Source organism: Asticcacaulis sp. (assembly GCF_027484505.1).
In the GTDB taxonomy this organism is placed as follows: Bacteria; Pseudomonadota; Alphaproteobacteria; order Caulobacterales; family Caulobacteraceae; genus Asticcacaulis.
In genome coordinates this window covers 57,672-112,960 of record NZ_JAIXSV010000057.1, presented here as the reverse complement: position 1 = coordinate 112,960, position 55,289 = coordinate 57,672, and the positions used below count along the sequence as shown (strand labels likewise).

Genomic DNA, 55,289 nt, shown 5'->3' with positions numbered 1-55,289 from the left:
GCAGAGTCATGCGAGGGGGCATTAAACGTCTGCCCATTCACCCCGGACGAGCTGGTCCCAGCAAAAATAGAACGGTCAGTGAGCGAAAATCCTTCGCGCTCATCAGTTCTTACCTCCAGATCGTCAAGGATGAATGGCTCGATGTGCCGCTCAGCCAATTTCTGGTTCAGTTTGAAATATTAAGATGGCTTAGAAGGCGAGCTACTGAGATCAATTTCCTGAAAAGTGAGTCGAACCCGACAGAAAAAAATCGACAGGAGAATTTTCATGAGTGAGGCAACAAAATTCGATGCCAGGGCAGTTGCTATTGAGCTGACTTTTTTTGAAATCTCCTCAGGTGTTGGAGAAGTTCTTCGAGAGCACAAATCTTACATCATGCACATGCTTCCTACGGTTCTAGATGAATTCTACGATCATGTGAAAAAATTTGCGGAAATCAGATCCTTCTTCAATTCTGATGACCATATAGCTCACGCAAAACAAAAACAGATTGAACACTGGGAAATCATAACTGATGGAAAATTCGACGATACCTATTTTAGTTCCGTGAATAAAATTGGAGACGTTCACAATAAAATAGGACTACAGCCGAAATGGTACATTGGCGGTTACAATTTTCTTTTGACCAACCTTATCACCGGTATCAATGAGACAAACCCACTACCCTGGAAGCGGGATAAGTTAAATGCAGTGCAGAGGCAGGCTCTATCCAGTGCAATCACCAGGGCGGTGATGATGGATATGAATTTCGCAATAGGTGTATACATCGCCGCTGGTGAAAGTGACCGCCGCGATATGCTCGCCAAGATTGCTCTGGACTTCGAACAATCCGTGGCCGCTATGAGTAATCGTGTTATGGAGTCTGCCGATAAAATTAGCAAGTCATCTGATGCGATTGAAGAGCACGCCAGTAAGGCCGCAAATCGTGTTCGTGATGTTGTTGGCACATCAAAAAATACATCTCATAGTGTGAACACAATCGCCATATCTACCGAGGAATTGTCAGGTGCTATAGGCGAGATTGCAAGACAAGCCGCTGATGCATCCACAGCGACAAATAACGCGAAGTTGGACGCCGATCGCACGTCGTCTCAAATTGAAGACCTATCAATTGCGGCACAAAAAATCGGCGACGTGGTGGCCCTTATCAACAATATTGCCGCTAAAACCAATTTGCTTGCGTTAAATGCGACCATAGAGGCGGCAAGAGCGGGGGACGCTGGGAAAGGCTTCGCAGTGGTGGCGTCTGAGGTCAAACAGCTTGCCAATCAGACCGCAACCGCGACTTCCACGATTTCGGAACAGGTCAATGGCATTCAGGAATCAACGGTGGCCGCAGTGACTGCCATGAAGCGGATATCCGCTCTAATTGGAGGCCTTGACGGAATCGCCACTGCAATCGCGGCAGCGGTTGAGGAGCAGGGGGCCGCAACACGTGATATCACGGCAAACATTCAAAAGTCAGCGGCAGGCACCCAAGAGGTCGTCACCCAAATTGGTGACGTCGCGAACGCAAACGAGGAGGTTTTCGGCTCAGCAAAGGAGCTACAGTCTGCATCCTCATACCTAATCGGGACGAGCACCGCGCTTCGGGAAGAGGTGGACAGATTTCTGCGCAAGGTGCGCGCGTAGTTACGCGGTAGTAAGCGAGGAGGCGAGGCGTGTGACCTTCATACTTTTAGACGACTGCATTATCGACCAGACGGTTGAGCCTCCTGGCCGTTATCCCTTGCGCGAAGTTGTTGATCCCTACTGCCTAGAATACAGCGTTTCCCTTCTAACAGATGAGAAGCGCCGAGCCATTTTTGAAGCAATCGGATCAGAGTCTCTCGCTGAGGGGTTGGAGAGGATCTATGCGGCCGCTGGGTCGTTCGATGAAGGCGAAGCCGCGCAAACTATTCGACTGGCGGAATGGCATTTATACAATGCGCACTGGGCGGGCTGACAGCATTATGTAATTACTCATTTATTATTTATTTTATAGGTGAGGTTGATGGTTTATTCGAAAGGTTCCCGGATCGATACAAAGGAACCTTTGCCGGCGAGGTATGGCAGCTGCGTAGATTTAAGGCCGCGTCCACGCGGGCGTCCAGTACTATGGCGCTCCGGGTTATGTCGATGTCTTGGCTGGGATCCAATTACCTCAATAAACAGGCATAATAAGGGCACCCAATGTTTTCCACTTGGCCCAATGATAGGTTCGGCCTGAATTCCGCCAACGCGCAGGTTTTTTAGTGAACACTTGCCTGTTGCAGAATCTCGCGGCGCCGGAAAAGTCATTTTGTTGCATGACCTTGTGGAGTGAGATATCTCCGGTATTCGACAAATTGTCGTATCGCGACTTTTTTCAGAATTGGCCATGAGATGCAGACACCAAATCAGTCGAGTAGGTTTGACGTTGTCCTGATCACCGGCAAGACCGTTAGTCTGTCACGGCTGGAAGTGACATCCGTATTTCTTCACCCGTGGATACTTCTTACCTATTCGGCGCTATCGCTGATAACCGTAGCGATGAACCAACAACCCTGGACACAAGGCATGCCCCTTTGGCTGCGGGTAGCCATTTACTTCTTATCCAGCGTTGTCGGACTGTCTGTAGCATGGATGACGCTTATAGCGCTGTCTTGGACGGTCGCCGGTAGGATTTTGCGCAGAGTTCCGTCAATCATTTTTGATCTGACCGGCGCTTTTGCGAGCCTGTTGACAACATATTGTTTGGTGATCTTTCAAAAAAGGTCAATAAATATTTTTAGCATATCAAGTGTATTTATATATGTTTTCTACATTGTTATAATTGTACATGTGAGCATTTTTTTGTGGTCTGTTGTTATCCCGAAAATTCTTCTCGAAATACGCTCTCGGGACAATTTTTTGGCACTAAAACCGATCGATGAGGTCGTCGAGACCGATGAAACGGCCAAACATGAAGCGTCTGTTCCTCCGGTGCAAAATAGTAGCGATGAAAATAGAACAGTCGTGGTTGGAAACTCAAGGATACTGCTTACCTCCATTCAGCACATAAGTGCCGAGGGTAACTACGTCAGAGTTCATACTAGCAATTCAAGTTATTTTGAGGCAGCCACCATGAAGATGGTTCTGTCGCAAGTTCCAGTCAATCTCGGACTGCGTACCCACAGAAGCCATTGGGTATCCTATTCAGCTATCCATAGCGTGGAAAGCGATGGCCGCACTTTGAAAGTTAACCTAACTTCGGGTGTCCAAGTGCCCGTATCGAGAAGCAACTTGGGCCGCGTAAAAGGACTCGCTAGCACTGACAACACAGTTGAGTGTAAATAACGGGCATGTATTCAGGTCTCAACACCCACGACGCAACCACGGATCAGCATTTGACCTCAGCCTTGCGATTAGAGCGGGATGATTTTAGGTGGAAACGGTTTAGCCCTTTAGCGCCTCCCCTGATTTGGCTTCGCCGAACTTCGTTTCAGGGGAGGGTGGCGCGCAGCACCGGGTGGGGTTAAAGCAGGGGGAGTTAACCCCACCGTCTTTGACACCTGAGCGGCGTCAAATCCACCTCCCCTGAAATCAGGGGAGGTGCTTGAATTACGATTCCATCAAAAGTCATACCGATCTAGACAACCCCATCACTTACTTTCTGAAAACTCCAGTCTTAAATGGCCTCGATTTTCGGGGGAGCAGTTCAACAAAAATGGCGCTCCCTGAAAGAGCGCCGTCTTGTTTTGGGATCGGTGGACCTTAGCGGCTCAGGATAATCGCGGTGATGATACCGGTCGCGCCCGAAGCCAAGACATAGCGGTTATGGCTGCATAGCTGTCTGCCTAAATGCGACGCAGTCTGATCTACGTCCCTGAATCAATCTGATTGATTGCGTTCGTCATCGATCCTTTTTTTAAGCGTGCATGCCGTAATCCCCATTCTTCGGGAAAAGGCCCTCGAAAATGAGGTTACGTTCTTGTAGCCAACCCTGGTAGCAACGACAGCGATGGAGAGGTCTTTTCCGCCATCCTGGATTAATCTTACGGCCGCTTTTACCCGATGGTCTTCAATTGTTGCCGACACACCCGACTCGACATCAAACAGTCGGTAAAGAGCCGCTCGAGATAGTCCCATCTGCCTCGCAATGGAGCCCGGCCCTAAACTGGGATTCGAGAGATTGTCCTCTATAAACTGGTAAACGCGCTGTTTAAGCGCGAGGGTAGAGAATCTGGCAAATGAACCCTGGGCAACTTTTTCCTCGACCACCCGGGTTACCAGCTTGATGAGGGCGGTTGCAAAATGACGACTGGCTGACATTGTCAGTATAGGCAGGATACGGTCGATCATACCGAGATAAGCCGACAGACCAGATCCCGCGTCGGCAAGCTCGCCATTGACAAGACCGTCCATCTGCCCGGCTATCCCCCCAAAGCGCTGGCGGGGGATATAGACAACAATGACATCCGAACCTGTCATTTCGTGAGGTATCGGATGCGTCAGGGAGTGCAGGGACACGGAACCGAACTCTTCATGTGCCAATCTTTCTGTCTCGGCCTCAGGGCGGGACTCGAGGACATCCTGTGGCGGTAAAACCATGTAGAGGTAATAGTGATCTGTGGTGTGGCTCCTTACGTGCTGTTGGAACGACCGACCGAGATTTTGTCCGCGGCAAAAAACAAGATCGCCAATCTCCCAGGCTGTAAGTTGAAAAGGGCGAGTCAGAGCATCGGCTGACCGAACGCCGTCATCTGGATGCTCGTCCAACGTGTTGCGGCTAATGTGCCGGCTAGGCGAAGTCGAGGTGCTCCCGCCCTTCACGACGATGACCGGTTTCACTATCTCGTCCACGTGCTTTCTTATCATCTTAATTTATCTCCAATCAGTTTATTAAATGACTGGAAAATCTAGAGACTTTTCAATCAGCAACTGAAATAAAATTTGTTCTTTGTCTTTGAATTCTGGTTGAAATGACGCATATTTATCAACAAGACTGTCGCAGTACTTATTGCTGAATTCTAAGAGTTGCTTTGAGTCGCGAAGCCCTATTTTTTTGGCTTCTAAATGAAGGTATGTGTGGGGACCCATGTCGCGAATTCGACGCGCCGCCATAACGCCTCTTAATTGATTGACATATTTAGTAACGCCGCCCTCCGGCTCAAACAGGCGGTAGAGGGTTGTTTTGGACAATTTAAATTTTGAAACCAATGTTCCAAAACTCAGATGACTATCTGAAATATTCTGAACCAGATAATCACGGATAGTGGCCTTCACAGAAGACGGGCTCACGGAATTGCTCTCACCCACATGTCGATTGTCTTCGGCATATGCTGACAATATATCTCTGATTAAAAAGAAGAAGTGCTTCAGGTCTGTTGCGCCAGATCCTCTGGCCGCGGCCGCGAGTGACTTTAACACGTCAAAGAGCAGGTCTCGGTAGGGGGACCGTATCGGTTGGCCTAACAGACCGTCTAGGGACACGCTCAAAACGGTGAAAAAATCTCTGCGGATATACAGCACGGATCGCGCCCCTCCCGTCGAAGTTGCCCAATAAGGATGGGAGAGGGAGAGAAGGTGCACAGAATGAGGACCTGTTTCGAAGGCTTTATATACGCCATCCGCAATCAGGCATTTCACCGTTGCGTTCTCGTTGTGACTGAAAACGAGAAGATAATGATCCAGGGAGGAGGACTCAGCGAGGCGCCGTGATCGTCTATAGATCATCGGCGGTAACCGCTCTTCGACCAGCACGAAGCTTCCAAAGCTGACGACACTCTCAACAAGTGCATTATCGTCGTCAGGCATCTCTACTTGCTCAACAAGAATGTTTCCGCTGAAATATCGCGACATGAGCGATTGCGGTATAATATTATTTGAGCCGCCGATGATGTTGGACAAAGCAAACTTTCCCCGAAATTCGGATTTTTTAGATATATTGATTTCAGTTGCGCGCAGATGGTTCCTGAAATCACGAATTCAAGGTCTCCTTTCCATTATAAATTAAAAAATGGGCGAAAAGACCTTCGCTGGACTCAAGAGGAACGTGCCTGTTTTAAGAAAGACTCAACCTCGGACTGTAGCTTGCTCGCTTGCTGTGCCAGATCTTTTGCAGACCTGAGCACATATTCCGAAGCCTCAGAGGTGTTGTTCGCGGCCTGATTGACGACGCCTATGTTCATCGCGACCTCCTGTGTGCCATTCGAAACAAGCAAAATATTGTGTGATATTTCGTCCGTGGCGGCCCGTTGCTGGGACACAGAGGAGGCAATGGCTGAGGCGACCTGATTGAGCTGATCAATAACAATCGTGATGTTTCGGATTGCGTTAACAGACTGAGATGTGGAGGCCTGGATCTCTGATATCTGACGCTCAATCGATTGAGTGGCGCGCGCCGTTTCGTTCGCGAGCGATTTTACTTCTGTCGCAACGACCGCGAAACCCTTTCCAGCCTCGCCAGCTCTCGCGGCTTCAATCGTCGCATTGAGCGCGAGAAGATTGGTTTGGCTAGCGATCCCGCTGATAATACCGACGATCTCGCCGATACTATCCGCAGCATGCGATAGGGTTTCAATTTGTGTGGCCGTAGTGGCTGCCTCTGCCATGGCCTGCGAGGCTATGACCGCCGCGTCACCAACTTGACGGGAAATCTCGCCGATAGAGGCAACCAATTCCTCTGAGGCAGCGGCAACGGTTTGCACGTCGTTCGATGCGCGCTCTGAGACACGGCTTACCGACGCGGATTGCCGTAAAACCTGCTGGGACCGTTCGGAAAGCTCAGCGGCGGTTCCGCTGAGCCCGGAGGCGCTTTCGCTAACATTGGCAACGATCCCGCCAACAGAAGCTTCAAAGGTATTTGCCAGCGCGGCCAGAGTCTCCGACCGTTCTCGTTTGCCGGCATCGAGATAAACTGAGATAGCGTAGTCCGTGTCCAGCATAACGGCCTTTACAAGCGCCTTCTGCAATTGCAGCGCATTTTCAGTGGGTTGCGAGCGAAGGCGGAAAGCGGGCAGGCGCCGCGCGTAACGACGTGCCACGGCTTCAAGCATTGCGCACAAAAGAAAGTTGTAAGCGCCGATATACCAGTGCGGTTCTAGTCCTATCTTGTTATGTACCTCGCCGATCTTGGTGACAGAAGTGAGATAGTCGGCACCGAACTCGCCGTTCGTTATGAGTTCCCAGTGCTTAAGCTGCATGGCCTTCGCATGCATCATGTGTTGCCTGTTCTTGAAAAACTTTGCCGTTTCTTCAAACCGCGCCACGTGATCGTAGAAGGCATCAAGGGCCGAAGGCAGCTCGCTGAGAATAAAGGCCTTATTTGCCCGTAGCGTATCCCGGATATTGCTATCCAGACCGTGAAAGTTCAGGCGCTGAGAGTTCACAGAGTCAGTCATATGGGTTCCTGCACGACGCGGCAACTTGCCCGCACAAGTCGCTCGAAAAAGGCCCCGCACATGATTCCAGATACAGCTTGGACGGGCTTTCCCTAACGTAATTTTCAATCAAATGCGGGCGATTGAATGTTCATCATATATCGATTCATGCTGATTATAAAAATAGATTATAATGAAATAGTAACAACTCGTATTATCCAATTAATAACATTAAAAAAATGTTTGCAATTGGGGATTAATCTTTCGATGTAGTTTTATAAACTTTAATAAATGCATCTTTAATATTTTATTTACTTTGCATTCGTTTTCGTAAACCCAATCCCGGGGAAAACAAGGTAAAAAAATGAGACGGAATGAAAAATCCTCAGCGCGCTTTAGCGATGAGGTGCGGCCTGCCTAAAGTTGATCCGCCGCAGGCAGGGACCTTGGATCCGAATAGGCCGTATGGGTGCGACAATAACAATTTCAATTTGGCAATACGAAAGCCACTCACACCATTTGGCCTCGGCATACAAAAACAGCCGTCGGCAATTGCGCCTTGCTTCGTCTCACCAAATGGCTCTACGGTTCGTTACATAGTGTTACGGAGCGTGATGTCGATATGCCAAACACCGTTTTGATTCTCGAGGACTCGAAAACACAAGCACTTATTATTGCAGGGCTTTTTGAAAGAAACGGTTTTAAGGCGGATTTTAGCCATACACGTCATGAGGCACTTCATAAGTTAAGCAGTCGCCGGTATGCCCTTGTCGTCCTGGACGTATTTATCGGAGACGAGAATACCCTTGACTTCCTCGACCTATACCGAAAGGCGGCGGGGGGCGCCCCCATGGCGATCATGACCGCCGGCAGACGAGACATGCCGATGGCGGGAAGCCAGGCGCTAAATAAGGCTCGCCGCTCACACGTTGATTTCCTTCTCCCAAAACCTTTTGACTTCAATGATGTGCATCAGATTTGCGAGGAGGCCGAGCGGATTAGTCGACGTAAGGGGCCAGCCAAACGGATTCTAGTGATTGATGACGATGCCTATGCCCGGATTATGTATCGCAGTTATCTCGAAGAGGAGGGGTTCTATGTGGCCGAGAGCACTTCTGTCGAAGACGCTTTGGTCAGGCTAGAGATTACACGCGTAGACGCCATACTTATCGATCTGATCATGCCGGGTGTCGGGGGGATCACGGGTATCAAGGTCATTGGAGCCACATGGCCCGATGTACCGATTATCGCCATGACGGGGTATGCTCAAAATCCTGAGAATCTCGCAAAAGCGATATCCCGGGGTGCCGTGAGTGCTTTGGCAAAGCCATTTACCAAAGAGGTCCTGATGAGTGAGTTGAAGAAGGCGCTGAGCGATGACCGGATAGTGGAAATTTAAGCCGTGTCATTTGCTCCTGTCCCAGGACTGTTCTGAAACACAGCCGGTGCTTTCGCTTTAACCCAAGGCCCTTCATGGCACGGTGCTCTCATGTTTATCGATCCAACGCAGCCGCGTGAGGTTCAGTTCGATCGCCAGTTCAATTCGGGGGCGTTCGACCGCGTCAAGGGTTTGCATGTAGGTTTCCATAGACTTGATTTCGTCCTCTATGATTTGCCGCAATCGGGGGAGGGCTTCCTCCCGGCGTGCGCGGGTCAGTTGGGACCACATCCCGGCACGCAGGCGGAAGGGATCAAGGCCAACGCTCGAGGCCCGGGGGAGGTCACAGATCCAGTTTTCCAATCTCGTGATCCCAAGGGCTGTCAGAGACAAAAGACTGGTCCGCCGGCCCGAACCGGTTGGCTCTGACATAATAAGCCCGCGTTCAGTCAGGCGACGGATAGCAGGGTATACAGCACCGGCGCTCCCCCGCCACTCCAGCGACCGCGAGTCCTGAAAGGCCATGCGTACCTTGAAGGCCGTCCTGGCCGCCCGGTGATGGATCTCCGACAGGATGGCCCCTTCGAGTTCGGTGAGGCTTTCTTGCAAAATATTCATTTGACCTATTCGGTTGTAATGGTGCTAATCGGACTATTGTGTCTTGGAAAGGTATCTCAATGTTCGTGCCGACCCTAAAGCGTGCGCTCTGGCTCTCATGTCTGGCCTGGGGCAGCCTAACGTCTGGCTTTGCCTCTGCGCAAGGTGCTTCTCCGACCCCAACCCCGCCACCCGCCCGGATACCGTTGTACGTCTCGGACGGGCGGGCCTTGCTGATGATGCGCGTCAATGGGGGCCACCCGGCACCTGTGGTGTTTGACACCGGGACAAATGGTAATCTGCTTTACAAGTCCTACGCAGACTACCTCGGCGTTCCGAACGTTGGCCCCTCAAACTCGGTTGACGGAAGCACTGGCTTACCCGTTCCCGGCTACACGACCCATCTTTCTGGCGTAACCTTAGGCGGCTATGCCATAGCGGAGGGACCAGCGACCGTCTTTGAGTTCAGGGATGAGGACGAGGTGGGCATTTTCGGTCCCAACAGCTTCCCGGGTAAGCTCGTCGAAATGGATCTGGCACATGGAGAACTGAGAATAGTCGATCCCGTCTCGCCATTATCACCCAAAGATCCGGGCCATGCGTACTCACAAGATGAGAGGCTTCCTGTTGTGACACTGGAACTTCCCGGTGCCTCAGTTGAAGCGACGCTCGACACCGGCAATGACAGCGCCTTCCTGCTGCCCCTCTCGCTCGCCAGCCAGATCAAACTCAAAAGCGAGCTCCGTAAAATAGGGATCGCCACCTCTGCGGCTGGCACGCAGCCGGTTTATGAGGCCGTCGCGGATGGTCCTGTCCGTGTTGGCGGGGTGGTGGTCGAGAGTCCTGTCTTGCGGTTCATAAAAGGAGGGACAGCCAATGTTGGATTGCCGACGATGCGAAAACTGAGGTTCGTTTTTGACCCGACCAATGAACTGACCTGGGTGCTCCCCAAAAAGGACTAGATGAGGAAAGTTAAAGCTGGCGTCTTCAAAGCCTGTTCGCGTCTTAGACGGGACAATTGAAATTCTTATCGCGGTTCGCCTCTCCAACACATTCTGGGATAGTGCTTCCGCGGTTCATTGCCCGCAACTGTAGCCGGATGGCTCGATCGGAACTGTGAGCACGCCAGAATCTGCGTAGGTGTAAGGTATGAAAGATAAAGTTGCTGCGTTATCAAAACGAACGGTTCTGTGCGGCGCCGTCTGTGCATTGGCACATGCCTCTCTGGCGAAAGCCGGACCGCGCGTCGCTTTACCGGATATGACCCAGACGTTACGCGAACACCGTGTGGAGAGTGCATCGCTCGCGCTGATCCGTAATGGTCGCATGGTCGCGGCAGAGGCGTGGGGTATGGCGGGACCTAACCATGCGGCGACCGTTGCCACACGCTACAATCTGGCTTCGCTGACCAAGCCCCTGACCGCAGAGATCATCCTGCGACTCGTATCGGCGGGCAAACTCTCGCTGGATGAGCCGATGGATGCGTACTGGAGCGATCCCGATTTATCGAGCGACCCTCGAAGGAAGAGCCTCACGGTTCGCATGGCGTTGAGCCATCGCACCGGATTACCGAACTGGCGCGATGCCAAGGGCCTTGCCTTTGATCACGACCCGGGGACGGCGACGGGCTATTCTGGCGAAGGCTACCAGTATGCGGCACGCTATGCTGAGCATCGGACGGGGCAGTCATTCGAAGCCCTGGCCCAACGCTGGCTCTTTATGCCAGCCCACATGCGTTCGTCGGGATATGTATCTACACAGGGGGTGTCAGGCCCGGTCGCCACGCCTTATGATGACATGGGCAGGACCATACCGGTTGAACCCGTCACCCATTACAACGCTGCTGATCTGGCCCACGCCACCGCCAGCGATTATGCGCGCTTTCTTATCGCTGTATGGCAAGACAAGGGCCTGTCCTCGGCGGTTGCCACTGAACGCAGCCGGTCTCAGGCGGATCTGTATCCCCAGACGTGTGGCGGTGCGAAAGCGGCCACCTGTCCGCCGTGGATCGGCTTCGGCCTGGGGTGGCAACTCCTCGGGTTTCCCGGCGGTACGACCCTGTTGCATACGGGTAAGGATGCGGGCGCATTTACCTTTGCCGCCATTGATCGTGCCAGTGGGAACGGGATTGTCATCCTCACCAATAGCGATAATGGGTGGCGCATTATTCTGCCGCTTCTTGAGCGCACGCGCAGCAATCCTAAACTGATCGACTTTCTGCGCGGTCAAATGAACGGATAGGACTCTCATTATGACGACTGCAATTGCCATCGCTGCGGCTTTACTGGCGACCCCCGCCGATCTGCCCAGTGATCCGCTAACCACTGAAATCCGCGCGCTCGATGCGAAAGTGTTCGACGCCTATAACCGCTGTGACCTCGAGACCTTCTCAGCCTATTTTGATCCCAAGGTTGCCTTTTATCATGATACGGGCGGGGCGACGTTTGACCGCGACGCCGTGGTAGACGGGGTTCGCAAATACATATGCGGCAAGGTGAAGCGGGAGCTGATAACAGAAGGCTTCCACGTCTATCCCATCAAAGACTATGGCGCGATCGAGGAAGGGGAGCATCGGTTTTGCCAGATGGCCACCGGTCAATGTGAGGGCATAGCCAAGTTCGTGATGGTCTGGGCGAAGCGGGATGGGGCATGGCAAATCACCAGCGTCCTCAGCTATGGCCATCGCGCCGCGACGGCCGCAGAACAAACGAAAGCCGCTGACCGGTAACCGCGGCGTGAGAACGCTCACCTGATTTACCCGAAGAGAGGCCGCCCCATCACGCAGACCGTTGCATAAAAGGGGCCCGCCGCGGCGCCTGTACTCGTATGCAGGCGGAGATGAACCGCGCGCTGCAAACCGTGCATCGCGTACAGAATCGATGGGTAAACCGAAGCGGTCCGCAGCCCGTAGAGGCTACCTCATCATCACAGGATATGAACCTGTAGCGAGAATGCCGCACCGGCCTTGCAATCCTCACGGTTATTTCTGAAGACGCTTCGCATTTTCAATTAAAGCGCGTACCCTTGCGTCAGTACCGCCGGTAGTGTGCCGGGCGTGGGAGACCGAACAAGCCACTCTGGCCAGTTGCGTTGGACATCCAATGGCTACGGAGACGGTTATGCTTTATGCAAACGGTCAGTATTCCCTTGAACAGTTTATCGACGACACGAGCCGCGTCCGAACCGTAGAGCGTTTGTTCGAGGTATTCATTGAGGCCATGGCCCATCTCGGATTCGACCGGGTGAATTTCTCGGTCCTGCGCGACCTGGATCTCGACGCATCGGCGCAGGGCTTCGGGCTTATCAGCACCTATCCCGCCGTCTGGCAGGACTACTATGCCCATAACGGCCTGGCGCGCATCGATCCCGTGGTCAAATGGGCGGTGGGTTCCGTGCGCCCCTTTCGGTGGACGGATATCGAGCACGAGGCGGAACTCACTCGTCGTCAGCGGCACTTCCTGCGCGAGGCCGAAGAGGGCGGATTATATAATGGCATTGGGGTGCCGTTCCCCGGCCCGAAGACCCTGAGGGGCGGCGTCGCCCTGGCGACCTCTGTCAGAAAGACCAGACCGATGGAAAACCTCGACCTCCTCGCGGCCTACTGCCATCACTTTTACGCCGTCTATAAGCGCCTGGTGCCCCCGGGACTGAGGCTTTCCCCCGCCGCCGTCTCACTCACCCGCGCTGAACAAGAGGTTCTGTTCCGCCTGGCTCACGGTCTGTCGAACGAAATCATCGCTGATCGCCTGAGCGTCAAGGCCGGATCGGTCGATTTCCACGTGCAGAACATTTTCCGCAAGTTCGGCGTCAATAACCGCACCGCCGCAGCGATCAAGGGGCTGATGGGCGGCTATATCGAGCTTTGAAGTGGACGCTGGAGAGTGAGCGATTTTGTCATTTCTGCGAAACCCTGGGAATATGCCTAGTGGTAACCGGTGGAGGGCTGTGGATAACTATTAACCATCCGTAGAAGGAGGGTTTGGGGATGTTAAAGCTCATTTCCTACAAAGAAATATCCACGCACAGCGATCTGTTTTTCAGCCAGTTTCAGTTGCGCCATCGCGAGTTCATCGATCGCCAGAGCTACGACGTCAAATCCATCGACGGCATGGAGTTCGATGAATACGACACCCTGGCCGCGCACTACCTCGTCTTCACCCAGGACGGACGAACGGTCCTCGGATGCAGCCGTCTTACGCCCATTGCGTTGGGCTGTATGCTCGCCGATCACTTCCCGGATCTGGTCGAGGACAAGTCGATCTTTACGGCACCCCGAGTTTGGGAAGGGACCCGCTTTTGTATTGACCGTCGCTTGCCGGCTGAGACGCGACGTCTCATCTGCCAGTCTCTGGCGGTCGGCTATATCGAGTTTGGCCTCGCGCACGGCGTCGATCAGATCATCGGGCTGATGCCGACCCTGATCCTGCGCTCAGTCTTCGAGCGCGCGGGGCTCACCCTTGAGCGATTAGGGTCGCCCCGCGCCCTTGGGGCACATGCCCACATTCAGGCCGCCGCCATCCCGATCCGACCGTGGCAGCGCGATCAGGCCGATGCCGCCACAGGCCTGCGCAATCTTCTGGCCACTGATGTGTGGCCCTTTCGAGACCATGTCGCCTGAGCGTCGTGGGAACGCGGGGGAGGACGGACTGGATCAGGCGATAGAGCAAGGCATCGACAGTCTGGGCCGTCTGCGAGCCGATATGCGCCAAGCGGGTCTGACCGATTGTGCAGACCTTCTGGACGAGGCCTTTGTCTGTTGTCTCAAAGCCTTTGTCGGTCGCCGGGAGACCTTTGGGAGACCGCCGCCCAGTGTGGATGATGAGCCGCAAGGCCAGGCCGAGTAGCGATCTCCGCTTTGTCCCGCAGGGGCAATATGTGTCGCGAGCAGAAGGCTCGCGGGGAGCGTGCCGATGAAAAACGGACATGTGGGCAGCCTCACTTCATCGGGTGAGGCCTGGAGAGATACGGCAGCGTACCGGCCGTATCTCTCCTATGACAAACGTCGCTGGGCCTGGCTGTGGCTGCAGCGCAAACCCGGACTGCAGGCCATGGCCTCGTGGGCGATAGGCGATCACTGGGCAACGCAAGGGCAGGGGGCGCACACCCTTCTGCGGGGAGATTTGAATGACCTTTTTGCCATGGGGTATTTGTTCATGCTGAGCGGGCGCCCGACACGCCGCAGCACGAATGGCTCTTCTGGGCCCCGGACCTCGACGCCTCCATCGTTCAGGTTCAGGCCGAACGGGTATCCCGCTCTACCGTCGGTGCGTTTGACGTGAGCCGGTTTGCGGCAAAGCGCGATCTGCTCCGCGATGGCTTCGGCCATGAATGGCTGATCCTCGCCGACGAGGTGGGCCAGGTGCAACTCGACGTTACACAGGGCACCCTGACCGAAGGGCCGGTGCTTCTGCACTTCGACGTCACGGGGTTTCGGACGTTTTCCGCAAAGCTGAAAACCCTGGCCCGGCTCGACGCCCTGCATCGTCTCGGGCGTTTTCCCCGGGCCCTGTTCCCGCCCGAGACCGGCACCGTCAAATGGGCACGCGCCCTTCAGGCCTATGACGGCATGTGCGCCGGTGCCACTCATCGCGAGATTGGCGCAGCCCTCTTCGGAGAAAAACGCGTCCGCGAAGAATGGAATGGTCGCTCCGACTATCTCCACTCTCAGGTGCGCCGGCTTCTGATCTATGCAAGGAAAATGATCGATGGCGGCTACACCTCCCTCCTGCGCTGAACTCTCGGACTTGGCCGTCGTGGGGGCATTGGTGCGGCGCCTATGTGGCCTAGGTACGGGCGTGCGCCGCGATCTGATCATAGGTCTGATCCTTGAAGGGGTGGCCGTGGCTCTGGGCGTCATTGGTCCCCTGGCCCTGAAATCCTTCATTGATGTCCTGAGCCATCCCCCCGTTTCACCCCCTGTAACCCTCGGGCTGGCACTCGTCTTCGTTGGCGCCTGGGCGGGCGGCAGCCTCCTCTCGACCGGACGTCTCCTCTATTCGACACGGGTGATCGACACCCTGAGCGCCGATCTGGCCGCCGCCGCGCTGGTCGGTGAATTGCCGCGCGTAGCGGCCAGCCGCGACGGGGACAGCAGTCGCACCCTCGGCCTGATCGAGCGATTGCCCTTCAGCCTGCTGGTCGTCGTCGATGGTTTGATCTGGCGTAGCCTGCCGCTGGCTTTGCAAATTCTGGCCTGTCTGTGGGTGATCGGCGGCCTGATCCCGGTGCCCTACGCCGTCGGCCTGTTTGTCACGCTGGCCGGATATGCGGTGTTGTCATGCTGGGGCGCGGTGCGTCATCGCTCGCACGCCCATCTCGCCAATCTGGCTGCCGCCGCCGTTTCGCAAGGGCTGGGCGATGTGCTGCGCAATGCCCGTCGTATTGTCCTCAATGGCACCTTGACATCCGAAGTGGGGGGGATTCGGGCCGGCGTCGGGCAGAAGGCGGTCGCCAACAGCAAGATGATGCGCTCACTCGTTCAGACGGCGCTCTTCCAATACGGATGGCTGGGTCTTGGCCTGGTGGGACTGTTGGTGGCCGGGGCGGGCGATGTGGGGGCGGGACGCCTGAGCGTGGGGGCCTTCATCATGCTGGAAACCTATGCCCTGCGTCTGGCCTTGCCCTTGAGTGGTATAGGCTTCCTGCTGAGCCAATCCGCCGGGGCGATAGCCAATATTCGGGATGTGTTGGGCTTATGTCGCGGTGAGGTCGAGCGGGTTGACGCTGGCCCCGTTCGGTCAGGCGCGGCGGCGGTCGAACTGCGGGACGTGTCGTTTCGCTACGCCGGAACGACCGCAGGTGTGGAAGGTGCGTCGGTAGCGATCCGCGCCGGGGCCTTTTCCGTGATCGTTGGGCCCAACGGTTCCGGTAAATCGACCCTGGCGCAGATCATGGCCGGGGTGTTTTCACCCGCCCAAGGGCAGGTGGTAATCGGCGGGGTCGATCTGGCGCAGGTGGACGTCCATGCCCGCTTTCGCCACGTCCTCTACGTCCCCCAGTTCATCACCTTCTTAAATCGTACCTTGCGCGACAATGCCCTCTATCCGCCGACCACCACCACCGAAGCCGATCTGGCGGCCCTGCTGGCGCAGTGGCGCTTCTATGAGGCCGGGCGTGAGATGGATCTCACCACCCCCGTAGGTGAACTGGGTGAGCGTCTGTCCGGCGGTCAGATCCAGAAGCTGGAATTGGCGCGTGTCACAGGCATAAAGGTTCCCGTCCTGATCCTCGATGAAAGCACCTCTGCGCTGGATCCCATGAGTGAAGCGCGCATCCTGTCAGACCTGCGACGAAGCTTTGAAGGGCGCACAACGGTGGTGATGGTCACGCACCGTCTATCGCTGGCACAAACAGCGGATTGTGTCCTGTTCATGAAGGCGGGCCGGTTGGAAGGCTTTGGCTATCACGATGAGCTTGTGGAGACCGTACCCGCCTATGTCGAACTCTGGGCGCAAGGGGCGGAGTGAGTTGGGGGAGCTGGTCAGGTTTCAGCTGAGCCGTAAGGCAGTGGGGTAAGCGGGTGAGTGTCAGAGATCGAAGAGGCGACAAGGCTGGCAAAGGTGCAACCTCAGAGGCACGTGCTGAAAATCGCAGAGATTAAACGCCGGTCTGGGGAAGGAAGGTTGGGCGTCTTCGCGCGTCCGCGCGAACCGGGCCTGTCGTGAATGGAGCCCCCTCGGGTCTCCAGCCTTCGGCCTAAGTCCCTGACGCGGGGCCAGTTTTGGACTTCTTTTTTGGAAGCGCACGGCCGGCGCGTGATTTGCCGCTGGCTTTGCTTTCGCTTTCAGCGATCTCTGTCGGGAGCCCTTCAGACTCGAACAGCTCGCCGACTGAGGCGTTTAGAGCTTTCGCAAGCCTGTAGAGGGTACGTGCTGTCGGATTTCGCTCGCCGCCTTCCAACTGGCTAATATAACCTTGGTCGAAAGTTCCAAGACGAAGGGCGACTTCCTCCTGAGAGAGCCCAAGCTTGCTCCTCAAGCGCTTGAAATTCCAACCGATTAGCCGATCCACGTCCATGCCTAATGCAACTGGGAATCGGTGGCATCCGCCATGAATCACCCTCCATATTCAGGGTGTTTTCTGTTTCTTGTTTGGCTTTTGTTTCCGTCCCGACCGGGTCTTCTTCACTTCAGTCTTTTTGCTGAACAAGATGGCGTCGGGCACACCTTCACGTTGGAATAATTCGCCCTCTGATACGCCCAAGGCCCCAGCTAAACGAAATATCGTCCGACTGGTCGGGTTGAGTTCGCCATTCTCAAGGTGGCTCATATAACTTTGATCAAGGGTGCCTAATCGGAGCCACAGCTCATCCTGAGACAAGCCAAGCTCTTGTCGCAAGCGTCTGAAATTCCAGCCAATTAGCGCATCGACATCCATGGCTCAAGCATCACAGCTTGAGAAATTTTCACCATGTATCACCCTCCATATTGCGTATCTAAAATTATGGAATATGATTCATATTCCAAATTTCACGCCAAACGTGTGCATTAAGGGGGCAGTTAAGATGACAGGCACTCCAGTACCCAGCGTAGATGGCATTCCGTTGAACGCCGTTGATAGGCACGTAGGCGCGCGTCTTCGCGCCCGCCGGATTTTGGTTCAAATGTCGGAAGACTGGCTGGCGGGTCTTCTCGACGTATCAGTAGAGCAATTGCGCGCGATGGAAGAGGGGCGTGCTCGGATTGGCAATCGCGAACTGCTCCTCTGTGCAGAGGCGCTCGACGTCCCCGAGCGATACTTCTACATGGGTTTCGGTCAGGGCGGGAACGCGCCCGGCCCAAACCGACCACCCCGCCGTGAGATGGATACGTGGTTTTCCGCAAACCTGTTTCCGCATGAGGGCCTGTTCCTGTCTGTCGGGAGGCGCATGACAGGAAGCACCGAAACCGCGCGCGAAATCCTCCATGACATCTATGCGGACTTCGTGACGGCTGACAAATGGCGGGCGATCACCCATCCCAAAAGCTACGCCCTGCGCGCCATCCGAAACGTCGCGGCAAGTCTGTTCCAGCGTTCAAAGATCGTGTCGATTGAACTGGTGGCCAACATGGAGACCCTCGAACAGGCCGATTTAGGCCCTGACGCACACGAAATCCTGTCGGCCAAGGAACGCCGACGCATCATCCTCGACGCGATCGAGGGGCTGCCGCCCCAATGCCGGAAGGTCATGAAGATGCGGCGCTTAAAGGAAATGTCGCCACCGGCCATAGCGAAGGAACTGGGTATCAGTGTGTCCATGGTCGAAAAGCACCTCGCCAAGGGCATGGCGATTGTCGCAACACGCCTGGCGGATCAGGAGCCGCCGTCGCTGAAAAGCGGTCAGGCTCGGCGGGACACGGCGGCGAGCGAATAGACGCTGTATGTATTTTTTCGTAGTGTCTGGCCTCACGTCAGCTGGGCGGAGGGCACCGTGTCCATAGATGATCCCGAGGCGACCGATTGGACGGCCCTGACGGAGAAGGCTGCCCTTTGGCATGCGCGACTAGAAGCTGGAACGGCCGACCTCGGTGCGTTTGAAGCCTGGCGGGACGCCAACCCGCATAATGCCGTGGCTTACGCCCGTATTCTCGATACGGCGGACTCGATTGATACCCTGAAAGATTTAGATCTCAGCCAGGATCCAGACTTACGACCGCGGAGAGGTCTGACGCGCCGCCATTGGCTGCAAGCCGGCGCGGGTGCCTTGGTTATCGCGGCGGGGGGCGGCGCTTGGGTTTTGACCCAGAGCCCGGCGGAAGCCTCAACGCGTGTCGGAGAGCGCCGCAGCCTGACGCTGTCGGATGGCGTTCGCCTTGAGCTCAACACCGACACGCGCATTGCCTGGAAGACGGGGCGCAAGGGCAGTGAGGTTTGGTTAGAGCAAGGCGAACTCGGCGTCGTTGTGCCACCAAAAGTGAAGCCCTGCAAGGTGACGGCTGCAGGCAGGGCGATCCTCATGACGGCGGCGGATGTGAATGTCCGTTTGCGCGCATCGGCCTTGGAGATCACCGTCGTCAAAGGCGATTGTACGATCGAAGGCGCATCGGATGCTCAGAAGATCGAGGCAGGGCAGGGGGCCCTCGCGAGCGGGTCGGAGACACGTGTCAGGCCGATCACTCAGAGCGATCTCAATTTTACGACAGCCTGGCGTCAGGACGCCGTGGTGTTCAATGGCCAGACCCTCGGTGTGGCCGTTGAAGAGTACAATCGCTATTTGCCACGCCCCATCGTCATTGTTGATCCCGAGCTGGCGGGGCTGAGGATAGGCGGGCGCTTCAGTACCCGTGACCCGGTGGATTTTTTAGAGAATCTGCAATCGAGCTTCCAGATTCACGTGACAACGGCCAGCGATGGATCGAGATTGCTGTCGAAATGACGGTGTAGACATGCTTATGCTGACGTAAATCGAGCATGGTCAATGTCGATGTCGTCATATTGAAATGCTACTCATGCCACTTCCGAAGTTGGCCCAAAGCAGTCATTCGTCGAAGCCATTTAAGGTTCCGCTTTCTCAATGACATAGTTTGATTTTCACCAGGTTAGCTCTAAGTCTACGCCGAACCCGCCAATGAAAATGCTAACATATCTCCTCTAAGGATCAGCTGCCGGCCAGCGTAGCTTCCCACGGCCGACACGCAAGGCTTCCACTAATCTGGAACCTCCCGGCACACGACCTGAGAAAAGGCTGGGTTTCGGATCGACCGCTGGCTTCTTGAAAACTGCGATTCGCTGGTAATCGGGCGAAGTAAGCCACGTCCGCCCATCCCCCTCGTCGGTGACGATCCGATAAAGGCCGGCAGGCGGGGCTGCCGCAGTATCGAGCAAACGCTTGTAATGTTCGACCGACCACTTCTGGATTCCGCCGCTGAGGGCTTCCGTTCGGAACCGTGCCCATAGCGCTGCAGTGTCGGGTGTCGGCCAATCGCCGGCATCCGTATAGGCCGTGATCTCATCGGATTCGAGCCATGCCCGCATTTCGGCGGGCGTGACGAAAACAGGCTTGGCATCCTCGATAGCCGCCATGGCCGCGCGCCGTGACGGAAGGCCGGCGCGGATCAGCATCGACATCATGAATTGCGGGACACCCGTTTCGACCGCCGCCGCCGCACCGCCCGCCACTGTCTCCGGTGACCACCCGAGGGACATGCGGCGGGTACGGACAGCTTCCAGCGCCCAGACTAGGCGATAGGTGAAAGCCTCTTCAACCGCTCGCATGTTTTGCGGTCCTATCTTGGCGACATCCTCGCCCGACACCCAACTGCGCAGGATGGCTTTCCAATTCGCCGGCAGCGCGCTCGCTTTGTCGGGAATGAAGGGCCGCATGAACAGCAGGCGTTCCCCGAGACCGCCGAGCGCATCGACAAGTTCGTCGATGTCGCCGCTCAGCGCTGCCGCGTCAGCCCGGTCGAGGAGTTCAGCCAGTTTGTCGGCCATAGCGTCGATAGTGAGGCCAGCTTCAAGCCCGACGCCCATTGCGAAATGTCCCCGTCGCGCCTGCGCCGTCGTCGTCTTCCAAATGAGATCGGCGCGTGCCTCGAACACCTTCTTGTGCAGCGGAGCGACGTCTTCGTCTTCGCGGGCGATCTGCCGAGCCCAGAGCGATCCCTTGAGCGCCTCGTCCAAAAGCTTCGGCAGGTCAGCACGATCGGAATCGAGTGCTTCAATCAGGCCGAACACGGTCGCATCGAGGCGCTCGACGATTTGCGAAAGCGGCTCCTCGTCGATGGTCACTTCCTCGTCATCGCCGCCCTCTTCATCGTCGTCGCCATCAGCATCGTATTCCGCGCCGGCAGCGAGGCGCTCGGCGACCGCGGCTTCCTCTTCAGGTGATCTCCAGGCTTCTCGGGCATTGGCGAGATATTCCCAGGCATCATCGCGATCCAGGACACCCTCGCGCGACAGGCGCTCAAGGATCTCGGCGACGATCTGGATGAGCCCGCTTTTCAGCGTGCGGGCCTTGGCGGAGTCGACAAGCTTGCTCCACTCTTTCTTTCGCCAATCGATCTTATCGAACATGACGTGCACAATGAGGCCTTCGACGTCCACGAAGGCGCGACCGGCGCGGCCAGCGACATTCGCGAACTCCTCGCCTTTGATCTTCTCGGATGCCCGGTACAACGCTGGTACCAACAGGACGGCGGCGTTTAGATTTAGACCCTGCGACAGCGTCGGCGACGCGACGATGACTTTGAGCACGCCATCGGACAGAAGGGCTTCCAGCTCACGCAGGAACGGGCTTGGCAGCCGGCCGTGGTGGATGGCAACGCCCTGCTTTAGACAGGCGACGGCGGGATGATCCTCACCTAGCCATTCCTTGCCAACTTCCAAGGCGCGCGCGATCGACGCTTCGTCCTCCAGCAGCGACTCCAGATAGCCACGCTTGCAGAGATCCACGACCTGTTTGCCGTAGCTCTCGACCCAATTAGCCTGAGTGGAGAAGATCAGGGTCCGTTTGCCTTGGCCCGCGAACTCCCAAGCTGCGAACAAGGCGAGATGTGAATTCTTGCGGGGATATGGCTTCCTCTCTTTACCTCGCGCCGGTTTCTCCAGGACGAATTTATCGAGGAAGGGACCGTCGTCGTCGAGGTCGAGGCGGAGCAGCGCGTCCTTGCCCCGCCAAGTGAGCGCGCCGTACCTCTGCCGCGTGGGGCGCCAGTCGGACCGCACCGGCTCGCCCGGTTCGTCGGAGCGTATCCATGCTGTGAGATCGTCCAGCTCGTCGCCGCTTGGCAGAATGGCGGAGAGGCAGACGATCCTACGTTCGCCCGCGTCCGCGCGCCGAAGCAGGCGTTGCACGAGCGTCTCGTAGCGGATTTCGCGCTCGCTCGGGCCGATCATGTGGCCTTCGTCGAGGACGATTAGCCCGACATCATCGATCAGGGACGGCTCACTTCTCAGCGCGAAGTCGAGCTTCTCGGGCGTCGCGATGATAATCTCGCGGGAGCGCAGGGCGTCTTCATCGCCAGCCGAAAGGCCGCTGGCACCGTAAAGGGAGGAGACGCTGAAGCCAAGGGGCGCGAAGGTCTTTCTGAATGAACGCTCGGTCTGAGCGGACAAGGCGCGCAATGGCGTGACGATCAGCACCCGACGCGCCGACGACAGCGTCATCAGTGCCGCAATCTCCGCCACCCGCGTCTTGCCGGCGCTGGTCGGCAAGGCAACGACCAGATCGTCGGTGACGTCCGTTGAACGCTGAGCCGCTTCGCGCTGCGAGGGCCATAGTTCCACCTCGGAAGTCTTGCGCGCGTAGAGTGACGAGATGAACAGCCGGCGCAGGTCCGGGTATTTCTCCTCCGTGCCCTCCGGCGGTTCCGTCGGCAGGTTCTGGTGCAGCGAATGCTGCCATAGGTCGTCGATCAGGTGACGGCAGAGGTTCGAGATCCACCACAGCGGAACATTCTCCGCATTGTCCGCCAGGCTAACCGCGGTGGCTAGCAAGGTCCGTGCACTATCGATCGGCTCGGGCTCACCCGTCTCGAGCGCAAAGTCAAAGTACGCCAGAGCTCTGCAGATTGTGGTGTTGAGGATGGAGGACAGCACCTCATCGACGTCCGGGTCTTCGCCCCGGAGCGCCTCGGCAATCTGCTCATCGCCGTGAGCCTCATCGTCCAACCAGTCGCGAACGAAGGCGCGCAACTGGCCGAGATCGCGCAGGATCAGGTGTCGGATCGCTGTTTCGCCCGGTGAGGTATTGAGGTCGTCGTCGGTCTCGTTGAAGAGCGAATAGGCGACGGCCGAGAAGCCGGCTAGGTGGTAGGCTGCGGCGGCGATAGTGCGACGGAAGCCGCGATCAGGCGACTCCGGGTCGCCATTGCGCACCAGCGCTTCGAAGGCATTGGCGGCACGCTCGAACGCCTTGCTGGTCAGATCAGAAGCGCCAGCCTGAGCACGCAGGGCCATCGCGCCCCGAAGCAGTGCAAAGCCGTGTTCTGCAAGATCGGTTTCGATTGTCGCGCCAAGGGGCGGCGCATTCGCTGGCAGCACGCCTTCTTGGCGCATGAGGGACCATGCCGCACCGCGATAGAGAAGGCGCCCAAGGATGCCGTCGACAGTCGCTGTGGTCAGGAACGCGGTCAATTCGTCAATCGTCTCCAAGATCTTCCGCCTCCTGGTACATGGCCGCGATGAAGTCCTGGTGGTCTTCGATGTGGAGGTTCACGACGTAGTGGTCCCGGTTAGTTCCTGTGGCGTCAAGATCCTCCTTCAGCGAGGCGTGTGGGCCGTTGCCGGACACCGTAAAGAGCATGTGGTCGATGCGATCTGCGCGAAGAGATTTCAAGCCCACCTCGTCACGGAGGCTGCGGCCCAACGCGTTGTCGTCCTGATCATTGCTTTCCAGTAGGCGGTTGGCGACAAACAGCAGCGAGTCGGGCGTGCAACGGCCGCTATCGCGATTTAGTACCTTGCGCGCGCTGGTGACAGTGGCCTTGCCGAGGACCTTGTTGCTCTTGGCTTCGCCCTTCAGGAGCCAGAGCTTTTCACCGGCCTCATCGTATCCGGCGCCAATGAAATCGTCGCCGCGCATAGCCATGTTGCGGCCGTCCTTGTAACGGAGGCGGCGAACGGGGACGCGCAGGCCAATTTCTTCCTCGACTAACTCCGTGGCTAGAATCTCGCCGAGATCACCAGAGCGGCTTTTCGGCGTTTGGGGCATTTGCTCACTCAGAATCTTGGCGGCAGTTTTATATCCAAGTCGCTCCACGTCGTCAGCGATACGTTCCAGTCGGTCGTAATGCGTGCGGATGGTCTTAACGAGGTCTTTTCGAATCTCATTTCGCCCGCCCTCATTTTCGATATACACCCAGTAATGTTTTCGATCCTCTTTCAGCTTCGAGGACGTACACCATCTTTTGTATAGCATCTGGTCCATAAAAATCCACCTTAGGTTTAGATTTTTGCGGCTACTCCATTGGAAAGCGCAGCGCAATGGCGTTCAGAAAACACAACTTGATCGGCCATAACTTTGTCCGGCTTTTCGCAACGGCCGGCCGTTCGATGAAGTCTGAGCGTCTGCTCTAATATTTGGCTTGGCACCAAATCATCGAAGCGGCCCTTGATGCGATTGAAAAGGCCGACTTCCTTCCTCTCGAGCAAGAGCGCGGTATTCTCTATAGCAAAGCCGCCCGTTTCCTGCGTCTTGATGGGAACAGCCTTGCCATCCGAAAATAAACATCGCCTTTGCATCCGCTGACAAACGACCTAAAAATAAGTCCAGAAGTCCTATTTCGCCGCGAAGGTGACTTCACTTAGTCGGATCGTTTTGGCCCAAACCGGTCGTTGCAAGGCAACGAGGGAGGTCGAGAAGCGGACATCAATTAGTCCGAAACCATTTCTTTGACGGCCTTTAACCACCCAGAAATTTCATCATCTGGATCGCATTCTTTGAATCTAGTGTGTGTCATTTTGTGAAGTACTTGGGAATTCAGCATAGCTTTCGCGCGGCTTACTTTTGATCGGCATTTGTCTGCGTCGTCAGCTGGCCAAGGATTGCCAGTATTATGGTGAACGGCCTTGGCTACAATTTCCGGAACATCATCAAAATCCGCGAATGACAAAGGTAGCTCAAGTGCGTGGCCGTTGTCGGCATAAGCCTCAATTATAGCGTCACGGTGCAAATAGTTTTCGAGCTCTCTTTTCCCGGTGGACGTCGCGTAGCAGTTTTTGCGTTGGTTAACAGCGTCGACGTGTCCTTGATATTTTGCTGCTTGAGGCGGTATGTTATCTCGATCGCATAGGTGAAATTCCGGAATTTCCAGAACGGCAAGGCGCGATGCCCAAAGAGCCAAATTGCTCCCTCCCAACGGGATGAAAATTATTCTGCCTGCCAGTTCCATTGCTTCTAAATCAATCGCCTCATCGTCCGCCGCGCCATAAATTCGGCTAGCGATCTTCAAAAATTCAATATCGTGCTTTCCCTCAATTCCTATGAATGCTTTGACGGTGTGATCGGGCAGGATACCAAGAGACGAAGCAATTCGTTCGTTTATCGCCCCCCCACCGCTTGTAATTGACCTACCTTTGTCTGAACGTTCAACGAAACGCAGCGAAGTATCCGGCAAAAGTTTAGCTAAATTGGGAGTATGCGTGGTGATTATAACTTGTCTGCCCGGGACCGCGGATATCTCACGGAGGGCCGACATCAGCAGACGTTGGTTATGAGGGTGTTGGCTAGTTTCTGGCTCCTCGATTGCGTATATCAGCGACCTATGACCTGTTTCCGATGCCGCTTTCTCAGCCTTGGCCCGGAAGAAGTTCAGCAGTACCAATCGGCGAACCCCACTGCCACGCTTGTTCAAGGGTACGCCCTCGTCGCCAGTGATGCTCGTTTGGAAGAGCGACTCCCATTTTTTAGCCGTCACCACGGGTTTCAACGTCGTTGCTAGCGTCGCGTCCATCTCACTAATTTTTTCAACGGTCGCGTCAGCAATTTTTTGAACTTCTGCAATCACATGATCCTGAATGGCAGACAACTGCCCCTCTAAAGATTGCAGGGCGTCTCGAATGGCTGTGCGAAGTGGGTCTTGCGCTTCCGAATCCTGATCAGAGCTCTCCCGGTCAGACTTAAACAGAGCAAAACTAGGAAGATAATTGCTTAACTTTCCCCATATTTCCTTGCCATCTTCCTTATCTAGACTGACAAAACTATCCGTAAGTTCTAGGTCGTTGAAGCTCTTCCATATCGCCTTTCTGATGGGAGCATTGGCCCCTTTGTTCACAGCGGCTAGATCGACGCCGAGTGATTGCGCAACCTTCAGTAAGTCTGCCTTCTTCAGTAGATGGAACCCTGTAGCCCCTTCAGCTGTAGGATGTAATGCCAGCGCTTCAACTGAGCTGACTTTGGGCGTTCCCCCCGAGCAATCGTAGGTCTTACGAATTTCTAAGTTCCCCAGACGATTTAGCAAAAATTCCTCCGCCAGATTCGTCTCAAAGTCCGCATCAATTATGATCCTAGAGGGGACAGCGGAAAACTCACATGTCAGTTTGACGCTCTTGGTGACCCCATGAACACAAGCATCTTCCTTCTCCATCTTTGCCATTTCGAAGAATATGGCGAGAGCGTCCATTATCGTCGACTTGCCGACATCATTGCGGCCAACAATTCCTGTGAATTCATCGAACGAAATCGTCACCGGTTCTTTGTAACAGCGGTAATTTTCAATCGTAAGGCTACTTAATTGCATTTAATCCCCCTCAAGCGTTTTTTTGAATTAGATTAATTTTGCGGCACGCGCAATCTCCGCAAGTGGAAGTTGTCCAATCATGGAAACCTATTTGTGCTTGCCTGCCTCGATTAGAAGGTTCAGTTCCGCTAAAGGGAGACAGATCGCAAACCGTAACTTGGGTGCTTTACTTCCGCCTTGGGCGCGTACGGACCCTCCGAGAACTTTCATCCACGATTAGGGCTCTTCCTATGTCACCCGTCTCGGTTGAGTTAATCGTCAGGTCTCCAATCCCGCAAAATCAGTCTATTGCCGCCGAGTTGTGAAAATGCGCGCTGGCGACATGAGAAGACTATGATTTGCTGATCCCGGGCCTGTCGGTGTAAGGCATCGAACATCTTCTCTATGCGATCGTCATCTGAATAGACGAGGGCGTCGTCGAGTATCAAAGGTGCGGGGCGTCCTTGCTTCGCTAACAGCCGAGCGAAGGCGAGGCGCGTTAATATGGTCAGTTGTTCACGCATCCCCCCACTAAGCACCGGGATGGGTTCTTCCAGCCCGTTCCGACGTAAAACGCTTGGCATCAGGGTTTCGTCGTCGAAGACTACATTCGCATCATCGAACAACAACCCGAGCAGGGGACGCAATTCGCCGAGAACAGGCTCAAAATATTGCTCCCGGGCATTGGTTCGAGCAGCGTTTAGTGCGCCCCTCAGCCGGTCGAGTACTGCCACCTGATGCGTATAGCGGGCGACTTGGGCGTCGGCCTCTCGCAGTTTTTCGAGGGTTTCTTGAAGGTTTTCCTCCACCGCGTGTTCGGATTGGGCACCGATACGGCCGGTCAGCTCCGCTAGCGTCTGTGCGAGTCCGGCTTTTTCGGCTTCAACGCCGTCGATCACCGAACGAGTACGAGAAAGACTTGCTTCGACGGCTTCCAGATCAAGCGCCTCGCTCTCAAGTGCTTGCACGCGCGCGTCCGCGATCTGCCAGTCGCCCTGATCAATCTCGGCCTGTGTCGAAAGTCGCCTGACGGTCTCGTCGCGTTCGGATGCCTCGCCCAACTGGGTATTCAGCGCTTCCATCTCCGCTGTCAGCGCCGCGCCCTCGGTTTCGGCCGCGATAACGGCCTGGTGTGCCAGATCCTGTCGGGGTCTAAGTTCGCTGACACTTCGGCGCGCCTCCGCGACTTTGCGGGCCGCGGCACCAAGCGCCTCACGCACCTGATCCAGGCTTACCACCGCTTCTGTCTCGGCTTGCGCAAGGGCGTCTGATATCGGGGTTTCCGGAGCGAAACTCTCTTTACCTTCTGCTTCCAACGTAGCAATCCGCTCGCGCAGCACCTCTAACCCTTGAGGCGCGAGTACTGCCAAGCGCTGTGTCAGTAGCGTCACATCATCAGACTGTTCGCGCGCCTGCCTTTGCCGGTGCCGGGCCGCCGCGAGGCTGTCTACGCCCAGACGGTCGAGACAGGAATTACGTGCGCTCAGCGCCGCAGCCATCAGATCCGCCAGCGTCCCGGCCTCACCATCCGCAATGCCGGGTCTCACCGTCAGAACGCCGAGGCCGGGTAAGGTCAGGCGCGTCTGACCGGTCAACGGTACCTCTTGACCTGGAGCCAGAAGAAGTCCGTCGCCATCCACGCGTGGCACATCGTCTGTGACGTAATCCATGCGCAAGTGCGTGGCACGAATCGATTCCGCCGCCTTTAACCGGGCGATCTCCGCCTCTGCAGCCTCCAACTCGTCGATCGTTTCTGCCGGCAGGCTGAGGACCCTGACGGCTGCTTCACCAGCCTCAATCGACTGCCGTAGCGCGTCCGCTTCGGTTAAGGTTTGATGAAGCGCCGCAAGCTTTTCCGAGGCTTCCTTCGCGCGCAGGGCGCGATCAAGCCGTTCGAGAAGAGCGCGCGCCTGAGCCTCTTCGGCTTCGGCTTCCTCCATGGCCTGCACGGCGGATTCGAGTACGTTTTGGCTGGTGACCAAATGGTCGCGCGCGTTCCGGCGTCTGGCGTCCTGCTCGGCGGCGGCGACTGTGAGTTTTGCATGGCGCTCGACGGCCTGTGCGTACGTCGTCAGTGCTGCCGACGAGGCCTCTTTCAGGCTGCGTTTCAATGCCGCTTCCGCGCGCGCAGTCCCCAACTTCTCCGCGTGCAAGCGCGCCTTCACAGCGCGCGCTTCGGCCCGTGTCACCGCCTCTTGACGTGCGGCGTGATCTTCGGGGTTGTTCAGTTCGCTAAGCCGCGACCTGACTCGTCGTCGCTGGTCGAGCGCTTCGTGTAACGCGTCAACCTCGCTCTGAAGAGCCTCTGCTTGGGCTGCCAACCTGTCTCGGGTATCCAAGGCGGCCGCATAGGGGCCGCCGGCCTTTGGGCGTCCCTGGGCGGTCACAAGCTGAGCGCGTTCCTGCTCACAGGCTTCTGCCACGGCCCGCATGCGCCGGCCGCCCGTTACGCTCTCAACTTCACCCTGAACGGAGGTCAGGACGGTTTCACGAGCCCGCTTTTCACCGTCATCTTCCGCCTTCGTGCGACGTTCGAGGCCTGTATTCCCTTGGCGCACCCATAATAATCCGGCTGGCCCAGCCTGACCACCGCGCACGAGTTCACCTATGAAGTGCTCGGCTTCGTCGGCCTGAGCCACCAGACGCCCTGTGGCCAGATCACTCACTTGGGCCCGTCGCCCCCCATAATACTGCTTACGAAGGCGGAAACGTCCGGCCTCGGTTTCGATATCGGCCTCAACCAGCGGATTGCCGCCGCTATAGGGACGCAGCGACTGGACGGCTTGCGGGATACCGGAATAAGGCGAGAAAAATAAGGCGTGCAGGGCGTCGAAACAGGTCGACTTCCCGAACTCGTTCACTTCGCATAGGACGTTCACGCCCTTACCGATATTCTCGATGGCGATGCCACGCCCACCGAAGCGTTTGACATTATGCAGTCTGAGGGCAGTTAGCTTCATGCTTGTATGGCCTCGCAATATGTAAACAGACGTACGAGAGCGTCACGCGCTACAGTGCGCGAGGGGGCATCCAGTGTGGGGTTTTGGGTTTCGGCGAGTAAGGTCTCAGCGGCCTCTCTGAGAGCGCCTGCGTGGTCGATCAGCTCGAGATCTGTCGTGTCGCAATCTGTCGTCAGTTGGTCTTCGTCGAGGGCGACATGGGCGAATTCCGGCTCCACCGCCGCTACGGCGAGGGTCAGTGCCGTCCGGCCAGGCAGGGTAGTCCGGCCGGAGGCCGCTACGCGCAGAAGAACCTGGCGGCGCAGTGAGCCGGGTGGCAATCGAGTGTCCAGCCTTTCGGCCGGATCGTCGCCTGAAAATAGCTCCAAAGCTAGCGTTCGCCATTCAAACACGCCCGTATCGACAGTGGTTACTTCCGGCGCGGCGCCCCTCCCGGGGATAGAGACGATGAGGGCCTGACCAGGTCGGTTGTGCTTAAAGCGATCCGGTTCAGGCGTGCCGCTGTACCATGTCTTCGCGTTAATTTCTTTGAGCCCGTGCCAGTCGCCAAGGGCCAGATAGTCCAGATCCGCCAAACTCGCCCGGTTGGGTGCGATTACGTCGGTGCCGATGCCGTCTTCGGAGAAGTTCTGAATGGCGCCGTGGGCCAGTCCGATCCTTACGGCCGCGCCGGTGTCATAATTTTCCATCCACGCCGTAAGGTCGCGTCCAGGCCGACGCGCTGTGCAGGCCGCAGGCAAAACCACGGCCTGGGGTGTCAGCCACAAGGGCTCCGCATCGAGCGCCAGCAAAAGGTTTTCCGGCTTTGACCGGCGGATTTGCTCCCAAAGCTCCTCAGCGGCTAAGGAGTCGTGGTTCCCCGGAAGGATTACCCAACGCAAATCTCCGTGTCCCCCGATAGCTGCCAGGGCCTGCCGCAGTACCTGGGGACTGGGGGTTTCTGTATCAAAAGTGTCCCCGGCCAGAAGCACGATGTCAGTATTGTGAGCGCGGGCCTGAGCCGCAAGCCGATCTATTACTGTGTGCCGAGCTTCGCGCAGGCGTCCGCGCAGATCTTCTGGTAGATTGCCGAAGCGTTTGCCGATATGCAGGTCGGACGTATGGAGGAAGCGCACAGTCATGAATTCCCTCCGATCGTACGAGCGTGGGCAAGCGCTTCATCCAGTCTGGCGCGAGAGGAAGCGGTCAGGCGCTCGACCCCGAGGAGGCGGGCCAGTTCAAGTGCCGGATCACGGGTTAGAAACAGGTCAGGATTGTCGAGAACGATAGACGCCAACTCGGGCAGAGCTATATCCGCAGGGGGGCGACGAAGTTCCGGATTGACAGCCGCGCGATAGGTGATGACGTCGTGCACCGTCCCTTTACGCCAGATAAATTCACCGCTGGACTCGGTCACCCGTTCGACGTCGCGCATGTAAAGGTCAATGCGTTCGCGAATTTTGGGCCCTGTTCGCAGCCAGCCGTGTGCCCGTGCAATCCGTTGTGCGAGAATGTCGGCCCGTACGGGCGCTTCAAGAGCAATAATACGGTCGATCATAGCTTTGAGGGTGTGGCGGTAGTCGAAATCGTGGAACCGGTCTGGGTCTGGGCCGAGATCCGAAAGATCACTAATCTGATAGAGAACCGCGACTTCGACGCCATTGCTTACGTTGCCCCCCAAATCGGCGGCTGTCGTGCCAGCACTTAGAGCCGGGCTAATGACTTCATCGCTTTCGATAATGGGCATACCCTCAGTAGGGTTGAGAACGAGTTCAGGAGCCGGGTCAGTAACAATACTCGCTTGGCCTTCGACGTCGTGGCCCATATCCCAGCGCTCAGTTTTCGAGACCGCGTCAGAAGGAGTCCGGGTGCGACTGTCTTCCAGAGCAGCGGAAAGGGCATCATGTAACCGTTCGGCGGCGCCTTTTGCGTCAAACCACCAGTCAGTAGACCAGACACGCAGAATGACCCAGCCCAGGCCAGTCAGCACCTGCTCGCGAACCTTGTCACGGTCGCGCGCTGTAGCGGCCCGATGATAGGTCGCCCCGTCGCACTCCACACCCGCGAGGTAAGCGCCAGGCCTGTCCGGATGGCGGATGCCGATATCGATACGAAAGCCTGAGACGCCAACCTGAGGGATGGTCTGCCAACCCCTTGCTTCGAGTGCCTCAATCACGGCGGCCTCAAAGGGGGACTCAATGCCACCGACGGAGTCGAGTGCCTGGCTGGGAAGCGCGGCAGCGCCACGCTCCGCAAAATCGAGGAAGGCTTTCAAATGGTGAACGCCGACGGCCTTCGTGCGTGAGGTATCAACTTGATCGGCAGTGAAGCCAGAGAAGACGATCAATTCCTGACGGGCCCGCGTTACGGCGACATTTAGTCGGCGCTCACCGCCATCACGATTGAGCGCCCCGAAATCCATGTAAGTCTTGCCCGCAGCGTCTTTCCAGAAGGTTATGGAAAAGAGGATCACATCGCGCTCGTCGCCCTGAACGTTTTCTAGGTTCTTGACTATCGTGGCCTCAGTCCGGTCTTCGGCAAAAAACCATTCGAGCGCTGGCTGTCTGCGACGGGCCTCATCCAGGAGGTCCATGATCAGACCTTGCTGCTGACTATTGAAGGTGATGATGCCGAGAGTAGGTCGCGCTGTCTCCGGCAAGGCAAGCCACTCAGTCATACGACGGACCGCCTCATCCGCGACGGCGCGCGCTTCGATCGGATTGGTGCGGCTTTTGCCTTTATCGTAGACGCCGTTTTTGACGGTCCGCAACTGAACTGCACGGTCTTCGACGTCAGGCGAGGGGAAGGTGATCAAGCGGTTCTGGTAATAGTGATGATTGGAGAAGGCAATAAGCGACTCGTTGCGGCTGCGGTAGTGCCAACGCAGATCCCTCATTGGAATACCGGATGCCTTAGCTTCGTCCAGTATGCTCTCCATATCAACTTCGTGGTCGGGCGTCTCGTCATCGCCCTCATCTTCATTTCGACCGAAGAAATTGGTGGGAGGCAGTTGTTTTGGGTCGCCCACAATGATGGTCTGGCGACCGCGGGCGATAGCGCCTACCGCGTCCCAAGTGGTGATCTGCGAGGCTTCGTCGAAAATTACGACGTCGAAAAGGGCCTTGTCAGGTGGAAGATACTGGGCAATCGACAGGGGAGACATGAGCATGCACGGAGCGAGCTTCGAAAACGCAGTTGGCAAGGCCCCGATCATTTCGCGAATTGTGCGGCTTGGCTTTTGAAGTTCCATCTGGTGGCGCAGGAGCCCGAGTTCGGATTTACGGGGGACGCTTTGTACCTCCGGCAGGTCGTGCGAAACCGCTGCGATAACCCGGGCGGTTGCCGCCTTACGGACAAGATCATCAAGGTGCCGGAAATCTTCAATGGCATGTTCATGTTGGAACCGGCGAAATTCGCGCAAGATGGGATCCGCGTCCAATGCCAGCGGTAACCACCAGCGCGCATAGGCGAGATGGAACGCCGCTTCCGTGTCTGCCGGTGCTATCATGCCCGCTTCAAGATCATGGATCAGAGGCGAAAGTCCGCGAACTTCGGCACGGTTACGCAAGGCGCACCAAGCCGTCCAGTCGCGGATAAGATGCCGTGCCGACAAAAGTCCGTCCATAGCTTCCACTATCCCTGTCAAAGCCGGTTGGACGACCTCAGACGCCTTATCAGCGAAGACCAGATCGCGCTCGGCCTGACGGTTGAACTGGCGTAACGCCTCGGTAAAGCGGGCGTGGGCCCGCGCGAAGGCGTTAGCCCGCTCGAACAAAGAAGCGTCACGGTCCGCGTGACTCAGAAGGGGCTGAAGGTGCGCAATGATGGCTTTGCCCTCGTCGAGCGGTCGATTCAGGCGGCGAATGGCATCACGCATTTGTTCAGCTACTGACAGCCGGCGATCGAGTTCGGTGACATTGGTGTCGAGGCCAGCATAGGGCACATTGCGTTCAGCAAGGGCATTCGCGAGTATGGCGTCTAAGCGGACCTGTAGACGGCCAAGTCTAGGCAGATCGTCACCGGGGCGGGGCACGCCACCTGACGCGTACATTTGCAACTGCTTTCGTACAGCACCTTGCTTGAACACACTCAGCGGCCAGATGGCCGAAACAGCCTGACGCCATGACGCGTCGAGAGAAGTGACTGGAATTTGAGCAAGACCATCGCGAGGGTAGGCAACGGAGAGTTCGGCCTCAGTTGCCAGGAATTCGCGCAGGTCACTGTCAAGTTTTGAAAGGGCCGGTCGGAGGGCCGAAAATTCAACGTCAAACATGACGCTGAGGTCCGTTCCGGCATGTTCAACGAGCAGGTTGGCGAGGTGGCCCAGTCGTTCCAAATCCTGCAGGGTTGCGTTACCCATTGCGAGACCGAGAGCGGCGGTGAACGGCTCTGTTAGACAGTGAAGGGTGTCAGCGGTCTCTCGCAGGGCCTGAACCTGATCGATCAGAGTGTCTTGCCACGATGACGACCACTCCACCGCATTCAGGTGCTGCAAACCGGGGCGACGTTCCATGGCTTGCCAGACACGGCCGAGTTCCGCCGCGATCTCGGCAAGGCCCTCACGTTCTGCCTTGTTGTGACTATCCTTTCCCCCCCACTGCAGCTTGGGTGCGTGCCGGGTTGAGTTTTTGAGTGCTATTCCCATAGCTTGGAATGCCGTCAGTCCATTCCCTGCGGGTTGATGCAGGGCTTTTACATAGGCGTTCAACTGGTCCCGACGTACGCGCAGTTTGTCATTAATCTCAACCCAGTTTCCGAGACCTTGTCGCTGGCTTTCCCAGGATACGCGCAACTGAGTGAGGAAGCGGCGACGATCTGCCTTATTGGAGTGCAACTCCAGGCAATGGTCGCCCAGCCCATGCTCGCGTAGACGCCGGTAGACCACATCAAGTGCAGCTGTCTTCTCAGCCACAAAAAGCACTGTCTTTCCGCCTGCCAGACAGTTGGCGATCATATTCGCGATTGTCTGGCTCTTGCCGGTGCCGGGAGGGCCCACAATTACAAAATCACGCCCGTCGGCTGCCGCTAGACTTGCCGCAATCTGCGAAGAGTCCGCAGGAAGAAGGGCAATTATATCGGCAGGCGCGCAGTGATCGAGCTCACGCTCTTCACGGAAGGTGCCGCCAGTGTCGAACGGTTGGTCAGGCGTGTCGATTAGATGACGTACGACGCGGTTCCCTCGCAAGGCGTCGGTGCGATCTGTTAAATCCTTCCACATCAGATACTTAGCGAAGGAAAAGGTCGACAGAGCCGTTTCATCGATTACTTCCATGCCTGGAACGTCGCGAATGGCCTGACGCATCAGACCCAAGATTCTGGGCACGTCGATGCCGGACTCGTCTTGGGGTAGCTCTCCGGCAAACTGCGGGAGTTTGAGATCGAAATCGCGTTCCAGAAACTGCAAGAGAGTTGCGTTGAAGCGCGGCTCGTCTTCATGGTAGGCGAGGGTAAAACGGGATGAGGCGCTCTTTCGTTCTAATTTAACGGGCACAAGCAGCAAAGGTGCCCGGTAGGTGCGGGCATCCGTCGCGCTCTTTTTCCAACGCAGGAAGCCCACAGCCAGGAACAGGGTATTCGTTCCGCTTTCGGCAAGGTCACTGCGAGCTTGACGGTGGAGCTCGATCAGACGGGCCTCGAGGCCTTTAGCGTCCAGAGGGGATGGCAGTTCATCACGCTCCAGCGCCTGAGTTGCAAACTCCCGATGAATATCGCGCCCGCGGACCTCACGGTAAAGGGTTTCATCACGCTCCCCCATCGGGTTTTGTTGGGGTAAAGAAATCAAATGGATGGAATGGCCTGCGGCGAGGCGATCTTCGAGAAAAGACACATCCGTGCATAGGAACGGGATAGTCTTGCGCGAATCCGGAAAATTGAGCAGGCGGTTTCGTAGGGTTAGATCGAGTAGCTTTTTCTGCCAACGATCAATGCGACCGTTCGCCGTTGTCGGTTTGATATCTTCCCATTCTTTCGGTAGATCCCCGGCTAGGGGCACCTGAGGGAAAGTGGTCGAGGAAACGATCTCGTTCGTGAGCTCTTTGACTTCCAGCGCCTCATGAGACGCTAAGGGTGTAATGCCCCCGCTGCGCGCCCGGCGAATATCAAGCGCGGCGACAAAGCCCGACGTGTCGACATCAGCCATGCGACGGGCGAGGCTTTCGGTGGCCTGTGCTAGACCCATGGCCGGACGATGCGTGACGCCGGTAGTCTCAAAGACCAATAACTCTTTGGATGCAATGGCCTTGCGGATATCCATGTCATCGAATTCAATTGTATTGCTTAGGGTTCTCTTGGTCAGCCAGACCCCGACAGCGGCGTGGCCCGAAAAGAGAAGAATCACCGGATGAAGCCCTGCGCCCTCCATCGCGGCGGCCAACAGAACTGTTGTGTCAAGGCAGGTAGCCAGGCCATGTGCAATTTGTACGGATGGGCGGCGAATTTTTTGTCCGACACTCTCGAAGCTAGCGGGGGGCTCCGCGTAGTGCAGACCCAAGTCGCAAACGGCCGTGTAGATCGACGCGGTGAGCAAGAACGCGCGCTCTGGAGATCCTGACTGGTACCCGTCGAGCCCGGAAGGGTGGCCGTTATTGGCCAGTTGATCGGCGGCGGCCTTAAGCACCCGGGTAACGCCCGGATCATTCGGCATGACAAAGGCAGGTAGGAGTTGAGCCATATCCGAGGATCCACCCCACTCATCGCGGGCGAGCAGGCGAATGGGCAACTCCTGCGTTTCCAATACCTCGGTATCTGTCCGAAGGACGAGGTGTATCGTGCCCCGCTCGGCTTCATTAAGGCCGGCCAGATAGTTGGCGTCCAGGGTGAGTCTACGGTCGGAGAGGGGCAGCGTTTGACCGACGCCTAAGTGATCAATCCGCCAACTTTTCGAGCGTATAAAGCCGGGCTGCGAGACAAGTTCAAGCTCGAGGTCGCTGAGATCAATCTCGCGTTGGTTGACGATGGCTATTGATCGGAGCGCTGGAATGGCGTTCTGGAACGACGCGTACGTCAGCGATGGGGCGAAGTCGTGGGTGATCCAGCGCGAGTCGACGGTTTGAACTTCCGGCGTTTCATAGGTTGTTGACATATTGCGCCTCCCCGCTACCAATGGTTTGTTTTTATGCAAAACTTACAACCGTGAGGCAAGGGTCAAATCTAGCGAAGAAATTGACCACGCATTAGATCCTCGCACTTCGAAGTGGGAAAAGGCGAAAAGGGGAAAAGCTGGGGATGGTTACATACCGACAGGCTAGCCGGGGCGTGATGCGGACGATGCGTGCAATTGACCGTGGCGCGAAACGTGCTCAGCGGCAAAGACTCGCTCACGAAAAAGCGGCGCAAAAGCTGGAAATGCTTGAGGCAGCGGCGGACGCCGTGGCTGAATACGAAGAAATGATTGAGGCGCTGACAGGCAGTCACCGCGTGAGCTTTTCGCGCATCGATTGGGCCACAAGGGCATGCGCACCGCAAAAATCCATCCCTGGGCGGGTCGACGTCAACGAAAATGTCGCCCGGGAAGCTTTGAGGTCGTACCGACCCGGCTGGTTTGCCAAGACATTTGGGTTGGAGAGCGGGCAACGTCAAAAGCTTGAGCGGGCAATTGAAACCGCGATAGCATCCGACGACCAGGCGTTAGCCGATAGCATAGCCAAGGTGAAGGCCTACAATGATGATATTGCTTTTGCTAAGCGTGTTATCGCTCTGCAGCCTGACGCCGTGACAACTGCCCTGAACCGGTTTTCGGCTCTGGATGATCTTCCCTTTTGTATCGAGGGTCTCGATCTGTTTCACCACGAGGACGGGCGGATCGTGGCACTCGCAGACGGGCTTGAACTTGAAGATATGCCGACCCAGTCCATTACGCTGCTACAGTCGGGCAAGGCGTCTATCAAGGCAATACCTAAAGGGAGAATACAGGAGATATATCGGGAAAATATCTGTTCGAGCGGTTTACGGGTCGCAATAGAGTTTCTCCAGGTCGTCCCCGTCGATGCAGTGGAGGTTGTTGTTCATGGTGATCTGCTCGATCCTTCGACGGGGCATATCGAGTCGCAACCGCTATTGCACGTGAAGGTAAGTGTGCAGGCTCTTGACCAAGTTAACTTGAAGTGGACCGAGGCAACTGCAGTAATAGAGCGACTGGGAGGGCATATGAATTGGAGCAAAAAGGATGGCTTTAAACCTCTATCCGTTGAGCAATTCAATCCTGAAGGTATGATTTAGGTAGGATTGCGCGGCCTCAAAGAATCTTGGGTGGCTTCAATTTTTCAACCGAAAAAAAGGGAAGGGCGCCTTGGAAAGTTGCACTGAGTCACTCAAAATTTTTAGTGGCATGCTTAGTCTCTGACTAGCCGCGCTTTGGTGCCACTGCGTGGCTATTCTAACTTCCTTTTCTAACGGCTGCGTGCTCATTCGAGCACGTCAAGAAAAGGAGAAAATGTGTTTGGGGGTGTGGAGACGGATTTGTGACAGGACGCCATCGCCTGACACGCCTGTTCTGGCGTGGGCTAGGGGAAAAATATGACACCTGTCTCGAACCGAAAGTACCGCTCATCAGTCTCTCTGGCTGCCATCGCGTTGGCTGCCGCGCTTGTTTGCGCTGCGCCTGCTTATGCGCAGGAACCTAAGTACAAACTCGACATTCCTTCTGAGAGTGCGGCCAAGGCCCTAAACGATTTTGCTCAGCAGGCCGGCTTGCAAATCCTGTTTCCTTATGAAGCCGCCGATGTCGGTCGAGTGCCAGCGATCAAGGGCGAATATACGCGCGAAGAAGCCCTGAAACTGATCCTCGCCGGTACTAACCTCGAAGTGGCCCGGCAGGATGAGAAAACCATCTCGCTTCGGGTGGTTAAAAGCCCTTTGGCAGGGGCGGGAGACGAGGCGGTGGAGGTGATCGTCACCGGCACCCACATTCGAGGGGGGAATCCCACCTCGCCAGTGCACACCGTCACACGCAAGGATATCGAGCAATCAGGTTACTCCCAGATCGGGGACATTATGCGGTCCTTGCCGGAGAACTTTTCGGGCGGACAGAACCCGGGGGTTATCGCTGCCGCCACAACCAATGTGAACAACTCCAACTTTTCCAGCGCCTCAACTGTCAATCTCCGCGGCCTCGGCTCAGATGCCACCCTCGTGCTACTGAACGGGCATCGGATGGCCGCCGATGGTCATTTTCAGGCGTCTGACATCTCAGGCGTGCCGCTGGGTGTCGTGCAACGGGTAGAGGTCGTGACCGACGGCGCCTCCGCCATCTACGGATCAGATGCTGTCGCCGGTGTCACTAACATCGTTCTGCGCCGCAATTACAGCGGTACCGAAATCAGCGGGCGAGTGGGCGTGACCGCCGAAGGGGGCGGATCGGAGCAGACCTGGTCGCTCTTAAGCGGGGTCAATTCTTCGAACTCATACCTGTTCGCGAGTTTTGAGGTGTCACGGCAAGGCGAAGTTACCGCAGCCGATCGTGAGGTCACGGCTTCGGCGCCTCCGACCTATTCTCTGATGCCCTACATGAAGCGCGCCTCGGCCTTCATCGGGGCCGGGCACACCTTCAACGACTATCTGTCCGTCACCTTCGATGGCCTCGTCAATGAGCGCAAAACCCACTACACCGTCCAGTATTCCAGCACCTCACCGGAATCCGTCATTGCGTTTGCGACACCGAGCTATTCGACGGCGCTGACCTTCGACGCCAGGCTCCCGCGGGACTGGAAGCTGCACTTGACCGGCGTGGCCTCGGGCAGCCGCAACAGCAATCACATCCGCTATCCCGCTTATGGTATTACCCTAAACAACATCACCAAAAACACCCTGCGCTCGCTTGAGTTGACGGCTGACGGGGTGGCCTTCACCTTGCCGTCCGGGCCCGTGAAAGTGGCTGTGGGCGGAGGACGGCGTGAAGAAGCCTTCGTCCGAGGCTATGCAGGTACCTCCGGCTATCAGGACCGGTCCCGCACAGTCGATTACCTGTACGGCGAAGCGCACGCGCCCCTCGTCGCGCGATCAGACACCCGAACCGGGCTGCATGCGCTTGAGCTCAATTTGTCGGCCCGGGTGGAGGACTACAGCGACTTCGGCCAGAGCCGCAATCCGCGCGTCGGCCTGCGCTATGTCCCGGTTGAGGGTGTCATTGTCAGATCGACCTGGGGCAAGTCGTTTAAGGCCCCGACCTTCCTCCAGATGTACAACGCCAAATCTCTGGTCCTGCGTGACGCGGCCTTTGTGGGGGGACCCGCCACCGGCACCATTTTGATGACGCAAGGGGGGAACCCCGACCTGAAGCCGGAACGGTCAGAGTCAGTGACATTCGGCGTAGAATACCAACCAGCTCAGATCGACAGCCTTACCCTAGGCACCACCTGGTTCAAGATCGATTACACCGACCGCGTCGTTGTGCCGATCTCAAATATCACCGCGATCCTCTCTGATCCCATCTATGCGCCGTTTGTAAAATATAACCCCACCGTCGCTGAGCAAAATGCAGCTATGGCCGAGGCCGATCTCTTTTACAATTTTGCATCGGGTCCTTATGATCCTGCGGGGGTGATTGCCTTTATTCGCAGTGCGAACACAAATGCGGCGGCCCAAACGGTTTCCGGCGTCGATGTGTCCTATCGCCAGGGCTTTGATTGGGCAGAGGGCCGTCTGAACCTGTTTGCCAACGGCTCATGGGTCAAGCTTGAGCAGCAGACCATTTCGACCGTGCCGTCGCAGGAATTGTCGGGCACCATTTTCAACGTGCCGGATTTTAAAGCGCGCGGGGGCTTGTCCTGGCAACGTGGCGGTTTGACGGTCAACGCCATAGCCAATTACGTGTCTGTATCGCGCGACACGGGCGTCGTACCCGAATACCGCATTGCCTCCTGGACGACCGTGGACGCCAATGTCGGATATGTGTTCGAGCGGGGTCAGGCCCTCACATCCGGCCTGAAAATCTCGCTGGCCGCGTCCAATCTCTTCGATAAGGCGCCGCCTTACGCCAGGAGCCCCGGGCTCGTGGGCCAGGGCATCACGTTCGATAGCACGAACGCCTCGGCCATGGGTCGCCAGATCAGCCTGACTGTGACCAAGGCCTGGTAGCATGTCTCGAAACTTATCTCATTGTAACGTCAGAGCGGGGATATCCGCTCTGACGATCGGCAGCGCTTTGGTCTGGAGCGGGGGAGCGTTTGCGGATGTCTGCGATGCCCTCCTGCCCACGGGTTCCCGGTCGGTGCCAGCGGTCGCGCGCGGCATCGTGGCCGATGATCTGCTGCGTCTGCGCGATTTTGGGCCGCCCGGCCATCCCAATATTCCGGACAAGCTGTTCACCGTCTCACCCGAACAGGACCGCATAGCCCTCCAGCTGCGCCGCGCCGATCCAAGCCAAAACGCGCACTGTTTCGCAATCGTGATCCAGCCTTTGGACCCGAGCGGATCGCCCGTGGTTATTGATAAAGGCGGAGAGTACCTCACCTTGCCCAGCAGCGGGCGGGGGATCGCCGCCGTGCCCTCGGGCGTGCTGGTCAGTGACCCACCGAAGTGGTCCCCGGACGGACAATGGCTCGCCTATCTGCGCAAAGAAAACGGGACGATCCGCCTCTGGCGCGTTCACGCGGACGGAAGCGACGCCGGCCCAGCGGCCGAATTGCCCTTCGACCCTGAGAGTTTTGACTGGGGTGAGGCCGGCCAGACGCTTGTGGTTGTAGGTCGTCCGACTCTCAAGCAGGCGCAGGCGGACCTTATGGTCGCTGGACGCGAGGGTTACATTTTCGACGACGCATCAATACCGGGCGAGGGGAGCATCCCTCAGCTCAAGGAGCCGATTGTGCGCGATGTCTTTGTCATTGAGCTCGAGACGAAGACGGTTCGGCCAGCCTCAGCCGAAGAGAGGGCCAGACTTCGGCCACCGGGCCTGCCATCATGGACGGGCGCCACGCGGTTGACACGGGTTCAGGGCGACCAGGCCGCATCGGTTGTGGCTTTGCGACCGGAGGAACTGACGTCACCGACAGAGCTTCAGGTGACGCGTGCTGGCGCGGCAAGCGACGTCTGCCGCGACCCGCTCTGTTCGGAGATCGCCGACCTGTGGTGGCGGGATGAAAATCGCCTCGTATTTCTCTCACGCCGGCCGGGGGATAGCCGGACACGGCTGGTGCAGTGGACACGCCATCAGGCCAAACCCAGACTTATCCTGGAGACGGAAGACGTTCTTTTTGGCTGCCAGTTGGTCAGCGATCGCCTGATATGTGGCCATGAAGCCTCGAAGCAGCCGCGCCGTCTGATCTCGGTTGACCTAGGCAATGGGGCGAGGACCCCGCTGTTTGATCCAAACCCTGACTTTCAAACCATCGCCCTCGGCAGCGTTCAGCGCCTGCGTTGGACAAATGACCGAGGTATTGCGACCTACAGCGATCTCGTGCTGCCCCGCAACCATCGACCGGGTGACAGACATCCTCTGGTCATTGTTCAGTACATCACCCGCGGGTTTCTGCGCGGTGGGACCGGGGATGAGTACCCGATCTGGCTTCTGGCAGAGCAGGGGTTTGCGGTTCTGAGTTTTCAGCGACCGCAGGATGTGGGTTGGGTCGAGGGTGTAAAATCACCCGACGAGGCCAACCGCGCGGGATTTCAGGATTGGGCCGATAGACGCAGTGTCCAGTCCTCCCTCGAAACGGGGCTGCAACGGGTCATCAATATGGGCGTAGTGGATCCCGACCGGATAGGGATCACCGGTCTGAGTGACGGCGCGTCTACCGCGCAGTTCGCGCTTATCCATGGGCCTCGCTTTGCGGCTGCCATCTTAAGCTCCTGCTGCGAGGACATCACGGGCATGATAACCCTGAACAGTCCCTCCAACGCCCAGTGGTTTCGCAAGATGGGTTATCCCGCGGCCGGTGACCGCGCCGAGGCGTTCTGGAAACCGGCAGCTTTGCTCTACAACGTCGATCAGGTGAAGACGCCGATCCTGTTGCAGATGCCCGACCGGGAGTATCTGGGAGCTTTGACCGCTTACAGTGCCTTGAAAGACGCGGGCACGCCCATCGAGCTTGTCGTCTACCCGGATGAATTCCACGTCAAAATTCAACCCGCCCATCGCGCGGCGATCTATCAACGCAACGTCGATTGGCTGCGGTTCTGGCTTATGGGTTTCGAAGACGACACGCCGTCAAAAGCGGATCAATATCGTCGTTGGCGCGCCTTGAAGGCGGCGGCTTCGGCGGCAATGACGAGCGCATCTCCGGGGCAGTAGCCGACGCTCGTTGCGGTCCCATTTCGTGTGTTCAGAAATGGGGCCGCCTTTTCTCAGGGTTTCGTGCCCCAATGTCGTACCCAGGCTTCGGCTTCGGCTAGTCCCGACAGGCGCAGGTATTGCATGGGATCGATGGCGCGCTCCGGATCCAGGGCGTCGTGGATGGCGACGGGGTCGATAAGCCGCAGGCGACGGAGTTCGCCGTTGACGAGCCGATCACAGAGTACGCGGCGATTCCGGTCTATAATGTCGAAGGCAAAGCTATCGGGACCGCCCTTGGATCGCCGTTGAACAATCTCCGCCGGTAGATCACCCGCGAACGCCAGCCGCGCGATACTCCGGTCACGTCCGCCGCGGACCCATTCCCAGGTGGGTATCCGTAGACAAGCCTCGACAATGGGCTGCGACAGCAATGGATTTATCTGCGGCGGCGTGTCGTCACGTGAAAACCCGTCGATCGTTCCCTGAATGCGGACGAGTTTGACGATATGCGCAGCCTTGCCGGGCAAGGCCCCCTTCGGCGGCGTGAGCCAGGGGTGGCCGCTGATCCGGTCTGCCTGGGCGACGACGTCGGGATGCAGAAAAGAGTCGTCGTATAGCCAGCGATAGGGACGGTTGCCTGCGAGCGCCTTCTCGATGGCCAGGCCTCCAATCTCCAAGACACTGGCACCTGTCAGGGCGCAGATGTCCATGAGTGTTCCGAGGCTTTCGGTATTCAGCCCCCGCGCGTACACGCTGTCAACCAGTGGGGTGCCAGAATGCATGCTGCAAAAAACATTGTCACCCCCAATGCCTGTCATCAGGGCGTCTATGTCTCTCTCTCGAACGATCCGCAACTTTGCGGCATGTTCGCCCTGTCCATAGGCGTACTGAACCGGCCGCGGGAGATGAGAAGCGCTGGAGCGGGTCACGTCGATATCGGCCATATCGTAATGGGCTTCCGTGATCTCGACCTTCAAATGCGCTGCGAGGACGCGGGCATAGGCGCGTTCGTCTCCAACCGCCTCATTGGTGGCGAGGGTGAGGTAGCTCGTCCTATGGCCACCCGTTTTGAGGCAGGCGGTCAGAATGGATGAATCGAGCCCGCCCGACACGGACAGGAGGGTGTGAGCGAAACGCCCGGCCCAGGCATTCACACAGGCCAAAACGACGGTGCGAAGGTCTGACGCGAGGTCCTCAGGAGAGGTTTCGGACAAGGGTTCAACAAAGTCCCACGGTGACCAGATAGCGGTGAGACCTTGTCCGCGAGCCCCGACGCTCAGTCGAAACCCCGCCAGCAATTCCTCGATTCCGCTCAGACACGTCCGAGCGTCTCTCAGGTCATAAGACTTTAAAAACCGTGCCAGGGCCGCCGTATCGACCGTCGGGCTCTGTTGGGAGGCAAGCGAAAGCGCCGTTATATCTGATGCGAAGATCCAGTCCTGCCGACTCTGGGTGTAGACGCACGGCATCGCGCCAGAGGGATCGCGCAAGACATGGATCGTGTGTCCGTCAGCGTCAGTGACAAAAGCGACGTATCCGCCCCAGCAGGCTGTGACCAGCAACCGACCCTGAGTCTCAACGATCTTCTGGGAAAACGGATTGTCAAGTGTCGTCACCACCTGAAAGTCAGGCCGGTTGAAGAGGTGTCCGGCAACCGCCCCCGATTGATCAGCCAGTGGCAGCCCGATGTCGGCACCATTAGTAAATGCGGACAAGCGCTTACTGGCGCACACGCATTGCCATTGTCCCCCCTTCAATCGGTCGCGGAGATGGGCATGGGCGTCACCATCGTCGGAAACGAGGCCGATAAATCGCGGGGCCATGGTCATATCAAAACTATGGGTGTGAAGGGCCTGACTTCGTCAAAGACATCGCTGAGAACAGTGCCCCGGTACTGGACCCAGGCGTGGGCTCCAAAGGGCTTCGTTTTGACACCAATTATCAGATCGACGGGTATGTCCCGGTCCATGAGATAACGCGTCATAGCCATCGACCACGGTAGGCATTTATCGTGCGTCGGCAGAAGCCACCGCGTATCGAGCATGGGTTTAGCATGGGCCACAGCCGCCTCCAGAGGGGGCGAGGTTTTCAGCCGTCTGATGAGGTTGGCTTTTTTCCGACGCAAGACCGGAAAATAACCGTCTGGTCTTTGCCATTGCGCGCGAAACGACCATTCCCAGCGTGCAAAGAGGGCCTTTACGAGGTCGCTGGAGAAGGTCAGTCGCGTGGGTTCATCGGCGCGCCCCACAGTCGGTCGATCAATGTTCGCCAGCGCCAGCCTATCCCCAGTGGCCGCTGTTCGGGTTAGCAGACCAGTAGGCAAGAGGGGGCCTGCGACGGCCTCGGCGTCCTCGTCTGTGGCGGTGCCGGCCAGCAGGCGTTTAAAGGGGGAAAGCAGATCGGGTGACAGGGCCGAATACGTGTCCGCCCGTTCGTCGAGAAACACCACCTGATCGTTGGCAAGACACGCGTGTACGTGTGAGGGAAAAACCAGTCCCATGGGCTTTGTACCGTTGAAAAGCGAAGCGTCAGGACCCCGATCACGGGTTCGATGATTCAGGCGAGGCGCGTAGGAAGAAGGCGTGGTCTCGGTGACCACGCCTCCTGATCTCAGTCGGCGGACGGCCAGGGCGTCGCACGCATCTGAGTTTGACCGGCATCCGGCGCCGGGAAGGGGGCTTCACCCTGGGTTACGCGGCTGGCGCGACCCATTGTGAGCAGGCCTGCCTTTTGGCTGGCAACGGGCTTTGATGGCTTGAACATGATAGTCTCCACTAGGGCGAGAGGAAGAGGGATAAGCCCGGCGACGACGGGTGCGCCGCTGGGCCCGCGGAGGTTTAGTCGGCCGATGGACCGAGGTGGTCGCGGCACTGGACCTGTCCCGCATCAGGTGCCGGGAACAGGCTCTGCCCCCGGGTTTGGCGACTGGCGCGGCCGAGGGAGAGCGCACCAGCGGTCAGACAGACCTGCGGTTTCACATGTTTGGACATGGAAAACTCCAGAGATTGGAAGGTTAAAGGGAGGCGCCGTGGCGATGGATCGTCCCAGCGCCCGGCGCGCTTAGTCGACCGAAGGGCCGATCTGATTGCGCTTCTGGACCTGCCCGGCGTCCGGCTTCTCATAAAGGCTTTCGCCTTTCGTCTGCCGGCTGGCCGTGCCAAGGGCAATGAGGCCCGGGGTGATCGAACGCTTGGTCATCATACACTCCTGTAGGTTTGAGTTAGAAAAGCCATGGGGATCATGGCCAACTCAAAATTACGCCCTTGAGACGAGTGTTCTGGCAGGGATACTTCCGGGATACCCCGAATGTTCAGCACGTGGCGGACGTGCCGGGTCGGAGAGGCTATTGCGACCGGCCCCGATAGGCGTCGGCCACAATGTCCGACAGTTTCGACAGGCGTCGATGATAGTAGCGTTTCAGGCGCCGGCGCAGCGCGTCGGGATTGGTCTCTTTTAAGGCTTCAAGCAGGCCCGCAATCTCCGGTTCAAGGGTGAATGCCTGGGAGGGCGCGGTGCGGCGAATAGCGCTCAGGTGCGCCGAGACATGGGCCAGTGCGGCCCGGTACACCGTGTTGCCGCTGCCCTCCGCAATCAGCGAAAGAACGCCTTCAATGCTTTCCTCTGTGAGGGGCTCAAGCGGCAGCTCTGGCGGTGCGGGCGGCAGGCCACCGTCGCGGATCGCCAGAAGCACAATGTCCTGCTCCCAGTTATAAAGCTCACGCAGCGACTGAACCGTCACCCGCGGCCGGTAAAACCCATCATGGGCCTGAGCGGCCAGAAGGCCCTCTCCGACCAACCGGTTGAGAATATTGCGGATCGGCGACTTGCTGACACGGTGTTGCTCGCACAGGGCTTTGATGTTGAGGCGCTCGCCCGGCAGAATGCGGCCGGAGAGCAGCTCGCGCTTCACCTCCAGATAGAGCGTCTCTACAACAGAGTCCTGTACGGACATGCGCCCGCTCCCTTCACACGCGCGAGGCTGAAAATGGGGGCCTCCGGTCGCTCGCGGCCGTCAGATCGGTCTGACATCGGCAGCGTCCGGCAATCCCTCTTGCGCGGCATGGTAGTGGAAGCGGGCCCCGTCATCAATATGTCATAAAACGACGTCGAGGCCGTTTAAGCCGCTAATGGGGGTGGTTGATTAGGTTCACGAGTTGCGGCACGAGCGCCTTTCGTCGGTCAAAATAGGCCTGCAGCAGGGTCTCCAGCCGCGCCATGTCCCGATCCGCCCAGGCCCTGGCTAAAGCGTCCAGCTCCTGCGCCCGATCCGGTATCAGCGCCGCCTCATAGGGCCGGACCTGTCGCATGATCTCATTCATCCGCGCCATTTGCCGTGACAGCAGCGGATTCTGCAGCCCGTTCACCACCTCGCAAAACAGGCGCTCGGTCGCCACCGTCACCTCGGCCTCCTCGCCTAACGAGCCGTGCGGGGACAGAGGCGGGACGTCAGTCATGGCAACGCTCTCAGGGTCAGGGCCCCGTCACAATGACACGAATGCCAGAGGCGTTCAATCCAGAGGTGCGGCCCGCTATTTTGTGCGTGATGGGCACCTTTAAGGCTAAGGGCGCTGCCCTCGCGCCGGTCAAGAACCCTTCTGGCGGTCTCCCCGTCTTCCTTCGCTCACCTGAGCCCCGGCGGCACGACGCCACGTCCGTGCAGCCGGGCGATACCCCTCCGCCAGAACGGCCCTGACCGTTGCTACCCCGGTCTCGCCGACGGGCAGGGTTTCAGCGCGGCGTTTTGCCCGCTGAAACCCAAGCTTGAAAAGGAACGGACTATGTCTAAATCGGCTTTAAAATTGACGTCTGCCGCTGTTGTGCCGTCCGGGGTTCAGACCCTGATCCCTCTGGATCGCCTCCTCAAATCCCCCGACAATGCCCGCAAAACCCCGCACAGTGCCGCCGCTCTGGCCGCGCTTCGCGCCAGTATCGCCGCCAAGGGCCTCCTGCAAAACCTCATCGTCAAGCCCGAACTGGATGAGGCCGGGGCCGAAACCGGCTTCTACTACGTCACCGCAGGCGAGGGGCGCAGGCTTGTCCAGATTGCCCGTGCCAAGGACGCCGAAATCCCCCGCGATACCCTCATCCCCTGCGTCATCCGCGACACCGACGACGCCCACGAGGTCAGTCTGGACGAAAACGTCACCCGCGAGGCCATGACCCCCGCCGATCAATATGAAGCCTTCCGCACCCTCAATATCGACCGGGGTATGGACGCTGCCGGTATCGCGGCCCGTTTCGGCGTCTCGGAGCACGTCGTCAAACAACGTCTGCGTCTCGGTGCGGTCTCGCCCATCCTCCTACAGGCTCTGCGCGACGAAAAACTCACCCTGACGCAACTCATGGCCTACACCGTCAATGCCGATCACGCCCGCCAAGAGGCCGTCTTTGACCGCCTCAAGGGCAGTTATGCCGATCCCTACCATATCCGCCGCCTCCTCACCGAAGGGCAGGTCCCCGCGCAGGATCGCCGCGCCCGCTTTATCGGCGCAGACGCTTATGAAGCCGCAGGCGGCGTCATCGCCCGCGACCTCTTTACCGAAGAAGGCGGCGGCTATTTTACCGATGCGGGCCTGCTCGACCAGCTGGTCCTCGACCGCCTGACGGCACTCGCGACCGAAACCCAGACCGCCGAGGGCTGGAAATGGGCCGCTGCCGCGCTCGACTACCCCTATGCGCACGGTTGGGGGCGCGTCTACCCGCAAACCGTGCCCCTGTCACCGGAGGCCGCAGAGCAGTTGCAAGGGACGCAACAGGCGCTCGAAGACCTGTTAGCCCCGTTTGAAGGGGCCGACGAACTGCCCGACGAGATCGATCAGGCCGCAGGCGTCCTCGAAGCGGAGATCGCCGCCCTCGAAACGCCTCAGGACGCCTATGATCCGCAAGATATCGCGCGCGGCGGTGTCTTCGTCACCCTGCTGAGCGACGGTGGCGCGGCCATTCATCGCGGGCTGATCCGCCCGGAAGACGAACTGCCCGAACCCGATACCCCCGCTGACGAAACCGAAGACCTTGCCGCTCACCCGGAGGATGCGTCGGAAGACGGGGAGGGTGAAGGTGAAGGCGAAGGGGCAGAGCCGCACACTGAGGATACCGAGGACGCGTGCGAAACCGGGCCCCTTTCTGATCTTCTGTTACGGGACCTGACCACCCACTGGACGCTGGCGCTCCGCTATACGCTGGCCGAACAGCCGGAACTCGCCGCCCGCTTTCTCGTCCATAAGCTGGCCCTCGACACCTTCTATCGGCAGCGCAGCGTCACCTGTCTCGACATCACCGCGCGCAGCGTCTCGATTGAGAGCTTCGCAGAAGGACTCGACGACACCCCAACCGCTGCCGCGCTCTCTGCCCGTCACGAGGCATGGGCGGCAGGTCTGCCCGACAACCCCTCTGATCTGTGGACCCATCTTCTGACGCTCAGCCCCGAAACCCTCGGGTCGTTGATGGCCCATTGCACGGCCCTGACGGTCTTTGCCGTGCGTCAGGCCTATATGCCTGCCGCCCCCTATGTGGCCTCGCTGAGGATGGCGCGCGACCTGCGTCTGAACATGACCGACCACTGGACACCTACGGCGCGCAGCTATTTCAGCCGCGTGACCAAGGGGCAAATCCTCGCCGCCGTGCGCGAAGCCGTGGGCGATGAGGCCGCCAACCGCCTTCACAAGCTGAAAAAGCCCGAGATGGCCGAAGCCGCCGAGCAACTGGTGCAGGGCACGGGCTGGCTGCCCACCTGCCTGCGCACCCCCGTCGCGCCCGAAGACGCAGCGCAAGGGCCTCTGGCCTTGCCGCCATTGGACGCAACGCCCGACCTGTCCGAAGCGGCGGAGTAGGTATGACCGGGGCCGCGTCAGCGGTCCCGGTTTTCAGTTTCGCCCGTCTCTGGGGGGGCACGGGATGCGCCTTTCGGGACGAGCCGACGCAAGGGCGACCGCGACGATGGAGGTCTGAACGCGACCGGACCTCATACGCGCAACGGGCTTTGGGGGCTTTTTTCCGCCGCGCTTCGCGCTTTGCATCGCGAGGCAAAAAAGCGCCCCGCCGCCCGTCCTTCGGCCCTGCGGGTGCGCGCGGTCCGGCCCCGTTCTCAGCGACCCCATCGCGGTCGCGATTGGCGCGTCCCCGACCACAGAAAGGTACACCCCTATGTCTATCATCGGCACGTTTGTAAAATCCGACACCGGCTTTACCGGCACCATCAAGACCGTCTCGCTGAACTTCAAAGCGCGTCTGGTCGAAACCGAAGGCGGCTCTGAAAACGCCCCTGACTACCGCATCTACAGTGGCGCCGCCGAAGTCGGCGCGGGCTGGAAACGTACCGCCGAAAACAGCCGCGCCTACATCTCCATCAAGCTCGATGATCCGTCCTTCCCCCATCCGATCTATGCGAGCCTCTTCGAAGGCGAAGACCCCGACACCTTCAACCTCCTCTGGTCGCGTCCGCGCAGCCAGTAACCGCCCCCCATCCGGTCTCAATCGGCCTCGCCGCACACGCGGCGGGGCCTTTTTGTGCTGCCAAAAAAGGGGAGGAGGGAGCGGCCCCGGTCCCCGGAGCCGCTCGCGTCACCGGAATCGAGGGGGGGGGGGGGATGAGCCCGGTGACGAGACTGACGCTAACGGAAGGCGCGCCCCCTGGCCACACACAAGCGCGTGAGGGGAGCATCCTGGAAAAGGGCTAAGGGCTCCGCCCTCGCGCCGGTCAAGGGGGTGTCCCTTCGGTCCCGATGACGGCGGTTTCCCCAACCTTCCTTGGCTTACGCCGGCGTGCAGGTTGGGTGATCCCCCACCGCCGCCATCGCCCCTGACCGTTGCGACCCCGCTCTCGCCGAGGGGCAGGGTTTCAGCGCGGTAAAGGCGCTGCAACCCAAGCCCAAAGGAGACTTTTCCATGATGAACGATACCCCTATTTCCGCCCCCGTAACCGAGGCCTTCAAGGTCAATCCCTATCGCGGCACCGTCAATAGCCGCGTCTCCGGTCAGTGGTTTTCACGGCCTGATGATCAGCGGTTTTTAAGTCTCGATGACCTCTTTGCCCATACCCGCCAGCGCCGCGACACCGCCCATGTGCGCACCGTCGCCTCCGACGCCGTGCGCGTCATTGCCGAGCGTGACGACCTTGAGAGTCTGCGGCTGGTCTGCCCCGGCCGCGATACCCCGACGGCCCCCACACACTGGTCATTTGGTCAGTTGTGCGGACTGGTCGGCGCGCCGTCCGGCTATCTGCGCCAGCTCCCGGCCCCGCTTGCGGCCATCAACCTGCAGCATGGCCTGCTCAACCACCGCGCCGAACTGATCAAGACGCTCGAAACCAACACGGGCGGGCTTGAATTGCGCGCCGTCACGGGGCCGGACTATGGCCGCATCTGGGATTATGAACTGGTGCAGGCCGTGCAAAAGATTGCCGGAAATGGGCTTGGCGATACGCGCTGGAAGGTCCCCGGGGTGCTCGACTGGGGCACCATGACCCACAATCCCTTTGTCGATGTGACGAAGGACACGACGACCCTTTACGCCTCAGATCGCGACGTGTTTCTCTTCCTCGTGGACGACACCCACCCCATCGAAGCCGGGCGTCTGCCCAATGGCGAGCCTGATCTTTATTTCCGGGGCTTCTATGCGTGGAACTCCGAAGTGGGCTCAAAGACGCTCGGGATCGCCTCTTTTTATCTGCGCGCCGTGTGCCAGAACCGCAATCTCTGGGGCGTCGAAAACTTTCAGGAAATCACCATTCGTCACAGCAAAAATGCCGCGAGCCGCTTTGCGTGGGAGGCCGCTCCCGCCCTGACGAAATTCGCCAATTCCTCGCCCACGGCCTTCATCGAAGGCATTAAGGCCGCGCGCGAAACCGTGGTCGCCAGGACCGATGAAGACCGCGAAGACTTCCTGAAAAAGCGCGGCTTCTCTAAGCCCGAAACCGCCAAAATCATCGAAACCGTGCTCAATGAAGAGGGCAAAAAGCCCGAAAGCGTCTTCGATTTTGTGCAAGGTCTGACCGCTCTGGCGCGTTCAAAACCGCATCAGGACGCGCGTCTCGACCTCGAAACCAAGGCCCGAAAACTGATGGCCGCTGTCCTCTGATGTAACTCCGCCGTGCGGTCTCTGTGACCGCGCGGCCTCCCTCTTTTAGGTGGGTCACGTTGGTATCGGGGGCCGCGGCTCGCCATGCCTGCGGCATGGCTCGCGAGGTCGATAGGGTGCATTTGGGCGCATATAGACATGGGGGAGTCTGATCGGCGGGGGAGGGGATTTCGACACTCCCGATGTGGGTTCAACGACCGCATCCTCGGGCTCGAAACCGCCGTGGTTTTGCTCTTATCTCGCAAGGAAACGACCCTGTGTCCGACGAAGCCGCGCGTGCTGCCAGCGCCAAAAAAGGCAGCCCGTTTCTCAATACCGATCAGGCCGCCCACTATATGGGCCTGTCACGCCGCACCCTCGAAAAGTTCCGTGCCGAAGGGCAGGGACCTGTCTATCGCCGCCATGGGCGTTATGTTCGCTACCATATCGACGACATCGATGGGTGGTCGCGCGCCTCAGGCCAGACCGACGGGCATATCGAGGCGCGGGTGTGATGGGGGCCCCTAAGAGTCCGACAAGGTCACGCCGCAGACGAGGGCTGGTCGCGGGACTGAGCTGCGTGGCTCTGGTTGGTTTGGGCCTCTCCGCGCAACCTCAGAAAACGCCCTGGCTGATCTATAATGCCAGCCCCAGTGTGCCCATCGGATTTTATATCGTCTCTCCGGTCCGGCAAGTGACGACGGGTGATCTGGTGGTAGCGCACCTGCCTGAAGCCGCGCGGAAGCTCGCGGATGCTAGGCGGTACGTGCCTGCAACGGTCCCGGTACTTAAACACGTAGCGGCCCATGGTGGCGACGCGGTCTGTGCCATAGATGCCAACATTTTAGTCAATGGGAAGCGCGTAACGGTGCGGCGTCTGCGGGACCGCCTGAACCGGCCCTTGCCGTGGTGGCAGGGCTGTCGGCGTCTGTATGCCGGGGAGCTGTTCCTCCTCAACACGGGCGCGCCGGACTCCTTTGACAGCCGCTATTTTGGGCCGGTCAGTCGAAATCACGTGATCGGTAAGGCGCGGCCCCTATGATCAGTTGGAAACCGCTCCTCAGCGCGCTGGGCGTCCTTTTGTCGGCGGGAGAGAGCCACGCTCAGACCGCGTCCGCGCTGGCGCGTTGGGCCGAACCCGTGCGCGAAGCCTCTCAGCGGTTCGGCGTGCCTGAGGACTGGATTTATCGCGTCATGCAGGCGGAAAGCGGCGGGCAAACTCACCTGAATGGGCAACCCATCCGCTCAAAGGTCGGCGCGATGGGCCTCATGCAATTGATGCCGGGAACGTGGTCAGATATGCGCAGGGCCCATAACCTCGGGGCCGATCCTGATGACCCGCGCGACAATATACTGGCCGGCACGGCCTATCTGCGCGCCATGTTCGATCGGTTCGGCTATCCCGGACTGTTTGCGGCCTATAATGCCGGGCCCGCGCGCTATGCGGCCAGTCTGAAGGGCGAAACCCTGCCCGCCGAAACGCGCGCCTACCTCAAAAAGCTTGTTCCTGAAAACCAGCCTCCGGTCGCCGACGTTCCCTCCCTGACCCCCTCCGACAGGGGCCTTTTTGCGATGAAACGCACCGCCGAAGGTGAGCCGGGGCCAAAACCGTGACGGGGCGAGATCGGACGAGGTTCGGCGAGGGACGGGTGGGCTTCAGCGCAAGATAAAAGACCGTCTCTCCGAGCCGGTAAGTATCTGTCTGCACATCGGATTTTCACGAGACAGGCGCGATTTTGAGTGAGACGGTGATCTCTTAAGTCTTTGTAATTGTTCGAATGGGGAGTCTCGCGAAATGGCGTCAGAGGACGATTTTGAACCGAAGCTCGGTAAATTACGGTCTCAGACCCCAAAACTGTCGAAATCCTATCGTTCGAAGGTGCTCCACGCCGTTCAGCGCGCCGGCGGTCGCAAAGCCGGTCGAACCGGCCACGGCACCAACCCTGGGTATGGACGGGGTGCGGGCGCCGCGCGGGTGCTTGCCGGCATACCTGGGCGCGGGCGGCAAACGCGTCGGGTGACGGTCAAGGCGCGCTTCGTAAAACTCGCCGGTCCGGGCTTTCGGGCAGCCAAAGCGCACCTGTCCTATCTTCAGCGCGATGGGGTGACGCGTGACGGTCAACCGGGCCAACTCTACGGCCCTGAAACGGACCGTGCAGACGCCTCGGAATTCATGGCCCGATGCGAGGGCGATCGCCATCAGTTCCGCTTTATCGTCTCGCCTGAAGACGGCCTGCAATATGACGATCTGAAGCCCCTGACGCGGAAGGTCATGCGGCAAATGGAAACTGACCTGGGCACTTCGCTGGAATGGACGGCTGTCGATCACTACAACACCGGCCGTCCCCACACCCATATCGTGATCCGCGGACGCGACGATAAGGGTAAGGATCTGGTCATCGCCCCCGAATATCTCAGCGCCGGGTTCAGGGAGCGGGTCGCCGCCCAGATCACGCTCGATTTGGGGCCTCGGTCCGAGCGCGAAATCCTCATGGCGCGTCAGGCCGAAATCGATGCCGAACGGCTGACCTCGATCGATCGGCAACTGCGGCGCGAGGCCGATTCCGCCGGAGTCGTACTCCCGAGCCACCGGCCCCCTGTAGAACACGCGCTGCGCACCGGCCGGCTGGTCAAACTGGAGGCTCTCGGGCTGGCCGAGAAAGCGTCAGCCGGTCAGTGGCGCCTGCATCCGGACATGGAGGCGACCTTGCGCCAGATGAGCGAGCTCGGCGACATCATCAAAACCCTGCATCGGGCGCTCAAAGACAAAGGCCTTGAGGCGGCCGTGCCGGATGCGCAGACGCACCTGTCGGGGGCCACGGTGGTTGGACTTACTGGCAAGCTGAGGGGACGTCTGGTCGAGCGCGGCCTTCAGGAGGAATTCAGTGACCGCCACTATCTTGTTCTGGAAGGCACGGATGGGCGCGCCCACTATATCGACATCGGCTCAGGAAGCCAGACCGTGCTCCTTCCCGAAGGGGCGATCCTAGAGATTACGCCCCGTGTGCCAGCGGTGCGGGAAGTGGACCGCGCCGTCATGGCGGTCGCCGAAGTGAGCGGGGGCTATTACAGCGTCGATCTGCACCTCAAGGCCGATCCCTCGGCGCGTCAGGCCTTCGCGGAAACCCATTCCCGACGGCTCGAAGCGATCCGGCGCACGACCGGTCAGATCGAGCGGCTCCCGGACGGCCGCTTTCGCATCGACAGCCATCACCTTGAGAAGGCGATGGCCTACGAACAAAAAGAGGCGGCCCGCAGCCCAGTTTCGGTGGCCGTTGTAGCCTCGCAGACGCTTGAGCGCCAGCAGCGCTTCAACGGCGTGACCTGGCTCGACAAGGAATGGGTGGCAGGCGATCATGGCGCGTTCGCTAAAACGGGGTTCGGCGGCGAGGCGTGGGCGGCCATGCAGGCGCGGCAGCAGTGGCTGGTCGAGGAGGGCTTGTGGACCCCGGCCAGCGGCGATCCCGCGGCTCTGGCTCCGTCGGTTCTGAACGTCTTACATCGGCGCGAACTGAGGGGTTTGTCCGCTAGGCTTGAGGTGGAAACCGGCAAGGCGTTTCGGGTGGTCGGCACAGGCGCGCAAGTCGAGGGCCGCCTGCGTGAGATCGTTGAGATGGGCTCGGGTAAATTCGCAGTGGTCGAACGGGCCAAAGA

General features: G+C 58.2%; 44 protein-coding genes (1 of these 44 only partly in view). 25 read left to right on the top strand and 19 right to left on the bottom strand.

Translation table 11 applies throughout. The annotated features are described in order from the left end of the window. The 4 genes from Q0072_RS03070 to Q0072_RS03055 all read left to right on the top strand — a co-directional run. Nucleotides 1–275 (top strand): hypothetical protein (locus tag Q0072_RS03070; RefSeq protein ID WP_298325571.1); only part of this gene is annotated, 275 nt, incomplete at its 5' end. After that, the gene (locus Q0072_RS03065; protein ID WP_298325565.1) at nucleotides 268–1,632 is read left to right on the top strand and encodes a globin-coupled sensor protein; all 1,365 of its coding nucleotides are present in this window, start codon (nucleotides 268–270) and stop codon (nucleotides 1,630–1,632) included. The genes Q0072_RS03070 and Q0072_RS03065, both read left to right, overlap by 8 nt. Before the next feature lie 31 nt (nucleotides 1,633–1,663). After that, complete coding sequence (locus tag Q0072_RS03060) at nucleotides 1,664–1,945, top strand: hypothetical protein (RefSeq protein ID WP_298325562.1); 282 nt, start codon at nucleotides 1,664–1,666, stop codon at nucleotides 1,943–1,945. 419 nt (nucleotides 1,946–2,364) lie between these two features. Further along, the gene (locus Q0072_RS03055) at nucleotides 2,365–3,297 is read left to right on the top strand and encodes a LytTR family DNA-binding domain-containing protein (protein WP_298325560.1); all 933 of its coding nucleotides are present in this window, start codon (nucleotides 2,365–2,367) and stop codon (nucleotides 3,295–3,297) included. 534 nt (nucleotides 3,298–3,831) lie between these two features. Here the strand turns inward: Q0072_RS03055 and Q0072_RS03050 are convergent. The 3 genes from Q0072_RS03050 to Q0072_RS03040 form a co-directional block, all read right to left on the bottom strand. Further along, complete coding sequence (locus Q0072_RS03050) at nucleotides 3,832–4,803, bottom strand: AraC family transcriptional regulator (RefSeq protein WP_298325556.1); 972 nt, start codon at nucleotides 4,801–4,803, stop codon at nucleotides 3,832–3,834. Between the two features lie 39 nt (nucleotides 4,804–4,842). Continuing rightward, nucleotides 4,843–5,850, bottom strand: a complete 1,008-nt coding sequence (locus Q0072_RS03045) for a hypothetical protein (protein WP_298325553.1) — start codon at nucleotides 5,848–5,850, stop codon at nucleotides 4,843–4,845. Nucleotides 5,851–5,984: 134 nt separating this feature from the next. Then, the gene (locus tag Q0072_RS03040) at nucleotides 5,985–7,343 is read right to left on the bottom strand and encodes a globin-coupled sensor protein (protein WP_298325550.1); all 1,359 of its coding nucleotides are present in this window, start codon (nucleotides 7,341–7,343) and stop codon (nucleotides 5,985–5,987) included. Between the two features lie 538 nt (nucleotides 7,344–7,881). Here Q0072_RS03040 and Q0072_RS03035 point away from each other — a divergent pair. Continuing rightward, nucleotides 7,882–8,721 (top strand): response regulator, encoded by an 840-nt coding sequence (locus tag Q0072_RS03035; RefSeq protein WP_298325547.1) that lies wholly within the window; start codon nucleotides 7,882–7,884, stop codon nucleotides 8,719–8,721. A gap of 72 nt (nucleotides 8,722–8,793) precedes the next feature. Here Q0072_RS03035 and Q0072_RS03030 read toward each other — a convergent pair whose 3' ends face one another. Beyond that, a complete protein-coding gene (locus tag Q0072_RS03030; protein WP_298325545.1) occupies nucleotides 8,794–9,318 on the bottom strand; it encodes a PadR family transcriptional regulator in 525 nt (174 codons plus the stop codon). 215 nt (nucleotides 9,319–9,533) lie between these two features. On the opposite strand from Q0072_RS03030, the gene Q0072_RS03025 reads away from it, so the two are divergent. The 8 genes from Q0072_RS03025 to Q0072_RS02990 all read left to right on the top strand — a co-directional run bounded on the left by Q0072_RS03025 (nucleotide 9,534) and on the right by Q0072_RS02990 (nucleotide 16,763). Continuing rightward, complete coding sequence (locus Q0072_RS03025; RefSeq protein ID WP_298325577.1) at nucleotides 9,534–10,259, top strand: retropepsin-like aspartic protease; 726 nt, start codon at nucleotides 9,534–9,536, stop codon at nucleotides 10,257–10,259. 187 nt (nucleotides 10,260–10,446) lie between these two features. Next, on the top strand, nucleotides 10,447–11,538 hold the full coding sequence (locus tag Q0072_RS03020; protein ID WP_298325543.1) for a serine hydrolase: 1,092 nt from the start codon (nucleotides 10,447–10,449) through the stop codon (nucleotides 11,536–11,538). Nucleotides 11,539–11,548: 10 nt separating this feature from the next. Next, nucleotides 11,549–12,025, top strand: coding sequence for a nuclear transport factor 2 family protein (locus Q0072_RS03015; RefSeq protein ID WP_298325540.1), 477 nt, complete (start codon nucleotides 11,549–11,551; stop codon nucleotides 12,023–12,025). A gap of 391 nt (nucleotides 12,026–12,416) precedes the next feature. Further along, nucleotides 12,417–13,163 carry a LuxR family transcriptional regulator gene (locus tag Q0072_RS03010; RefSeq protein WP_298325537.1) on the top strand — a complete coding sequence of 249 codons (747 nt, stop codon included), beginning with the start codon at nucleotides 12,417–12,419 and terminating at the stop codon, nucleotides 13,161–13,163. Nucleotides 13,164–13,282: 119 nt separating this feature from the next. After that, nucleotides 13,283–13,915, top strand: coding sequence for an acyl-homoserine-lactone synthase (locus Q0072_RS03005; protein ID WP_298325534.1), 633 nt, complete (start codon nucleotides 13,283–13,285; stop codon nucleotides 13,913–13,915). Further along, complete coding sequence (locus tag Q0072_RS03000; RefSeq protein WP_298325531.1) at nucleotides 13,905–14,141, top strand: hypothetical protein; 237 nt, start codon at nucleotides 13,905–13,907, stop codon at nucleotides 14,139–14,141. Before Q0072_RS03005 ends, Q0072_RS03000 begins: the two co-directional genes overlap by 11 nt. Nucleotides 14,142–14,572: 431 nt before the next feature. Beyond that, on the top strand, nucleotides 14,573–15,031 hold the full coding sequence (locus Q0072_RS02995; RefSeq protein WP_298325526.1) for a DUF2285 domain-containing protein: 459 nt from the start codon (nucleotides 14,573–14,575) through the stop codon (nucleotides 15,029–15,031). After that, the gene (locus Q0072_RS02990) at nucleotides 15,003–16,763 is read left to right on the top strand and encodes an ABC transporter ATP-binding protein (RefSeq protein ID WP_298325523.1); all 1,761 of its coding nucleotides are present in this window, start codon (nucleotides 15,003–15,005) and stop codon (nucleotides 16,761–16,763) included. The genes Q0072_RS02995 and Q0072_RS02990 overlap by 29 nt, the downstream gene beginning before the upstream one ends. Before the next feature lie 229 nt (nucleotides 16,764–16,992). On the opposite strand, the gene Q0072_RS02985 is transcribed toward Q0072_RS02990, so the two are convergent. Both Q0072_RS02985 and Q0072_RS02980 read right to left on the bottom strand, forming a co-directional pair. Further along, the gene (locus Q0072_RS02985) at nucleotides 16,993–17,313 is read right to left on the bottom strand and encodes a helix-turn-helix transcriptional regulator (RefSeq protein WP_298325521.1); all 321 of its coding nucleotides are present in this window, start codon (nucleotides 17,311–17,313) and stop codon (nucleotides 16,993–16,995) included. Between the two features lie 51 nt (nucleotides 17,314–17,364). Then, nucleotides 17,365–17,673, bottom strand: a complete 309-nt coding sequence (locus Q0072_RS02980; protein ID WP_298325518.1) for a helix-turn-helix transcriptional regulator — start codon at nucleotides 17,671–17,673, stop codon at nucleotides 17,365–17,367. A 226-nt stretch (nucleotides 17,674–17,899) separates the two neighbouring features. Between Q0072_RS02980 and Q0072_RS02975 the strand changes: the two genes are divergently transcribed. Both Q0072_RS02975 and Q0072_RS02970 read left to right on the top strand, forming a co-directional pair. Then, entirely contained in the window at nucleotides 17,900–18,649 is a 750-nt protein-coding gene (locus tag Q0072_RS02975) for a sigma-70 family RNA polymerase sigma factor (RefSeq protein ID WP_298325515.1), read from the top strand. A gap of 57 nt (nucleotides 18,650–18,706) precedes the next feature. Beyond that, nucleotides 18,707–19,651: a FecR domain-containing protein gene (locus tag Q0072_RS02970; protein ID WP_298325512.1), complete on the top strand. Its 945-nt coding sequence runs from the start codon at nucleotides 18,707–18,709 to the stop codon at nucleotides 19,649–19,651. A gap of 215 nt (nucleotides 19,652–19,866) precedes the next feature. Here the strand turns inward: Q0072_RS02970 and Q0072_RS02965 are convergent, their stop codons facing one another. From Q0072_RS02965 to Q0072_RS02940, 6 genes are all read right to left on the bottom strand, one after another. After that, a complete protein-coding gene (locus tag Q0072_RS02965; protein ID WP_298325509.1) occupies nucleotides 19,867–23,370 on the bottom strand; it encodes a DEAD/DEAH box helicase in 3,504 nt (1,167 codons plus the stop codon). Further along, complete coding sequence (locus Q0072_RS02960; RefSeq protein ID WP_298325506.1) at nucleotides 23,357–24,145, bottom strand: DUF1837 domain-containing protein; 789 nt, start codon at nucleotides 24,143–24,145, stop codon at nucleotides 23,357–23,359. The genes Q0072_RS02965 and Q0072_RS02960 overlap by 14 nt, the downstream gene beginning before the upstream one ends. Nucleotides 24,146–24,590: 445 nt before the next feature. Then, nucleotides 24,591–26,456, bottom strand: a complete 1,866-nt coding sequence (locus Q0072_RS02955) for an ATP-binding protein (protein WP_298325504.1) — start codon at nucleotides 26,454–26,456, stop codon at nucleotides 24,591–24,593. 251 nt (nucleotides 26,457–26,707) lie between these two features. Beyond that, nucleotides 26,708–29,395: a hypothetical protein gene (locus Q0072_RS02950; RefSeq protein ID WP_298325502.1), complete on the bottom strand. Its 2,688-nt coding sequence runs from the start codon at nucleotides 29,393–29,395 to the stop codon at nucleotides 26,708–26,710. Then, nucleotides 29,392–30,516 (bottom strand): DNA repair exonuclease, encoded by a 1,125-nt coding sequence (locus Q0072_RS02945; protein WP_298325500.1) that lies wholly within the window; start codon nucleotides 30,514–30,516, stop codon nucleotides 29,392–29,394. Before Q0072_RS02945 ends, Q0072_RS02950 begins: the two co-directional genes overlap by 4 nt. Then, nucleotides 30,513–36,455, bottom strand: coding sequence for a DUF3320 domain-containing protein (locus tag Q0072_RS02940; RefSeq protein WP_298325498.1), 5,943 nt, complete (start codon nucleotides 36,453–36,455; stop codon nucleotides 30,513–30,515). The genes Q0072_RS02945 and Q0072_RS02940 overlap by 4 nt, the downstream gene beginning before the upstream one ends. Before the next feature lie 185 nt (nucleotides 36,456–36,640). On the opposite strand from Q0072_RS02940, the gene Q0072_RS02935 reads away from it, so the two are divergent. The 3 genes from Q0072_RS02935 (at nucleotide 36,641) to Q0072_RS02925 (ending at nucleotide 42,599) form a co-directional block, all read left to right on the top strand. Next, nucleotides 36,641–37,591 (top strand): hypothetical protein, encoded by a 951-nt coding sequence (locus Q0072_RS02935; protein ID WP_298325496.1) that lies wholly within the window; start codon nucleotides 36,641–36,643, stop codon nucleotides 37,589–37,591. 297 nt (nucleotides 37,592–37,888) lie between these two features. Next, nucleotides 37,889–40,447, top strand: coding sequence for a TonB-dependent receptor (locus tag Q0072_RS02930; RefSeq protein WP_298325494.1), 2,559 nt, complete (start codon nucleotides 37,889–37,891; stop codon nucleotides 40,445–40,447). Between the two features lie 157 nt (nucleotides 40,448–40,604). Then, nucleotides 40,605–42,599 carry an Atxe2 family lasso peptide isopeptidase gene (locus Q0072_RS02925; RefSeq protein ID WP_298325492.1) on the top strand — a complete coding sequence of 665 codons (1,995 nt, stop codon included), beginning with the start codon at nucleotides 40,605–40,607 and terminating at the stop codon, nucleotides 42,597–42,599. Between the two features lie 53 nt (nucleotides 42,600–42,652). On the opposite strand, the gene Q0072_RS02920 is transcribed toward Q0072_RS02925, so the two are convergent. The 7 genes from Q0072_RS02920 to Q0072_RS02890 all read right to left on the bottom strand — a co-directional run bounded on the left by Q0072_RS02920 (nucleotide 42,653) and on the right by Q0072_RS02890 (nucleotide 47,035). Then, nucleotides 42,653–44,410, bottom strand: a complete 1,758-nt coding sequence (locus tag Q0072_RS02920) for an asparagine synthetase B family protein (RefSeq protein ID WP_298325490.1) — start codon at nucleotides 44,408–44,410, stop codon at nucleotides 42,653–42,655. Then, the gene (locus tag Q0072_RS02915; RefSeq protein ID WP_298325488.1) at nucleotides 44,407–45,081 is read right to left on the bottom strand and encodes a lasso peptide biosynthesis B2 protein; all 675 of its coding nucleotides are present in this window, start codon (nucleotides 45,079–45,081) and stop codon (nucleotides 44,407–44,409) included. The genes Q0072_RS02920 and Q0072_RS02915 overlap by 4 nt, the downstream gene beginning before the upstream one ends. A gap of 110 nt (nucleotides 45,082–45,191) precedes the next feature. After that, nucleotides 45,192–45,344 (bottom strand): hypothetical protein, encoded by a 153-nt coding sequence (locus Q0072_RS02910; protein WP_298325485.1) that lies wholly within the window; start codon nucleotides 45,342–45,344, stop codon nucleotides 45,192–45,194. 74 nt (nucleotides 45,345–45,418) lie between these two features. Next, on the bottom strand, nucleotides 45,419–45,571 hold the full coding sequence (locus Q0072_RS02905; protein ID WP_298325482.1) for a hypothetical protein: 153 nt from the start codon (nucleotides 45,569–45,571) through the stop codon (nucleotides 45,419–45,421). A 70-nt stretch (nucleotides 45,572–45,641) separates the two neighbouring features. Next, nucleotides 45,642–45,779 (bottom strand): hypothetical protein, encoded by a 138-nt coding sequence (locus tag Q0072_RS02900; protein WP_298325480.1) that lies wholly within the window; start codon nucleotides 45,777–45,779, stop codon nucleotides 45,642–45,644. A 145-nt stretch (nucleotides 45,780–45,924) separates the two neighbouring features. Then, entirely contained in the window at nucleotides 45,925–46,533 is a 609-nt protein-coding gene (locus tag Q0072_RS02895) for a GntR family transcriptional regulator (protein ID WP_298325475.1), read from the bottom strand. Between the two features lie 172 nt (nucleotides 46,534–46,705). Beyond that, nucleotides 46,706–47,035 carry a hypothetical protein gene (locus Q0072_RS02890; RefSeq protein ID WP_298325471.1) on the bottom strand — a complete coding sequence of 110 codons (330 nt, stop codon included), beginning with the start codon at nucleotides 47,033–47,035 and terminating at the stop codon, nucleotides 46,706–46,708. A gap of 324 nt (nucleotides 47,036–47,359) precedes the next feature. Between Q0072_RS02890 and Q0072_RS02885 the strand changes: the two genes are divergently transcribed. From Q0072_RS02885 to rlxS, 7 genes are all read left to right on the top strand, one after another. Next, the gene (locus Q0072_RS02885) at nucleotides 47,360–49,411 is read left to right on the top strand and encodes a ParB/RepB/Spo0J family partition protein (protein ID WP_298325468.1); all 2,052 of its coding nucleotides are present in this window, start codon (nucleotides 47,360–47,362) and stop codon (nucleotides 49,409–49,411) included. A gap of 313 nt (nucleotides 49,412–49,724) precedes the next feature. Further along, the gene (locus Q0072_RS02880; protein ID WP_298325465.1) at nucleotides 49,725–50,033 is read left to right on the top strand and encodes a DUF736 domain-containing protein; all 309 of its coding nucleotides are present in this window, start codon (nucleotides 49,725–49,727) and stop codon (nucleotides 50,031–50,033) included. Between the two features lie 432 nt (nucleotides 50,034–50,465). After that, nucleotides 50,466–51,656 carry a DUF932 domain-containing protein gene (locus Q0072_RS02875; RefSeq protein ID WP_298325462.1) on the top strand — a complete coding sequence of 397 codons (1,191 nt, stop codon included), beginning with the start codon at nucleotides 50,466–50,468 and terminating at the stop codon, nucleotides 51,654–51,656. 257 nt (nucleotides 51,657–51,913) lie between these two features. Beyond that, complete coding sequence (locus tag Q0072_RS02870; protein WP_298325460.1) at nucleotides 51,914–52,150, top strand: helix-turn-helix domain-containing protein; 237 nt, start codon at nucleotides 51,914–51,916, stop codon at nucleotides 52,148–52,150. After that, the gene (locus Q0072_RS02865) at nucleotides 52,150–52,677 is read left to right on the top strand and encodes a S26 family signal peptidase (protein WP_298325457.1); all 528 of its coding nucleotides are present in this window, start codon (nucleotides 52,150–52,152) and stop codon (nucleotides 52,675–52,677) included. The genes Q0072_RS02870 and Q0072_RS02865 overlap by 1 nt, the downstream gene beginning before the upstream one ends. Beyond that, on the top strand, nucleotides 52,674–53,249 hold the full coding sequence (locus Q0072_RS02860) for a lytic transglycosylase domain-containing protein (RefSeq protein WP_298325453.1): 576 nt from the start codon (nucleotides 52,674–52,676) through the stop codon (nucleotides 53,247–53,249). The genes Q0072_RS02865 and Q0072_RS02860 overlap by 4 nt, the downstream gene beginning before the upstream one ends. 181 nt (nucleotides 53,250–53,430) lie before the next feature. Next, nucleotides 53,431–55,289 carry the 5' portion of a relaxase/mobilization nuclease RlxS gene (rlxS, locus tag Q0072_RS02855; protein WP_298325450.1) on the top strand. Its footprint extends 124 nt past the window's final position, so the window shows 1,859 of its 1,983 coding nt (coding positions 1–1,859); it begins with the start codon at nucleotides 53,431–53,433; the stop codon falls past the right edge of the window.

Bases quoted from the DNA above. Each gene is read 5' to 3' on its own strand.
- Q0072_RS03065 (WP_298325565.1), top strand. From the start codon at position 268: ATGAGTGAGGCAACAAAATTCGATGCCAGGGCAGTTGCTATTGAGCTG.
- Q0072_RS03055 (WP_298325560.1), top strand. From the start codon at position 2,365: ATGCAGACACCAAATCAGTCGAGTAGGTTTGACGTTGTCCTGATCACC.
- Q0072_RS03040 (WP_298325550.1), bottom strand. From the start codon at position 7,343: ATGACTGACTCTGTGAACTCTCAGCGCCTGAACTTTCACGGTCTGGAT.
- Q0072_RS03030 (WP_298325545.1), bottom strand. From the start codon at position 9,318: ATGAATATTTTGCAAGAAAGCCTCACCGAACTCGAAGGGGCCATCCTG.
- Q0072_RS03025 (WP_298325577.1), top strand. From the start codon at position 9,534: ATGATGCGCGTCAATGGGGGCCACCCGGCACCTGTGGTGTTTGACACC.
- Q0072_RS03020 (WP_298325543.1), top strand. From the start codon at position 10,447: ATGAAAGATAAAGTTGCTGCGTTATCAAAACGAACGGTTCTGTGCGGC.
- Q0072_RS03015 (WP_298325540.1), top strand. From the start codon at position 11,549: ATGACGACTGCAATTGCCATCGCTGCGGCTTTACTGGCGACCCCCGCC.
- Q0072_RS03010 (WP_298325537.1), top strand. From the start codon at position 12,417: ATGCTTTATGCAAACGGTCAGTATTCCCTTGAACAGTTTATCGACGAC.
- Q0072_RS03005 (WP_298325534.1), top strand. From the start codon at position 13,283: ATGTTAAAGCTCATTTCCTACAAAGAAATATCCACGCACAGCGATCTG.
- Q0072_RS03000 (WP_298325531.1), top strand. From the start codon at position 13,905: ATGTCGCCTGAGCGTCGTGGGAACGCGGGGGAGGACGGACTGGATCAG.
- Q0072_RS02990 (WP_298325523.1), top strand. From the start codon at position 15,003: ATGGCGGCTACACCTCCCTCCTGCGCTGAACTCTCGGACTTGGCCGTC.
- Q0072_RS02985 (WP_298325521.1), bottom strand. From the start codon at position 17,313: ATGGACGTGGATCGGCTAATCGGTTGGAATTTCAAGCGCTTGAGGAGC.
- Q0072_RS02980 (WP_298325518.1), bottom strand. From the start codon at position 17,673: ATGGATGTCGATGCGCTAATTGGCTGGAATTTCAGACGCTTGCGACAA.
- Q0072_RS02975 (WP_298325515.1), top strand. From the start codon at position 17,900: ATGTCGGAAGACTGGCTGGCGGGTCTTCTCGACGTATCAGTAGAGCAA.
- Q0072_RS02960 (WP_298325506.1), bottom strand. From the start codon at position 24,145: ATGGACCAGATGCTATACAAAAGATGGTGTACGTCCTCGAAGCTGAAA.
- Q0072_RS02955 (WP_298325504.1), bottom strand. From the start codon at position 26,456: ATGCAATTAAGTAGCCTTACGATTGAAAATTACCGCTGTTACAAAGAA.
- Q0072_RS02950 (WP_298325502.1), bottom strand. From the start codon at position 29,395: ATGAAGCTAACTGCCCTCAGACTGCATAATGTCAAACGCTTCGGTGGG.
- Q0072_RS02945 (WP_298325500.1), bottom strand. From the start codon at position 30,516: ATGACTGTGCGCTTCCTCCATACGTCCGACCTGCATATCGGCAAACGC.
- Q0072_RS02940 (WP_298325498.1), bottom strand. From the start codon at position 36,455: ATGTCAACAACCTATGAAACGCCGGAAGTTCAAACCGTCGACTCGCGC.
- Q0072_RS02935 (WP_298325496.1), top strand. From the start codon at position 36,641: ATGCGTGCAATTGACCGTGGCGCGAAACGTGCTCAGCGGCAAAGACTC.
- Q0072_RS02930 (WP_298325494.1), top strand. From the start codon at position 37,889: ATGACACCTGTCTCGAACCGAAAGTACCGCTCATCAGTCTCTCTGGCT.
- Q0072_RS02920 (WP_298325490.1), bottom strand. From the start codon at position 44,410: ATGACCATGGCCCCGCGATTTATCGGCCTCGTTTCCGACGATGGTGAC.
- Q0072_RS02915 (WP_298325488.1), bottom strand. From the start codon at position 45,081: ATGGGACTGGTTTTTCCCTCACACGTACACGCGTGTCTTGCCAACGAT.
- Q0072_RS02910 (WP_298325485.1), bottom strand. From the start codon at position 45,344: ATGTTCAAGCCATCAAAGCCCGTTGCCAGCCAAAAGGCAGGCCTGCTC.
- Q0072_RS02905 (WP_298325482.1), bottom strand. From the start codon at position 45,571: ATGTCCAAACATGTGAAACCGCAGGTCTGTCTGACCGCTGGTGCGCTC.
- Q0072_RS02900 (WP_298325480.1), bottom strand. From the start codon at position 45,779: ATGACCAAGCGTTCGATCACCCCGGGCCTCATTGCCCTTGGCACGGCC.
- Q0072_RS02895 (WP_298325475.1), bottom strand. From the start codon at position 46,533: ATGTCCGTACAGGACTCTGTTGTAGAGACGCTCTATCTGGAGGTGAAG.
- Q0072_RS02890 (WP_298325471.1), bottom strand. From the start codon at position 47,035: ATGACTGACGTCCCGCCTCTGTCCCCGCACGGCTCGTTAGGCGAGGAG.
- Q0072_RS02885 (WP_298325468.1), top strand. From the start codon at position 47,360: ATGTCTAAATCGGCTTTAAAATTGACGTCTGCCGCTGTTGTGCCGTCC.
- Q0072_RS02880 (WP_298325465.1), top strand. From the start codon at position 49,725: ATGTCTATCATCGGCACGTTTGTAAAATCCGACACCGGCTTTACCGGC.
- Q0072_RS02875 (WP_298325462.1), top strand. From the start codon at position 50,466: ATGATGAACGATACCCCTATTTCCGCCCCCGTAACCGAGGCCTTCAAG.
- Q0072_RS02865 (WP_298325457.1), top strand. From the start codon at position 52,150: ATGGGGGCCCCTAAGAGTCCGACAAGGTCACGCCGCAGACGAGGGCTG.
- Q0072_RS02860 (WP_298325453.1), top strand. From the start codon at position 52,674: ATGATCAGTTGGAAACCGCTCCTCAGCGCGCTGGGCGTCCTTTTGTCG.